Source organism: Serratia sp. Je.1.23.a (genome assembly GCF_051129805.1).
GTDB lineage: Bacteria > Pseudomonadota > Gammaproteobacteria > Enterobacterales > Enterobacteriaceae > Serratia > Serratia liquefaciens.
Genome location: NZ_JBCPSR010000013.1, coordinates 1 through 44,747 on the forward strand (window position 1 = coordinate 1; position 44,747 = coordinate 44,747).

Here is a 44,747-nt window from a genome sequence, read left to right on the forward strand (position 1 = left end):
CGTTCGCCAGCGTTTAAATGGAGAGCCGGATGCGCTGAAAGGTGCACGTCCGGTTCGGGGAGGAGAGGCAGGGAAATAGTCCGACTACGCCCTGCCTCTTACTCTACTCCGCACCTGGCAGGGCTGGCTGTATCTTGCCGTGGTTGTTGATCTGTTCTCACGCAAAATTATCGGCTGGTCAATGCAATCCCGGATGACAAAGGACATTGTCCTGAACGCATTTCTGATGGCTGTATGGCGGCGTAATCCCCAAAAACAGGTGCTGGTTCACTCGGATCAGGGCAGTCAGTACACAAGCCATGAGTGGCAGTCGTTCCTGAAATCACACGGCCTGGAGGGCAGTATGAGCCGTCGCGGTAACTGCCACGATAATGCGGTTGCAGAAAGCTTTTTCCAGTTGCTGAAACGTGAACGGATAAAGAAAAAGATCTACGGAACGCGGGAAGATGCCCGCAGCGATATTTTTGATTACATCGAAATGTTTTATAACAGTAAGCGTCGGCATAGTTCTAGCGATCAGATGTCACCGGCAGAATATGAAAACCAGTATTATCAACGGCTCGGAAGTGTCTAGATTATTCGTGGCGATTCAGAGCCATTTGATACCGGGACTTTATAAATGGTATTACCGAACCTGCTTTTCTGTTTTTTCAAAACGGGACCTATTTCCAGAGAGAAGAACGCATAATCATCATTCCCTAACCCATTAACATCTTGAAAAGCGGAATTCGACTCATTGAAAGTGATTTTTTATCTTGCAGCACTTTCCTCGAATAAATATTTACATCTCCATTTTTACTCTCGACATTTGTATTTGTGGCGTGTGAAAAATAAAAATTCTGCTTGATGAATTTTGCAATGAAATAAATTTCTTGCTTATTAAATTCAATGCCGCGTAAGGAATCCTGATTTTTTAATACTTGCTTATTAATATCTCGCTCCGAACCAAAAGCATTCGGAAAATTAAATAACAGATTTGATGTGAAATAGCCCCCTGTCAATCCAGGCATGGATGCCGCATCAGATAAAAAACCATCTCTCAACAATGAGCCTTTACCTTGCATCCTTAGAAAACTGTTATCAGCCCGTTTACTCCTACTTATTTCCAGCCAGCGTCTGGTTATACTTTCGAGAAAGCATTCGTCGTTATGTTTCCATATGTTGATAGGTGTAGATATCTCGTTTTTCCTGAACTGTTCAATACTCCCATCAACCACCTGCTCTGAAGTCGTCGCTGACAATCCAATATTATTTTCTATAAAATCATTAGTGTTAACTTCGTTTTCAGTTTTTGGCAAAGATTGTCCTGAATAAGAATTTTTTTCATAGTGTTTATGGCAGATTTGTATTTCACTTGGAACATAATACCCCCTATCAAAAAAACGCGGCAATGTATATAATTGGTTAAATTCGATGTATAATGCTCATTTTTAGGTCATGACGCAGACTTAGTGGTAATAATTAATCGTCAGATGCCACCCGATTATCTTATCGTGCATTTCTTCTGACTTTGAGAAGCAGATAGTCCCTCGGGCTAGCCGTTTAAGGTAGGCACGTAGTGAGTCAGGGAACGGTTTACGTGTGCGGGTCTGGCGAAGTGACCTCGCTCCAAACGTTTTGTCAGCAGGCACAAACCATCAGCGGTGGACCAGAGAAATTTGAGGTAGCAGCCGCTACATCCTCAGAAGATAAAGATGCGGCCAGACATCGGATCATCTTTCAACGCGGTTTTTACTTTGGTCGCCAGGCCATTAAAGCAGCTTCTCATGTCGGTGATGCCCGCCACCACCCCAATTTTGTGCCAGTCAGATCATCGTTTGATCTCCTGTATCCGTGATTACGTGATTACGTGATTACGCTGTAATAATTTTACCGTGACACAGAATTTTGAACGCTCTCGTTTGAATTTCTTGCGGCATGTCACCTGTTGTCGCTAATGAAACACAACCGACACTGGTCATATTTTATTATTAACCTTTGCCGCTGTAATTCTATTAATAGCGTACCCTTTTCGTTGCGCGTGCCGCAACTCCGAAGATGTGATCGGGAAATAGTGCTGCCCAAAATTTTTTCTAAGCCAGCCAGTTGCATCGTTCATTACCACCAGCGCACCCGGCCGCCCTCTCACTGCACCAATCTCCTGTGCATTTTCTCTATTCAGATAGACAAGAAAATCAACCCCTGCAATATATTGGCGTTTTGAGAACGCCCAATCCAGACTAAGCTTGCTAAGACGTCGAAAGAAAGCGGTGGTTAGTGTGTTTTTGATCTCTTCAAGGGCATTTCCCATATATTCATCGTCAACGTCATTCAAATGCCCATCGTCGTTGTCGTATTCTTCTTCCAATTGTGACAACGCCTCAAACCCTTGACCGCTATGAATTCCCTCCAAAATGGGCGAGAACACCTTGAGCGTCATCGGTGCTAGAACCATCCCGCTAAAAATCCCCTTGCACTTCGACTCACGATTATCATCTCTAAATGCGCTATTTTTTAGAAGAAAATCGACGTCACTGAGATTCCGCCCGAAGATCTCCAAATAAGAACGATGATCACTCATGTACGCAGACCAGCTCTCAAGCAAGCCCCGAATGCTTTCTTCAGAAAGACTGCCACAGATCATCGCCTGAAATTTTTCAACCATTTTTTGGTCCACAGCAATTCCAGCAATCACCTTTCCCAACTCACGTTTCGGCGAATACTTGAATTTCTCATATGTTAGCCCGAGTACTGCATTTATCGAATCGATCCGTACTGGCCGACGATCCCATTCAATGCCATTAAGGTAGGCATATCGCTCATCCTCCACTCCGTAAAGCAATGTGGCTCGGTCGTCAAACTCACTATCTTCGCCCTCCGAATCCGATGCTCTATATCTAGCCTTGCTTCTAGCATTGCAGAGGGATACTTTCTCGTGTTGTTTGTACATGCGCCCCTCCATGTGACTGATGAAGTGTAGTGAATCGGGCTTTACGGATGGCGATCTCCTCAGGGGACATAATCAGTATGTCGGAAGATCTCTAAAAGTGAATGGTTCGTTTTGCCGGGATACTTACAACGGCATCGAGTTAATTCACATGATACGTAAAGATCAGCTTCAACATTCTGCTGGTAACGGATTGTCACCAGCGGAACAATTTTATCTGTTGACGGCCTATAAAAACGGCGGCGCAACTTTTGCCGACTTGTCTACACTAATGCGACAGAGCCCGACAAAGCTCCTTATTCAGGTTGTAAGTTGGATTCCATAACATGAAGCTGTCTGAACCTTAGCAGAACGGCCACATATATTTCAGTTGGAATTATAATCCCATTTTCTGCCAATATGGACATAACATCTTCAAGGTTTTCTTGGGTAAATGAATGCTTTTTCAACCAGTTAAAAATCCTATCCCAGCCTTTCAAGCGTTCATCATTGCTAAGTTCCTGTAAACTTCCCAAATCGGAAATATTAGAAAGAACTTGATTGCTAAGAGCATCCAAGGGGCGGTCGACAGGCGCTAAAAATTTAAAATGCCCACCATTATTTATTCCCAAGTTTGATTTTAATTTTGAGGCATAGTTGTCAGCACCGGGTTTTATACCGTCGATTCTTTTTTTGGATTTTGATTTCGTTCCTTCCACACTAAAACTCACGCCATTTATTTTCATTGCTTTTTCGCAATCGATACAAATTAGTCGATCGGGATTAATAAATCTCATCGGTGGTTCGTAGATCATCAATCTTTCCTCTGCATGATATCCTGAGTCTCTTTCGTCAGGCTGGCCAATTTTCATTTTTACTCTATAACGCTTTGCCCATGCTTGTTGTTTTAGCGAAAGATGCTTTGTGCTGGAAGCGAGGTATAATTTTCCATTATAACTCAACCCTATAGCTGTTGTTTGTTTTCCTCTTGTTATATCCGGGAGCTCTTTTGCTGCATCTTTAGCCATCTTTTCTAACACATCAAGCACTACTATAATTAACTTATGAATAGCCGGATTGATACCCCCCCCCTGAGTACCAGCCACTTTATTAAAATTACTTTCATTTATATCTAGAGAGGGAATGTTTTCCTGCGTATAAGTAACTCCAGACAACTCTTGATTAACCTTACTTTCACTTATAGTGTGAAGAGAGGTGGATGATTTTGGTGTTTTCATTTTCGTAGGTTCAGACAAAGCATGATCAAGGTCTCTAGTTACCTCAGTTTGAAGAGGTTTGTACTTGGATTTGTGAGCATAACTCTGTTTGAGCCATCTATAAATAGACACTATGGGAACACCAGCAACACGACTTACGTCACTGACTGACCATCCCTCACTGACTGCAAGACGAATAACCCCTTGTTTTTCATCTGCTGAATAAACTCTTTTACTTACATTTTTTTCTCCCTCTGGCCAATTGTATTTCTCTTTAAGCTCCTCTAAAGTATAATTATTAACAATATTATCTTCCCACTCAATATTAACGTCTTTTTCCTCATCACAAAAATCAGTTACATTACACAGCGGTGGATATATGTTTTTATTTTTCTTATACTCATCTTTATACTCACTCCAGTCACAAATGCTGCCTGCAGTAATTCCGACTATTTCTTTTACATCTTTAAGCTTCATTCCACTTGAAATTAACCTAATAATAATCCGCCTTTCGATGCGTGATATATTCCTCCTGTTGCTTTTTATGTCACCAATCGGCCATTTAAATAACCCCTTAATCTCATTGAGATTTAAATACTCCACATCACTTTCATTAACTGGAGTTGGTTTCTTTAAACCAAATCGATAAGGCGCCTCTTGATAGAGTCTATTTATGTGCCATCTTAAAATACTACCGCTTGAAATGTGTACGATATTTACAATTTCTTTCATGGTCATTCCGCGAACCCTCAGGCTTATAATAGCCTGTTGCTCTCTCAAAGAGGCGGCTCTTCGTTTTTGTTCTAGGTTATAATGTGACCAGTTAAATTCACTATCAAGCTGAGCAAGTGTTTTTTTATTAAATTCCAACACCACATTGATATATCGCACCATATTATCTGTATCTGTATCTGTATCTGTATCTGTATCTGTATCTGTATCGTGATTACCATGCTCATTTTCATATTTACGCATAAACCTTGATGGGTTAGTAGATATTTCACTTTTTAATTCTTTGTACTCATCCCAACAAACGATGCTGTTATTACTCAATCCAGTTATCAAACGAATTTCACCATATTTTTTTCCACTTGCCAACAAGTAAAGAGTGGCGAGTCTGTCTTTAGCACTTGTTGTTCTTAGAGTTCCATTTTGTATGACCCTTGCTCTGTGTTTGAATCTTTTTTTTATTTTATTTATCACATCTCTGCTTGTTTGTGATTCACTTGAACTTTCCCCCACTCCTCCGAGAAAATTTCTTTCAGAAGATAAATGTGCCTGACTGGTTGATGGGACACTCAAAAAAACATCGTTACGACTGCGCTGATATTCTTGCGCATTAAGTATCAATTCACCATGATCGTCGTCCATATCTAACTGGCGTTCAAGTTTACGGCGTTTTGATGCGGAGTGTTCATAATATTTCGGCATAATACAATCCTTTATAAATGGAAGTTTTTGGCCATTACTTTAGGTGGCATCCATTAATAGTATATGTCCGATTAACCTGAAGATGCAGGTTTCAGCACCTGAAAATTGTCGTTAATCCGGCGGGCTCTGTCGCATTAGTGTAGACAAGTCGGCAAAAGTTGCGCCGCCGTTTTTTTTAGGCCGTCAACAGATAAAATTGTTCCGCTGGTGACAATCCGTTACCAGCAGAATGTTGAAGCTGACCTTTACGTATCATGTGAATTAACTCGATGACAATCGACGATAAAAAGCGCCCAGCGCGGTATCACTCCGGCCAATTGTTGTGGCTGCCAGTCTTAGTGCAGCAGCAATTCGACTGGATGAACGCCGCGTTTTCGAGAACAGTACTTTTCCACCGGAGATCTTATTCCCCGGGAACAAACACAGCCACGAGGTAAAATGGCTCGCATCCGGCCAGCGATTCATGTCAGTACCACATTCGGCAACGAATTTTAGTGCCAGATAAGGTCCAAACCCATAGACTGGCCCCATGAATCTCCAGACAGTTGGTATCACTTAAGTTAGTGATAGTCTTAATACTAGTTTTTAGACTAGTCGTTGGAGTCCGGATGATTGATGTTTTAGGTCCAGAGAAGCGCAGACGGCGAAGTGTTCAGGAAAAAATCGCCATTGTTCAGCAGAGTTTTGAGCCCGGAATGACCGTGTCGCTGGTCGCCCGTCAGCATGGCGTCGCTGCCAGTCAGCTGTTCCTGTGGCGTAAGCAATATCAGGAAGGCAGCCTCACCGACGTTGCCGCGGGTGAACAAGTTGTACCCGCATCGGAGCTGGCCTCTGCGATGAAGCAAATTAAAGAGCTGCAGCGCCTGTTGGGAAAGAAAACTATGGAAAACGAGCTGCTGAAAGAAGCCGTTGAATATGGCCGACAAAAAAGTGGATAGCGCACGTGCCCTTGTTGCCGGAGGATGGCGAATAAGCCTCGTCAGTCGTTGCCTCCGGGTCTCACGTGCGCAACTGCATGCCAAGGCCTGTCGGTCGAAGAACTGGCAGGATCGCCGACGCAAGCGCAAGCCTGATGATACAGAAGCACTGGCCCGTATCCATACTGTTATCGGCGATCTGCCCACCTATGGTTATCGTCGGGTATGGGCACTGCTACGCAGACAATCAGAAACTGACGAGATGGCGGTGATCAATGCCAAACGTGTATACCCAGAACGCACTGCTGCTTGAGCGTAAACCTGCAATACAGCCCTCGAAACGGGCACATACAGGGAAAGTGGCCGTTGGAAAAAGTAACCAGCGGTGGTGCTCTGACGGCTTCGAGTTCAGCTGTGATAATGGCGAAAAACTGCGGGTCACGTTCGCACTGGACTGCTGCGATCGTGAAGCACTGCACTGGGCGGCCAGTAATGGTGGATATGACAGCGAAACCGTACAGGACGTGATGCTGGGTGCGGTGGAGCGTCGCTTCGGTAACAGCCTGCCGGCATCCCCCGTTGAGTGGCTGACAGACAACGGTTCAGCCTACCGTTCTCATCAGACACGTCAGTTCGCCAGAATGGTAGGACTGGAGGCTAAATATACGGCGGTACGTAGCCCGGAAAGCAACGGGATGGCGGAGAGCTTCGTGAAAACGATGAAACGCGATTACATCAGCATCATGACGAAGCCCGACGGGTTAACAGCGGTAAAGAACCTTGTGGAGGCCTTCGAACATTACAACGAATGGCATCCGCATAGTGCACTGGGATATCGTTCGCCACGGGAATATCTGTGGCGACGAACCAGTCATGGGTTAAGTGATAAAAAGTGTATGGAAATATAGGGGCCAATCCACCTCCGCAAGGGGACGGATTGTCCCCGGCAGACCAATTTTATCTGTTGGCCACCTAAAAAATCGGCAGTGACATTTTTGCTAAGCCGTGGCTGTTAATGCGACAGAACCGCCCTCTTACTACCCTTCCTTTTTCTCATAATATATAAATAACGGATTGCAATTAACTCCATTAACTTGATTTCCAGCTTCAAATGCCATCTTCTCAGTAATCACCGTTAAAGAGTCTTTCATAAAATCTAACACTGCCTTTCTATTTTTAGGTGTATCTAATATGCCACAGTGCCCCCTACTCATAAATTTCCAAGAAAGTGCGTCCAGCACAATAAAATCTTTTTTAGCTCCGTAGGATAATGAACCCAGTCTTGCTTTAAAATATGTCGGTATGAGTGTTTTATCAGTGCTCCCTTCAGCAACAGGTAATGTCATACATGTACTTTCTGACATTTTACCCTTTTTGTAAACATACGTGCAATTACTGAGAGTGTTGTCTGCTAAAGCTGTCTTACTAACAGCCATAAAAAAAATGGCTGTTAGTAAAAAATAATTAATTTTCATATTATATATCCTCATTGATAAACTATATTAGTAATACTTCAAATAGGCGAATTCAACTCTGAAGTGCAGAGCTAAGTCGCCATTCTTAGCTCTGAAAATACAACTTAAGATTGCCTAAAGCAGAGGTACTTACGTGGTCTTCTATTTCGCGGCAACCTAAAAAACAAGCAGTGCAATGTATACTGCTCTGCTTTCATTGATGCAACATAACCGATTTTAAACTTTTGCTTCGATATGGGATCCGACACTTAAAAGACTGTAGCGTTAAGAGGAATTATTGTCAAATGTGATTCAAGTATCGGTTGTGTTGCATTAAGCGGGGTGTTGGTGCACTTAAAATTTGACTCACAGTAGCTGTCGCTAATACTTTTTACTCCATAGAGTGATTTTTTGAAGATAAAGGGGCTGCAGTATGGCTGATACAAAGAAAACGATTAACATCGCTACATTGAGAAGTGCCTTTAAAGAAGGTGCCATCCCCAATGAACAGGATTATGGCAATTGAAACGCACCGCTGAAGCGAACGGTGCTGAGCGAGCGCTGCTGGCAGGAACCGCTGGTGTTGCATGCGGATAACGGCGCCCCCATGAAGTCACAGGTGCTGCAGGTGACTGGACGAGTTGAAGATCACTGTGTCGCACAGCCGTCCGCGGGTGAGCAATGACAACACGCACGTGGAGTCACTGTTCAGGACGCTGAAATACGTGCCTGCGTGGCCTGAAAAAAGTTTTTCAACGCTGGAAGAAGTGCGACTGGGTGGAAAGCTTCGGGAGCTGGTACAACGAAGAACACTGCCACAGAGGCGAAGATCGGACACTACTGGCTCAACGTAAATCAGTGTATGAGGCAGCAAAAGAGTTGAATCCGCATCGCTGGTCAGGAGCAACAAGAAGCTGGAGCTGGCAGGACGAAGTCTGGCTGAATCCAGAGCGGGAAAAGCTGGCTGCACAAATTAACTGAGGCGACAACTACCTTGACACGCACCGGCGCCATCCATACCCCAACGCCTCTTGCCGGACTCTACCCGATTTTAGCAACAGTGCCCCGGAAATATATCGATGCCCTCTTATTCCGATAAAAATAAAAGAAAACAAAGCAAAACCTCCGATGTCGAGGCCGATGAGCAGATTAACGTGGAGGATTCCGATACTGCATATGCGGATGATGATTTCCAGCTGGCTGGCGGTGAGGCAGCAGTATCCGGTGAAGAAGGTATTTATCATGACCTTTTTCGTGCGTATCAGTCACAGTTGCCAATGCTAAAAGAGTTCCGGAAGCTGAAAGGGCATAACATACAGGAGTTACTGGTAGATATGGATGCTCTGGATTCCCTCCAGAATATGCTTACCACTATCCCTGGGAATGCTGAGGTCTCTGTCACCGGGACTGCCGATACACTGCGGAAGGTGATTGACGCGCTGAAAAGCATGGAGGTGCACTCCGGTAAACAGAAATTGCTGGTGCGTAAAGCCATCACTTTGACGCAGTTAGGGACGGACGCCATGATGCTGGCTGCTGTTTACCTGCTTCTGGCCCGTGGCGCGCTGAAGTCCGACGGGGAAAATACCCCACCGGAGGGGGAGATAATTGAACTGGTGGCGAATCTCAAAGCCACAGGCAACGCTATCACCACAGCCCGGGATGAGACGAGGCAGTGCGAACAACAGCTGCCGGATGTCACCGAGACCAGCGCTCTCAAGGCCGCTGTCAGCGACCTGGACTACCAGCTTTTCCGGGTGGAAACGCTAGTGAAATCTCTGAAGGAACAGATACGGCCCGCGCCGGGTTTCATTAACAAGATGGGAAAGAAGCTGACGAATTTGAAACAAAAACTTCCCACTACCGAGAAACAGAGGAAAGAGGCCTGGGGAGGAATTAAACAGACGCCAGTCTCGTCCTTAAAAAAAATACGTTATCAGATGTGGCCAGCGGTCGCCATTCTGCCGGGGCGAGTGGGGGGGGGAGTGAAAAGGACGACACAAACCGGTATTTATGGCCTGGCGAAGGGAATTTCATCCCTCTCAGATGGTGATATTAAGCTCAATGAACAGATGAGAATAGCGGCCGGTTTTTTACTGCCGGCCATCTCAGACTATCTGACTAAATGCGGTGCCGTGATGATAACGTCCCCGGAAGACGCAGAGGCTAGGCAGGCACGATTCAATGACTGGCGTCAGGCCAGCCAATGGCTGGATAAGCGAGAGGAGGCATTTGAGTGGGAGATAAAAAGATTAACGCTTGTTTATGAGGGGCTCGAGAAGGAAACGAAATCGATACAATCTTTTGAGCAGAAGATAAAGACGGCGCTGAAGACGTTTCAGACAGCGGCGGAAAAACTGGACGAGGTGGTGGAAAATATGCCCCTGTCCGGTGGTATCTCAGAAAAAAGACAGGGATATATGGCCCGGGCATTGGAAGAGGCCAGGAACGCTCGCAAAGAGTTGGGGCAGGTCATCGTGCTGGAGACCGGGAAATCCCTGAATTTATTCTCTACCGACTGGCGTATTGCCCGCTATATAGGGGATTTTTTTAATGAAAAACGGGTTCAGTTTATTCAGCAATACCCTGAAATATCCCTGAAAACGTTTGACCAGACCGTCGAGGCGCTAATTCGTCAGGAAGTGGCGCAGCACTTTACCAAGGCACGTTCCCTGGACGGTGAACAGATGGTTATCCGAGCCAATGCGGCTTACCGGGAAGCACGAGAGGGGACGATGTTACGGGGGGAATCGACCGCTGATATTTTGCAAGATGTTCCCGGCATGGCTGAATATCTGGCAAAAAGTGGGCAAAAATCCTTGCCTGGGAGACTGATTTTCTCTGGCGTGAGTGGGAACTGGGGACGGTTAGCCACTACCGATTTTCGCAAGATGGGGATACCCAATTTAAGTATTCTGAAAGTGCTAGCGAGTCCGGTGACGTACTGGAAGGATTACCGGCGTGTGGCTGAATCTGTTGATCCGGGCAACCCTTTCCCATGGGAGGTTTACCGGACGCTTACGCTGCGGCGTACCCTGACTCAGGGACTACGTATCCTCAAGTTTGCGCTGCCGCAGGCAGGTAAAACAGGACTTGCGGTCGGATTAAGTGTCTGGGGGCTGTATAAGAAGGGGCTGGGCGACACGCTTAAAAAAGCAGGTGAAGAGGCGTTGCTCGGTACGCCGATTACGGGGGGGCATGTGGGCGTCAATCAACTTGTGAGGAATACCGCTGGGCAGATTACCACTCCCACATTGGAAGAGGTAATAACGCAAAGCGACGAGATGCTCCCCGCCCCGGTTGATGGGGATGGTAATGTTGCTGCCACCAATGAGGGGGCCGCGGGGCGGAGGGAGGAAGAAATAATGGTTCGAGCGAGCACCACCCCGGGCGAGGCGGCGGATACCGACAAGAACAATGAAGAGACCGCTGCTTCTCAGCGGAGTAAGCGTAACCGAAGAGCAGCGGAATTTGATGAACATCTTGACAGGGAATTTTTTGGGGATAGTCTCCAGTCTCAGAATTTTAGCCCATGGCGGGAAAGCCCTGGTCAGAGCCAGGTGTTAAATCAGTGTGTTAATGATGATGGTAGACTATGGGTGAATGCCCCAAAGTTGCGTTCGGCGCTGAAGTTTGGCCCCAAATTCAGTTTTATTAACAAAACGGTAAAAATTACTGTCACTGACAATAGTGGTGATAAACGTGAATATTACTTCACGTCGGACAAAGAAAGTCCGTACAGTGCCATAAAAGACATATGCGAGAAAATCAACAACGCCATTCCGGTTGTTCGGGTGGGGCAAGAGAATAATGATGAAATCACTCCCATTGCTTCGGAATATCTTAATGAGTTCTGGACAAGTAAATGCCAAGGAATAAGCGTAAGCTGTGAAATAGAAGATAGCGAGTGGTTTAGTTCTCCAGAGCCGAGTCAGGCGTTAACGTTTGAAAGTAACGATTTCAGCTTCATGAATAAAACAGTGACAATCACCGTTACTGGGAGCGATAACAAACAACGCGAATATTCTTTTTCATCGAAAAAGCAAAGCCCATTCGATGCCATAGAGGATATATGTGATCAAATCAATGAGAACATTCCGGATGTTATGGCTGGGAAAAGGAATGTGGGCGACATTAAGCCCCTTGATTCTAAATATAAGAATAGACTCTGGGTGAGAGCAGGCAGCCAATTAAAAGTAACCTATAAAATCACCAGCACCCGTGACCCAATCATCCTATCTCGTTATGATATATCAGATGAAGGGAGTTATGATGATCGGTACAAAAAACTTTGCGATGATGCAAAAAAACTCACCTATCTAAATGCCATCAATTACACGCTGGAAAAAATAATGCAGGATAACTCTTTGTCTCAGCAAACTCGTCACAATGCTCATTTGGCGAGGATAAGAAGAGATGTGCTTATCTCCGTTGATATTGATGGTTTGAAATTAGCCAACATTTTTTTTATTCCTGATACGCCCGGCGCCAAAAAAGGTATTCTTGTTAATCTAAATGACGATAAAAATCTTTACACCTACATTGCCAGCTCAAGCGACATCCCGGTTGAATTATCCGCCAGCTCAATTTCTGAAAATAAATTCAATAACAATAATAAACCAATGGATGTTTTCAGTCTTTCCGAGCATCTTTACGAAGTCTCCAAAGAAAAATATAAGAACGAACCGCATGCAAACCATAATAGGCATGTGCTTAAAAAAGCAATTCGTGGTTCTAAATTATCGAATAAGAGTGTTCCTGTACCCAAAGCTAAATATAGACTTCGTTTCACATGGGCAGGAAAATCGCTATCAGAATATTTGAGAGTTATTGCAAGTCCGTTTGCAACATTGGCAGGACAAGGGCAGCTAGTAGCGAGCGCTATAAATAATGATTCCATACGAGATACAAATGAAAAAGTCGAGAAGGCAGAATACATTGGGTCATGGGTTGACGCCACCGCGGGAGTGGTCGTTAGCTTCACCCCAGCCGGTGCTGTCCTCAATGGACTACAATCCGCAGCTACGATCGCAGCCGATTTGGCAGAAGGTAAAACTCCAGACCCGCTAGATACGGCAGGTCTGCTAATGAGTTGCTTTCCCGGTGGTAAAGTTGCAGCTCGTGTCGGAAAATTTAGCAAGACTGGAGAGAAATCGGTGAAATACCTCATGCTAATAGGAGAAAAAACAATTGATTTAGCTGACTTGGGCAGAAGCATTAAGACAGCCATAGACACGGGTGACCCACTTGCCATTTATCAGGCATTGTTGGCCAGTGGTATGAGCGTTAAGAATGCATATCATACGGCAAAGAACATGTCATCCGAGTTAAAGCTCGGGAAAACGATGGAAGAAAGTGCCTCACTGGAGCAGCTTGAAACCATCCACAATAGTCCCCCAGAGCCTTCTTTTAGTTCGACAATGCAAGCACGGACATTCAAAGTAGGTAAGACAGAAATGCTCGGTAGAGTAAATAATGGAAAAATTGAAATATCAAGAAACAACGGAGCCACCTGGGAGCAAGGTAGCAAAGTTCATTTGTTAGCATATAGGCTACAAAATGCCGGTGGTGTGTTGTCACTTAGTAATAAAATCGTCATTGGGGTACATGAGTTTAAAGCTCTCACTTATAGTAAGGAGAAGCTCGATAAAATGAAGAAAACCGCTGCGCCGTATAAACTACCATCAAACGGCGTAGAGAGAATTGAAAAATCCCAACAAGATTACAAAACAGGAAAGGAAATGAGTAATGCTCCTCAGTATGATGATTACAATAGCTTATCTCTTGATCAGAAACTTGACTTGTTTAATAGTCAGGATACCGATGCGATAACAAGAGGTGTTTTAGCTGGAAAGATAAATGAATCCATTAAGAATATTAATTTATATGACGCAGCCAAGTCGGCTGTTTCTTGGAAGAAGTCGGCGAATAAAGCAACGAAAGTTGTCCTTGCGCCGCAAAATATTTACTTAAAAGGACGAAAGGGTGAGTGCCTGCCTGAGTCCGTATTAATGGGGTGGGCTTTACAGAATGGAAAAGGTGAAAAGTTAGCGAAGAAACTGATGGATATTTATTCATCACCCGATATTGCTGACAATCCTTTATATAAGACACTTGTCGAGTTACATGCTGATGGTAATGCATCTAAATTTAACGCAGCCGCAATCTCTGATGTTAAAGTGAGCGAGCTAGGTGATGCGGAATCAAGATTGTTCCCAACAGAAAATGCTTCGGTTAGGGTTGATAATCCCCAACATACTATGTTGCTATCGAAAGTGAATCAGGAAGGTAAGTTAAAGTATGTATTCTATGATCCTAACTATGGTTTAGCTTATTTTGATAACTATAAGGACATGAGTGCTTTTTTTAATAAGAAACTCAAGGAATATAAAATTCCAGAGGCTTCTACCAAGCTCTATCAGTTAGATTACTCCGTTCTTCCGGACGTTAAAATAAAAGGAAGAGGCTTTAATGAAATTATAAATGATGTGGTCGAATAATCGGGTTCTGTCGCGTTAACGGCGGTAAGCCAGCAAAAGGGTTGTGTTGCATTAAGCGGGCCCTCAGGTAATATCTCATTTATTTGCCGGAGTCTCTGCTCATGTCGCTGATAGGCGTTGGTGCACGGATAGGGTCAGGTTGCAGCTTCCCCTTACCCACTGTAATTCAGGCGGTATTCACCTGTTTACGGACAGAATGAGGCCGTGCCACTGACAGCAGGCGATTCAGTACCGCCACCCCGATGGCCACCTCCGTCTTCTGGGACGCAAAATTCCGGGCGCGCAAGCGGATACCGATGAGCACTTTCCAGCAGACCATCATGGTTTCCACTAACGCCCGCTTGCCATATCCCACGGCCTTCTGCCATGCCAACCGCCCCTTTTCCTGTATCATGACCAGGTGCCGGTCCCGCTGACTCGGTGGTCCCGTGGTTTCTTCCGGTACCGCCGTCACACGGGGAGGAATGGCGACAATAATGCCCTCAGCCTGTCCGGCGATAGTGTTGTACGTGGGGTGACCATCATAAGCCCCGTCAGCCGTGACCTGCATGATAGCGCCATCAGTCTGACTGAGTAACGGCCCCACCTGCGACGGGTCATCAGTCTGTGAGTCGGTCAGGGTAGGTGCCACGATGCTGAAATTGTCTGCATCGACGGCCAAATGGAGTTTGCGCCAGTCACGGCGGGCTCGGGTACCGTGCTTTTCTTCCAGCCACTGGCCGGCCCCGTAAACCTTAAGTCCGGTGCTGTCGATAAGGACATGGACCTCACCCTCAGCAGGAATGCGGGGCACTGGCGGCAATACCGCAGCGCGTCGGCTGACGGTGGAGTGGTCAGGCACGGCAAGGGATAAATGCATCATGCTGAAGACCGACGCCATCAGGCCTTTAGCCTGGCGCAGGGGTATCCGGAAGGCGGTACGCAGCATCAGGCAGGTCTGGATGGCGAGGTCAGAGTAGCGAGCCTGGCCCCCGGGCGTGGTGCGGGCGGCGGCCTTCCATTGTGCAATGGCTTCGGGTGTTATCCAAAGAGTCAGGCTGCCGCGTTGCTTCAGGCCGGCTTCGTATTGTGGCCAGTTAGTGAGGGTGTATTTTGCTTTGGGAATGTGGTGACGTTTTTTGGCGTTGTGTTTATGCGGCATCGTTAACACATGTCAGAATGGGCAGGCATTGATGATACCCGTTTAGCCATCCGTGCACCAATGCCGTTCAGGTCTGAAACTGGCCCGGAGAAGGCCAAATGAATGCAGCTTCTGCAGCCACTGTGCGTCATTGACATCAGTCTTGCGACCGGGAACATTTTTTGCGTCTCTGGCATTAACAAGGATCACATTGAAACCCGCAGCTTCAAGGATCTCAAAAGCAGGCAACCAGTAAACGCCTGTGGACTCCATGGCGTTGGTCGTAATGTGACAGGTTTTGAGCCAATCGGACATCCGATGAAGGTCGCCTGTGAAACGTTGAAAAGTTTTGACCGGCTCGGCGTCAGCATCAGGCGGTACGGCGACAACGTGGAATTCAGCGCCAATATCAACGCCAGCAGCATGAGGATGGACAATAGACATTCGGGAGGATTTTTTCATGGAAATCTCCTTGCTCATTTTCGATGAACGAAGGAGGGGACGACGGAGAAATCACCTTCCTGAACGGGATCAAAGTCACCACTGTCGGATCCGCCACAGTCCCTGAACCATGTTTTTACGGGGTCATACCACCAAAAGGCCGACGGCTGCTTCCTTCGCTAAATTAGCCTGCCAACTTTTCCGAGGAGTTTCTGAGACTCAGGACGGAGTTTCACCCATGGACAGTTTTTTAATATCGTATTCTGTTCCTCCAGGCGGCGAACCTGCTTTTCCAGATCGCGAATACGTTGCTGCTCTGCAGTAATGGGTGTTGCAGAGGGCGTAATACCCTGACACTCCCGCCTGAGCTGGCGCACCCAGCTCTCAAGCGTGGTAGAACCGACATTCATCGCTTCACTGGCTTGTCGATATGAGTAGCCCTTATCAAAAATCAGCTGTGCACATTCCAGCCTAAACTCTGGGGTGAATGTACGTTTGGTTTTCTTGTTCATTAAGTCACCTGTTGTGTGTTGAGGTGAGGATATCATCTTTAATCAGGTGGCCAAATTTACTGTGCCACTACACTTGACTCAGAATTCGACAATAAAACTGAGGTTATCCTGATAGTTACCCACCGGAACTTCGCTCTGCGCCGCATTGACTGCCGCTTTATACGGAATGCTTTGTGCCAGTCCTGTGCCAGCACCGCTCTTTTTATTGGTACTGTCCCAAACGGTCGTCGTATTAGGCAGGTAAATCTGATACTGCATGAAATTGCTGGCGCCGCTTTTCATGCGGCGCCAACCGGTGATGGGGTTATTGCCATTGGTGAAATAGGTGTTATATCCCTCGGTTTTGGTGCAGGTCAGGGTGATGCTCTGATTGATAGGATTGAACTGCCCGACCAGCGCCATACTGCCAAAATTGACGTTAGGCGCAGTACCTATCAGGCAGTCTTTGGTGATGGTGACGCTGACGCTGACCGTGCTGGGTTTATTGACGCCATCCCACCAGATGCATGCGCCTAAGACACCGAGACCACAGATATGGTAATTCCAGATCAGGTTGATGCTGTCGGTATAGGTTCCCGAGCGCACATTGGCACCTACGGTGGTTTTGATATACAGCGGAAAATTGACGTTGGCGGAAATCAGGATCAGTGACAGCAGGTTTAGCGAACTGTAATCGATGGTTTGGCCAGTGCTGTAAGGGTATTGGTAGTTGGCGTCGGGATAAATCAGGTACGCGATTTTATCGCCTGAACCGTCGGTATTGGTTAACGCCATGCCGTTGGTGGTCGACGCAACCTTTACCGTGACGGTGTTCTGCGACAGCAGCGATAGTCCAAGACCGGTGCAGTATAGACCGGCAGTGCCCTGAGCATTGAGCTGCCCATTGTACACGACAAGGGAGCTACTTCCTGGCAAGGTGACACTGCCATTGGTGGTATCGCAGTCGGCTAATGTATGCTGACAAAACAGCAGTAAGGAGCCCAACAGTAGCATCTTTAATCCCCGAAACATAGTGACTCTCCGTCGTTGAATTAGCGGCAGACAACCGGGCCGACGCGCTGAATGCCCTGGTTTTTCTCTAAGCTGAATTCCGCCTGACACGGCGGGCCGCCGTCGGCCGGGATCACGCTCAGGCGATTGTGTTGTTGCACCGGGTCGATATAGGCCATGCCATCCCAACCGACATAGCTCTGCTGATGGCCGCCAACCACCGCCACCTGGCTGCCGTTGGCCAACGGTTTGCCTTGCTCGTCAACCAGTTCGACGTCGGCGGCGGAGATGGGTTGGATGGGAAACTCAACCAGAAAACCGCTGTGATCGCGAATGGCGACGGTTTTCTCCACCGTCGGCAGCGCGACGTCGGCGGGCAGGCTGAGCGGATCAATCTGGAATTTCGCATGATAGTAAGAGGTGACAGTCGGCACCAGTAAATAGCCCTGGGCATCGGTCTTGCCGATAAGCTGGTTCTCATAGCTCACCGGAATGTCGGCGTATCCTTGCGTGGACACCAACGCAAAGGCATCGTTGATGGTATTGGTGGCATACACGCCGCCGTTCATCGCCACGAGCGAACCGCTGATTTCTCCCCAGTGGTTGATATCATCACGGGTGCCGTATACGCCCGCTCGGGCTTCGAGCCTGCGGGCTCGCCAGGTCAGATCCGCCTGGCGATAATCGCCGCCGCTCGGGTTATTGGCGTAGGCCAGATCCCAGCCTAAACCGCCATCAGTCGGCGCGGCACGGCTGTAGCTGACGCGCTCGCTCCAGCGGTTGTTGTTGTCGCGCGCGGCGCTGACGCTGGTTGTGCCCCAGCGGTCAAACGGAATGGAGAGCTGCAGTTGGGCACTGTAACCGCTGCTGCCGATTTCCCGATTCAGTGAGGCGTACAGGCTGCTGTTGCCCCAAAGCGACATACTGTAGGAAAGGTTCACCAGGCGGGTACGCTGAGCGATGGCATCGCGTACGTCAAAATAGCCAACGCCGAGGCTACCGAGCCGGCCCAGGCCGACGCTACCGGTCAACTGATCGGTGCGGCGGCTCAGACGGTAGTCGCTTTTATACACGGATATGTCGCCAAAATCGGCGCTGCGCAGGATACGCTGTGCGTTGAGGCTGAAACGTTGGGTGCTGTAGGTATAGCCAAAGCTCCTCTGATCGCCGTGGTTACCGGTGTAGCGATAGACGGGCTGAGGGTCCGGCTGTTGCAACGGCCTGCCGGTCAGCGGATCGTAATAAGTGGGGAATTGTATCGGCCGGCCGCCGTTAAACGCTTCGTCGCCGGCCTGGCTGACGCTGTAGGATCCATTGATAACCCCCCATTGCCCAATGCGAATGTCAGCACCCATGCCACCAACCGCCAACTCGGCTGCACCTTCGGCCCGACCTTCCAGGGTGAACCAATCATTGACGCCGTAACGTAAACTGGCACTGCCTACCCATTGACCGTAATCGACAGAATTTACCCCGTAGTTGCGCCGCAGCCAGCCGGTGGAAATGCTGAAATCGCTCATACCGGTCTGCAGCAGGTTGCTGGCCACGTAGAACGGTACTGTAGTGCTGACCTGACGGCCGAGGGCGTCGGTGGTGACGACGGTGGCCTGACCCGCACCGTTAATGTAGGGCACGCTGTTGAGGGTGAACGGCCCAGGATTGATGTTGGTGGTGCTGTTTTTATAGCTGTTGATGTATAAATCAACACTGCTGGGCAGTGCCGCCTGGCCGGAAAACTGCGGCAGCGGATAGGTGATAAGATCCGGGCGTACCGCGAAATTGCGCGCCAATTGCAAGCCGCCGATGCGCACGGCGCTGCTCCAGGGGAGCGAGCCGGTGGTAAGGTCACCGGCGGTCAGACTCAGCATCCGCTGGTCATCGTTGAAACGCCAGTAGCTGTCGTACCGAATATAGCGGCCGCCATCGTCGTTTGGCCCGCTGTTAAACCCGCTGCGGTAGATGCCGGTGTTGGCGATGACGCCGAAACCGTCGAACAGCCTCTGTTCGCTCCACGCCGACAGGTAACCCGGCCGGCCATTGCCGTTGCTTTGACTGGCATAGATACCGTAGTTAAACAGCAAACCCAGGCTGCTTTGCGCCGGCAAGCGCTGTAATGATGAACGGGCGCCAATGGTTTGCTGCGGCAACCAGTCGTTGGGCACGTTAATCAGCAACTGCTGGCTCTCGCCGCTGTAGCTGACATCCACCTTCTCCAGCCGATCGACGGCGATTTCTTTCGCCTGTTTATCCGCTACCGGCAGCCCGGCGTCGAGCAGTTGTTGGGCCGTCATGTAGTAATGGCCACCACGGTAGTTGACGGGTACGACGTTGCCGGTTTGCCGCCCGTTGACGACCGGCTCCAGATACAGCGTGGTGTCCGGCATGCTGATAGCAGCAGGTGACGGCAGATCGTCGCCGAGCGCAAACGGCAGCCAACCGCCAGCAGCCACACCCAGCATGGAAAACGCCAGTGCCTTACCGCTGAAACACCGCGGCAGTAACCTCCTTGTCGACTGCATCTGGACCTCAGTACAACGGAATAACGACAGGTTGTTTGTTGTCATTGACCGTAGCCATCAGCTTGCCGCTGCTGAAACCGCCGGCGGGCGGCAAGGCGAAGCGCATCTGCGAACCGGACAGCACGTATCCCATCAGGCCGGGATTCAGGCTGCGGCCTTGCAGCGTCACTTTCGAAATACGGGCATGCACTGCGCCTTGATTTCGCACCTCCAGCCCGCGTTCGCTGCTTTGCGGCTGTAGACGATAGCTGAGCTGGGGTTGGCTGGCGGTCGCGTAATCGCGCGGTTTTTCGCTGTCCTGTTTGGTCCACACACCCTTGCCGCTGACGAACAGTGGCACCGAGTAGCGCATCTGGAATTTCAGCCCCATCTCCGCACCGGAGAGGGAAGCATCCGACGATTTTTCTTGCACCGGCACTTCATCAACTAAAACACGGTAGGCGCGCTCCTGTCCCGCCGCCGGGGCCGACTGTTTGATAAGACGTATTAACTGGCGTTTACCCGGTGCGATCGACGCCACCGGCGGGCTGGCAATGACGTCACTTTGGTTGCTGTAATCGTCTTTGCCCGCGGTTTGTTGCCAACCCAACACGCGTATTTGCATATAGACCGGTTTGCTGTCGCGATTTTCCAGCCACAGCGCGGTGGCCTGCTGTTGATCTTCAATCACCGGATCGATAGGCCAAATGAGAATGGAAGCCGCGGCCAGAGCGTGCTGCTGGCTTGCAAGGAGCACGGCTGCTGTTAACGGCAGGTGGAAAGGTATACGCATAACTCAATCCTTATTGCAAAAAAACTTAATAGGTCACCGTCAATAAGACGCTATCGCTGTAAACGCCTCTGGTGGGCAGGGTACTGCTTGAGAACAGACGGGCGTAAACCTTGATTTCTTGCGTGCTGCCGGTGGCGGCGACGGTCTGCGTCGCGCCGCCGTTGGCGCCATCGCCCCAAAGGGTGGCGTAGTTGCTGTCTTGATAAAGTTGATACAGCAGCGTTTCCGACGTGGCGGAGTTTTGTAATTTTCTGCCGCCGGCGATAGAGCCTGTCACATGATTGCCTACGCCGAGGGCCAGTGTGACATTCAGTCCCGGGTTACAGCGAAACAGCACCGAACCGGCGCCACTGCCGGAGACGATGCTGACTGGGTGGCCAAGCGAGGACAATGTGCCGAAGTTCAGGGTGCCAAAGGTGGCCACGTCACTGACGCCGTTGCCCAATACACAACCTTTTACTACCGTTGCATTGACGGTGAACGGTTGGCTTTTGGACATGTCGTTGACCCCGGTATCGCTTTGGGCCGGGGAAAGCGGCAGGCAAAGCAGCAAACTACAGAGTAAAACGCGCATCGTCATTACCAATAAACCGTGACCTGTACCGTATCGGTATAACTGCCTTTAGAGGGAGTGGACTGCGCCGGGATCATGCCATAGACCGGCAGCCAGTTGTCCGAACCGTTGGCGGTTTGTGTCACGCCCGTCAGATTATCCCAAATGGTGCTGTGGGCGGCGTTGGTGTACAGGTTGTAATTCACCCGTTGCCCGGCCGCACTTTGCAGGTAGCGGGCAGAAGTATCATCGCTTTGCCCGCCGTCAAGCAGAACGCTGTAGCTGGTGCCGTTGGTGCATTTCACCCGAACGGCACCGGCGTTTTGCTGCCCGGCGACGCTGGTTGCGGTGCTGAGAAAATACAGCGTTCCGAAATTCAGCGTGCCGAAGCTGACGTTGCCGCCTGAACTGCTGCCGGCCTCACAGGTGCTGACCAAGATTACGCTGACACCGATAGTCGCCGTTTTACTGTCGGCCTGCACCAATAGGCTACAGGCCCACAATCCGCAACAACAAAGCGCGCACCGCACCGTTACCAAGTGACCGTCATCGTGACGGTGTCATTATAAGTGTCCGCTGCCGGTGTCGAACCAGCTGCCGGCACGCGGCCATAGACAGTCAAAGGAACGGCAGTGCCGGTGCCGGTGGCGGTCAGTGCGTTGGCACCGCTGCCCCAGGCGGTGGTACGTGCGGTATCCTGGTAAAGGTTATAATTGATAAATGCGCCCGCCGTGCTGGCCATACGGCGTTGGGTGCCTGAAGTGACGTTAAGCCCGTTGTCCAGCGCCACCGTGTAGTCTGTGCCGGTGGTGCAGGTCAATGACAGCGTACCGGCCCCCCCTGCGCCGGTGGCGCTGGCGTCGATAATGTTGTTCAGTGAAGAGTAAGTGCCGAAACTGATGGCACCAAAGTCGTTGACGGAACCACTGCTGTCACCTCCGCCAACAATGCAACCTGCGCCGATGGTCAATGTCACACCCAATGAACCTTGAATGGCGCCGGCGTTAACCGCACCGTTGGCACACAGCATGACGACCGCAACGAGCGCGATAAATATCTTTTCCATAAGAAATCCTATTTAAATAGTGGGAAAATCCCTAATTAATCCGACACACAGGGAGGCCCCACGGTGCCATATATCAAAAACAGTGTTTCAACCAGTAATGAACTGGCGCTGATAAGCGTAGTCAATTCGATTTCGGTCACGCATAGAATAAAAAGAAAAATCCTATTTTCTCTCAAGTCGGTGCTCTATCCACCGCCGTTACAATAAACAGGGAGCATCGCGACATCATAAAACTCACCGCCGCAAAAAATTCGTATGGCGGCGACGACACCAGCCTCAGGGCCTGTATTCCATCATGCCTGCAGTATGTATTTTGTCGCTTACGCCCTGTGCGATGGCTGGCTATTCGTGAACTGTACGCCCGCGAATACCTTAAGGGTGATGACGGGAAATATTTCGTTCAACAGACGTCATTGAAATACTGTCCCCATTGCGCTCAGCGCCCCTCTTCCTCCGTTGTTAAAAAGGGACAACGACTCTGAATTTACGGGGAAGATGCCGGATAAATCGAGAAAATGTGGGGCGAAAAATTGAAGGTGAGTGCATATGCCATCATCAGGATAGTCCCCATTGTGCGCTGGGCTGGATGACTATATTTGACGTCACCGGAAAATCTCGCACTTGCCAGAATATGCAGCTACCAGATGCGGGTTATATCTGATGATGACGGGTGCAATATGTGGAACTGGGGCACTGCAATAAACGCGATACAACCATAAAAAAGCCCCTCTGGGTAGGGGCAAAAGACTAACAAACGCCAACAATGGCGAACCCTCTAGCAATGAACACTATGGCGAGCTCATCGCTGTAGGAAAACTTTAAGTTATCTTAACTGAACAAAACCTCAATGAGGGTACGAAAAAGTCTGATAGATTATATCTGACGCATGAGGGGGATAATGCTCCTCAATGTCAGGGAGGTTGGTCTGTCATCATGCAGTACAATAATACCGCACCAAAAAACATATTATCGATGCCGCTGACATCCAAGAAAAATAACGCCTATCTATAGGATCCATTCTAAACACCCAATCAATTGAACATAATTTTGCAAGAAGATATTTTTTTAGGCGCATTAACCAGTTGTATAACCCAGCAGTCCGGTTCTTTTTTTATTGAAAAAATCTCGAAGTAATTACCGGGTGCAATCACAGTTTCATGTTCATTGGCGGAGGATATCTTAATCGCACTAACCTGTGATCGAGGAGACAACTCGTAAAGAACAGGTACCCCGCTGTGACCAGAATACTTACCAAAAAAATCTCTTGCTGTTTTCTTTCCCTTATGATGATATTTCCCATCAGTAATGTCAGGAGAGAATGACAAAAAGGCGACATTTTTAAGAACATCACCTGCTTTATAATTCTTTAACGTCACTTCTGATAAGCGAGTCCCTCGATACTGATACTCAGAATAGATATTCGTTCCACCGGCTAAAGAGGCTCGCATGACAGCCAAAGGATCTCCTTTACCAAAAGCACTTTTAAGTTTTTCTCTCATATACTGAGGAAGAAGAGAAGCGCCATCCGTACCTTTTTCTCCGGCTCCAGCTGCTATGGCTTTATCAACCGTTTCGTATACAACTGGCAGTGGTTTTACAAGATATAGGTTACGAGCACGCGTATTGATAAATAAAGCCCCTGCATTTGTTGAATAAAATCGCTGAACATATTTCCGCTCATCGTCCGTGAGTTTGAATGTGGGGTCGCTCATTAATTTGTCTTGAGCAGATTTCTTTTCTATTACTTTCATTATCGCTGATGCCGAGTGCTGAACATAACTCTCATATTCTTGCTCCGGATACGATAAATGTAAAAATTTTTCCACGTACAAACGTATACTGGCATGACGACTTTCACAATAGTCTTTAATTACCTTATCGGCATATTTATGATTGAGGAAGTTATCAACATCTATTTTAACAGACTCATCAAGCGATGGTTGATTGGTGCTCGATACGTTTTTGACGGATTGTGTTGAACTATCAACACTCGATTGTTGTCCCCCTTGAGAGATACTCCCCCCCGAAACAGAAACTCGCGCCAATGCATTGGCGACAGCATCAACATCATCAGCAGGCTTTGCTTTATTTTTTTTCGAATACTCTTGTTCCATAACCCCTACCTCTTTTGCTTTAATAAATCATAATAAGTAAACCTCTCCTTGCTGTGTGATCGTTATAATCCAAACAAGCAATGAAATATCCCGTCCCCAGTCAGAGCCTCTGACTAGGCAGCCGCACTGAGTTTTTTCAAACAAATCATCAACTCCTGGAGTTCCCGGGGTAGGTGGAACAATGTTGATAAATCGAGCATAAATACCGCAGCACTAGTGCACATCAATAACCGGTTATTTCTCTATGGAGACTGGCCGTTGTTGATTGGAGCAAGGCAGATAAAATACCACAAATCAGGTAAAGCCAGACCATCACAGTATTAAACACCTGGCATTGCCTATGCACTGACATACATCATTTCGCTCCAGTAAAGCGATAACCTTATGATTTAAACTGCACAAACACTTAAAAACAACAGATAAAAAAGAATGAGATACCCCTGCCTTAAAAAACTTCATTCGTTGATAACCTAATGTTATCAAAGCAAGGCACACGCCAATAAATTTATTATATCCACAGACTGAATGTCACTCATCTTAAACAGTTAAGTGACCGCAGTCCTCGCGGTTCGACTCTGACATTCAATGCCTATCCCGTGTCAGGCATCAATTTTGGCTGGTATGAAGGACTGGATGTCACAGAGGACAGCTGACGTCACCTTCAGGGCAGTTCAGTAAGCTCAGTAGCTCTTGAGTTCGCTGTTTTGTCTTGTCCTGAAGACATATAGCTGTGTTCATCGGATTGACCGTGCCATCACTGGATTTATACGTTTGGAATTTACAGTCGGCATCGCGATAACTGATCCATTTATTTTGAGCAGACTTCAGCAGATTTTTTTGATCGCCAGAAGTCAGTTTCAAAATTTTCTGGTAGGTAGTGTTCAACTCTTTATCTGCTTTTTTGTAGTCTGCATAGGCGCATTCATTCATGTCCAACTGAGTTTGAACATTGTCGCAATCAGCCGCGGTAGTTTGAAACAATGGAAACAGGAATAACAATGCAGCAATCATTTTTTTCATACTTCCGTCCTGTACACGTAATAAAGCGAGAATGAGTCATCATAAGTAGTGCCCAACGGGTTTATCCCAATTGGCACTTTAAAATGAAGCTACTGCCCAAGCAATTGATAGAAGGTTGGATTATCTACACATTGTCCACCACCGCATTCGAGCACGGTTGAGACCAGGTTGGCGGCAATCACCAGGGCAAACAGCAGCATGGCAAGCTTCCCCCACAACGAAACGGTGAATGTTTCTTCTGCTACCTGCCGATCTTTGCCCAGCATCATCATCACGGCAATCGCCACTACGGCGATAATGGATGACAGCAGAGCCCAGGTATAGAAATGCAGCCCCAGGAAGGTTGAACCGTAACCGGCATCACCTGGCAGGATATGCAAAAACATCTGACGCGCTGCGATCGAACCGGTCACCACACAGCCAAACAACGCCATACCGTAATGTGCCCCCTTAATGCCGAAGCGCACATTGAATAAGAAACCGCAGCCAATCAATATCAGACCGACGCGCTGTAACAAACACAGTGGGCAGGGTAAATCAAACAGCGCCAGTTGATAATAGAAAGCCACCGAGAGCGCGGCGCTAATGCCAAACAGGCTGAGTGTATTCATCCCTATGGGCAGGCCATTATCTTTAGGAAAATTTATTGAAATTGCCATGATTAAATTCCGTTCAGAAGGAAAGAGGTAGCGGATCGGTGGCGTGGTGTTTGAACCAGAATAAAGTGATAATCAACAGGATAAACCACAGGATATACGTTAATTTCTTTTTGCCAGCAATCGTACTGAGCACCGCGCCCAAAGCGATAAGAAAGGGCAGGAACATATACATGAAAAATCTCCGTGATTGCAGAATGACAAAATAGTGTAGGGATATTGTAGTTGATTTATTGGGCTTTATGTCATAATAACCGTATCTTTACTTTTCCAATGAGAGAATATTCTTAAACTCCCGAGGCATCGCTTAAATGGAGAACCCCTCCTTTTATTGTTAGATTCATGGCGTCGCATCCAGGTATTTCCTTCAAACAATTGCCACTCACGGCCTCCCCCCCTCCAGCACATGGCCGCCAGCCAGCCCTGATTTTTCTTGACGGGGAGCCCGAGCCGGTTGTCGGTAAAAGCTCTTGAGTCCCCATTTGTCAGGATGAATAAAATAGCGTTTTCTGGCATGCAAATAAGAATTAGGCCTCTCCTCAGTTGAGTTCAAAATTGAAATCAGGGTTAATCTAACGGTTCAACGAACATATCCATCGCAAACCCCTTATATTGAAGGTGCCTAGTTTATTTACTCTTTTCCTTTAGCCCCGTGGGTAATGCATCACTGAACTTTCTGAACCGGGCCTCTTTGGCTACCTGATACCCGTCAATCTCATTGTTGGCGATCTCTTGATTTATCAGCGCAGCCGGAAATCCTTTTTGGCGCATCTCTTGTTTTATCCGTGTGGGGCCGTACGGTCACCTTGTGAGCGTACCTTGTGAGCGTACCTTCCGCGCTTCCGGTGGTGGCCTAGGCTGCCCGCCGATGAACTTCAGTCAGCTGCCGTGGTTTCCCTGGCGCACTGAGAGCACACCGCTTACACGGGTTCCAGTACGATGGTATGACCGGTCGCCGACTTACCGAGCAGTCGGGTGCCCAGACCGAACTCTGCCATGACGTACATAAACCGCTCAACGTCACCGATGACACAAAAGGGTATCGGGTGCAGATGGCGTCCGTCCTGGGCAAAGGCGGCGTTCAACGCCGCTTTTTCGACGTAGAACCCATTGTGCTGTGACGGCACCGGCATTACGCAGGACTTCCACTCTTTCGCGTCCAGCACATAATTGTCCCAGCCCTGATCTTTCAGGGTTTCGGACGCATAGGTGAGCCGGAACAGGTCGGATTGTGCGGCCAGATTGCCACTGCAGGAGCGCCAGAGGTACTCAAGATGCTGGCGCAGTTTGCTGGCCGGTCCGTGTTTGCGGCCGCGCTCAAGTAACCACTGAATGTCAATAGCCACGCTTTTGGGGAAGCGCTTTTGCTTTTGGGCAGTGGACAGCCAACGGGTCAGGAACAGGTTTTCGGCATACGGCGTGCTGCCCGCGCCATCCTGACGGGCCAGCCCCAGCGCCACCAGAGCGCAGAACGCCAGATGGCTGAGCGCTGAGGTGGTGCTCTCTGTGAAAATAGATTCAGTCTTGTTTAGCAATGGCTGCCCTGCCCGTCGAAACGAAGAATTAGTGGCGGATCTACGCCAGGTCGTCAGCGGTTAGACCGGTAATCTGCATCACCGTCTCGCAATCGAGGGCGCTGGTGAGTATTGTGCAGGCAACTTCGCGTTTGCCTTCATGGCGCCCTTTATCAGTCCCGCGTTGTTCACTTAATTGGATACCCTTCTGTACCCGCTGTTGTGCAATAGTCATCCGTTCATCATATTACGAGACAATTGGGTTCTGTCGCATCTCCGCCCAGCAATATTTTTATATGTAGACGCTACATTCTAACCATGAACTTCAGGTAAAGCAGGTGCCAGTGGCCGCTATTATGGGGTGGCGCCTTTCAACCCACTTTCAGCGCTAACGCCCGTTAGCTGGTTAAGCTGAAGGACACCATTATGCTTCTGTCGCATTAATGACAGAGTGTCGGCAGAAGTTGCACTTCCTGCTTTTTAGGCAGCCAACAGATAAAATTTTTCCGCTGGTGACAATCCATTACGTTGCGGATGTTAATATTATCCCTTGCGTATCATGAGAGTCAACTTAATGTAGCCAAGAGCATTTGTGCCCACTAAAATACGACATTCCCTGGCATCAATCTATTCGACGCTTTATATTAATGGGCTTTTTCTCCACAAGATTATTCACCATTAGTTAAAAAATTGAGTCAACGGTTCCCTGTAACACGCGCTTCTTCATCCGGGCCGTGCTAATAAGCATATCAGTGTAGTGAACCGGTCAACCACAACCTTTAGGTGGTGTATTCTCAGTCCATGCAGCAATGGCTAACTCATCAAGCCAGACCCTCTGCGAACCGCGCCGCCTGAGCACCTTATTGTAGACTAACCAATTGTTGATTTTAAACTTTTGCTTCATCATAGGACCTGACGCGGAAAAAACGGTAGCGTTCAGAACCGCCAATCTCCCGAAAGTGCGATTTATTCAACAAAGCCTACCTAGTGTTTGACTCACATCACTGGAACTGCAGTAGTTAAACAGAGTTTCTGACCTTTGAGTTTATCATTATAATAAAGCAATAATTACAGCTAGCGATTGCGCTCACGCAACAATTTCTTAAATACGTGAGCGCAACATTATCCATACTGAAAATCAAATTACCGCCTTAATTACTCATTTTTTATTTCTCTCCACAGCATCCCAACATGAGGTGCACTATCTCTATCTTTAACACGACCTCGTTCATTGGTCCTCATATAGTACTTGCCGTCATGTTCCACTTGAGCACCGCACTGATACTCACCGCTCCCACTCCAAGATGCGACACCCGACTTATTCTTCACATCCTCAGAAACACTCGAATTATTCTTCACACTCTCAGAAATATTTGTCGTTTGAGCAGGTACTGGGCTACTACAACTATATTTATCTCCCGTTAGTCCCATTTTATTACAAACCGTTGTTAACACATCATGTGGCGTTGCCCAATCACTGTGCCAATTCCCTTTATCATAGCGGACGTCTTTAAACAAATCCCACATGATAATACCATCTTTATGTTGTTCAATAACTTTATCAACAGTAGCGGTAAGCTCTTGTTTCCCTAACGGCAGGCCACCTGTTGCAGGCGCACCGACTTCAAAGCCCACCAAGATAGGTGGCGCGATATTTAAACGTTGGGGATGCATTTCCACTGCCGGCCAAGGCTTACCCGTTGCTGTGATCGCAGCCCCTGCCGTGGCATCCTGACCCGCCTTGAGCCAGTTGATATATTGGTTATAATAAAAATTCACTTGACCAGGAAGGTCACAAGGAATGTTGCCCCTCTCCGGACCACAATCCTTCTTATCCAAATCATATGACATAATACCAATATAACTTAGACGATTAATCGTATCTGGATAGAGCAGAGCCGTATTATAAATTAAACCATAAAGATTCCCCCCCCACCATGCACCACCCAGTGTACTTACCTTATCAAAAACAGTGCCATAGTTATCTGACATATTTGGTATCCCGCCAACGGCTGGACCCGCAGTGCTCACTTTCAGCTTGTCAGTACCAGAAGACTGCTTATCAATGGCGCGATAGATAGCTTGTAGTATGGCATTGTACTTTTGGATAGTGAATGGCATCGCCATCGAGTATTTATCCTTACCATTGTCAGCCTTAGTCGTCATCTTCTCCATTCGGTCATCATAAATATTATGCCCCTCCTTCCCCGTCGGATCGACATTACCTAAACGCATTAAATCGACAGATGACATATTTTTTTTAGCAGTTACATTTTTACTGTCTGGTATAAGTTGCCACTCTTTCGCATTAATATCCGCATGCCAGAACTCTTCGTAATCAACATCAATCCCCGTCGCACCCAAATCATAAGCAAGTTGGACTATATTGCCGTATGCTTTTTTGGCGTCATCACCAACAATCGCACTTTCAAATTCTGGCCGTGGAATTCCCCCCTTAGACATAGGATTAGGGAATGTATCGTAAACCGCACCTTTCTCATTACCGCAGGCATTTGCTTTGCCTGCAGTTTTATCATAAATTTCCGGATTACAACTAAAGTTCCACCCACCCACTGCGATATACGTTGAAACACCCTGTGCTTTTAAGTCAGCAATGATACTTTTTAGCTGTTTGAAATCAGAAATAGCTTTGTCTTTGCTTACCTTTTCATTACCTACCTGTCTCCCATCCTTAACCTCACACATATAAGCAAACAACCCAGTACACGCCAGTGAACCTGATGTGTAATTTGTGAGGCTGGGATGTACAAAGGAAATCACTATCGTGTTAAACGATGCCTTGTTTGAGGCAATGTTATCACTGAGTTTTTTCAAGTTATCGAGACCGGAGTATTCATCTTGCCCAGACAGGTAATACGCAGATATAGTGGGTTGTGCCGCCAGTACAGAAAATGGCATGCCAGCGAAAAGTGAAGCGCCCAAGGACAGGGTCGCTAACGCTTTTGATTTAAAACCTATTTTGGAACCGTTATGTTCTATCATAGCCTTCCTCATATCGTCATAAACTTTCATCATAAGCATCACAGCATTAGCATGACTCATCATATTAGCTGATTACATACCCCCTCCTTTACACAGACTTAGCCACTTGATTGATATTAATTTGGCCAAAAGCACCCCAAGCTAAAAAATCCCCATGAAATAATGGATTGTGGCCATAGACTCCGGGGAAGGAATTACCCGTAAGTGAGCGTTTAATTCCCCCCCCCCCAACATATTAAAACCTATCCCTACCAACAAACCATATCGCACCGACATAAAAAAGAGGATTACTCTTACTGCAATACTGCGAGATTTTATAATCCTCATTCAGTCACCAAGCACAAAGTCAGAAGAAATGATTTAACTAGAATTCTCAGCCACTATTGCGGCTGAGAATTACATAACAACTTTAAATTTTTAAACAAATTTATCCACAACGGAAAGATTTCACTTTATTACTTCATACACGAGAACATCAGCAACATTCAAAAAACTCTTCTTTGTATCGTCAGGATTTGCCATGGGAGCCCCATGAATTTGAAGTTCAAGACCACGCTTCACTTCACTAGGACTGTTAAACGTGCATTTAACCTCGATCCACTCATTTTTTTTCTTTTCATCAGGAAGTGCTTGATCCCATAGAGGCTGATGGGCATCGTGGTAATTCAAGGAAATCTTCCCTCCAAGTTCGCCGCATACATTCAATGAAATTTCGTATATCTTACCGCTTTTAATGTTAATAGGCTGCCTAATGGTCTCTGTACTACCCACTTTGCAATATGGCTTTATTGTCTTCACTTCCATCTCGCCAATAACTTCGCTCAAGCCGCCAAAAGTACGTGAAAAAGCCCAGCCAGAGACTTTGTTATCTTTGGTTTTAGTGAAATCGCCATTCTTAATCAAATTTTCACTCATTATATAACCTCACGTGTGTTTTTAACATTATATACCTACCAGACACCTGGCATTATTGAGTGTAGTTGGGCAACTATCTTTAGCAAGTTTTTCAATGTAAAATCACTATACTCAGAGCATGATTAACAGCTGCGCAAACTTGTTAAAGTCAATACACAGCAGACACCTTACTGTCAGTAAATTACGTATTAAGCATATACTGTCAGAGCGGGCGTTTATTTATTGCATCCAGTGCAGAAGAGGGCCTATTTTTTACTGTACACATGACTTATAACGCCGATGTACAGTCACAACAATAATGCTAGCCACAAAAACCCATAATCATTTAAATCCAGCAAGCGTTCGCTTTGCTCTCGCCTCACGACACTGTCGACTGATACACTGTGAAAGTTACCGACTTATCTTATATGTGAGCCGGTGGTCGGTTTAGGCTGGAATACGTAATGTCCTCATACACATCATTGTTCCTTCCTATATTTTGAACATAACCGCCCTGAACACCCTCATTTTTATCATGATGTTTATCGGTTCGTTTTACTTCGCGTTTATACATACCGACCTCCATTCTCGCACGCTATAACACCGCGACACATGAGTGATAAATAAAAGTGGCAACATTGGCTTTGCAAAAATAACCCTTCACAGCCCCCACACGCTTACACTTCCATATTTACGGGAATAATATGAGGCAAGGTGTCAATAAACATCAATGTGAATACAGGCCACCGACAATGCTTAGGTCATGACCCGCTTTTGACATAAGGATGCTCGGGCCTCGCACCAGTGTCGCTCACTCCATTTCTCCGCTAACGCCAAACTCGCCAACCAATAATACGCCGCATCCTCAAAGCAGGCGTCTCGCTCCAGCAATGCCGCTTGCTCCATCAGGGCGAACAAACGCTTTCGGGGGGTATTAACACACATTGCGTTCTTGCTCATTGTGCTCTTTCTCATTCGTCTCTCCTGACAATGCACACCCTTCAACCACCTCAACCTTGTTCACAGACAACGATGACACCGTGATACCAGCGCCATCATCTCTTCCCTTTCCCTTCCCCCACCTCACTGAGCCAGCCGCACTGACTCGTCGACACAAAATGCTGCATCAAGCCTTGCAAACCCGACGCATTCAGTTTTTTTAGGGCTTTTTGTTGCAAAGTATACAACGTCTTGCTGCTACAACCCCGCCGCTGAGATTGCAGATAAATGGGGATTTCCTTCAAGGAGTTCGACAACACTTCACGCTCGGCCGAGGAGAGTCTCAACGCCGGCATGTACGGTAACACCTCATCGTCACCTTCCTGCGACAATGTCCCCTGCGATAGCACCACTCGGCGTAGCCACGTAACGGGACTCTGTGCACACACAATACGAACAGGATTGCGCATCCCACAACAAACCAGCACGCGTCTGATCATAACATTGGCCTCAAAAGGGGAGAGCACGATCAGACGCAGGAATCCCGCTGCGGCCATCCTTTTCCCCTCCAAATACAACAGCTGCTGTAATGCCAGAGCTGGCTTGGGCGGCAAACGTAAAATCAGGCACCGCTCTACAGGGACCCCATCTGAAAACGCATCCTCCACCCGGACATGGTCTCTAATACCCACATCATAAGAGGCGCCAAGCATCAGCATCTGCCGCAGCCCCTGTCGTCCATATTGGCAAGAATCAACCACAGTGATCCCCGAAGCCCGGTTGACATGACGGTAAGACAGGGTGGCTTTTGTTCCCACAAAGTGCTCACTGTGATACATATCGTTTGTCACGGCACGGCCTCCCATCCCTGTCCCTAACCACCTTTGTATTCCTCATGAATACCTCTCCGCCCGTCATGACAGTGCACACATTTTCCATCATCGATGCCTCCGGATTGTCCTTACTCAAGCCCTTGTCACTCATATCGCATTCACTCATCTAACATCACGCGGTTAGGACGCTGCAAAAACCAGCGGCGTAACCGTTGCTGTTCCTGTTCGCGGACTTTGCGCGCAGCAAGTTCAGCAACCCCCTCCTCAGCACAACGTCTCCTGCGAGAACTTCGCCTATCAACAATGTCCATCGGCGGCAAAGCCAAGATGCGCACGGCACCTCGCCGTGGTCGCAAAAATGAGATCTGCGTTTCAAAACGAGAAAAGTAACGCAACACTGCCCGCGCACGGCTCGTCTCAACCCTGAATGCCTGGTGCACGGCTTTCGCCGTCAGATCGTTCCCCGTACACCACCCCCAGTGCGCCGCCATCAGATACAACGGCAATGAGGGCAAATGTGACAGGCACTCCGGCCTATAAAATGTCTCTCGCTCACGCTGACACGCGTTCTTATCAATGACAGTCCCATCCTTTTTTTGTTGGCCTACCATTTACCCTCCTCACTGACACTCTTGTATTAAAGACCCAAGACATGAGATGCATTGCCACCGAACCTAATAGGCATAACCCAACAACGGGATAACAAAAACTCGCCCACATAACGGCATCTCGATGCGGATAGGAAAATAAAAACGTTAATTAAATAAATTTTAAATAGATTCAAATGACTTTAAAGAGCCACAAATGACATTTTGAATAAAACAATAAACAGAAGGATAGCACCCACGGAAATAATGAAGCACGTTTGATTCATATATCACCCGAGATAAAAAATAACTAACAGCATCAACAAAATTCCCTGTATAACTTCACCACACATCAATGAAGCTATAACACAGATATACGTCATGATGTCATCAGTAACGTTATAATAGATTTGACAGAGTGAATGAAGAGGACGTTTCAACACACTGTGTTTTTGCACAATACGCAATAAAGATATCACTGACGGACAATAGTATTATGCCTGTATCATCTTATTATTGGCCATCTTCGCCGTGACCGCATACACCGCAGACTGCACGCTCGTCTCCCCCACCACCAACGTCGCCTTCAGTCCAGCACCCGCCTGACCCGCGACATAGCGCGCGACGTAGGTCCCATCGCGGTTGTCCGTCCAGGTCACCTCCTGTGACTTGGCGTGTGGCACGCTCACCCTCAGTACCGATGCCAGGCCAGTCTCCGCGTTGCCCTGCGCATTTTTCACCGTCACCGTTACCACCATTTCACCACCGGCAACATAGCTAGCCTGGCCCAATGCAATGCTCGAAAGCGCCGTCTTGATATCGATAACCCTTGCATCAAAGGTTTCAATCGGCACGGGCTTCTCTCCATCGTTCAACAAGAATGGCACGGTGACGGAATATAACAGTGATAATCGAGGGCGGTGTCCCAAGGCTTGCCAAAACGTTCCTAAACTGGTCAAGTTTTCCTGCGGGGGGATCACTCGAGCATAGGCTCCCTCAATCCCTTCCAAGACACGATGGTTCAACAAGGCCTGCAGCGTCTTGGTGATGGTCTGTATCGCCTGGTTATCGGGGGCACTATCCGGGCCTTTACTGTCTTTTCCCGGTGATTGAGTTTCCCAATACGTAATCAGGTAGTTACAATTTAAATTAACCCAGCTCGCATGTGAGGCGTCTGGTACCGTTCTCAAAGAAGGGTACCGACTTTGTCGCAATTCCAAATCTTCATGTACATCATACAAAAATACACTTACCGTTGGTGCCGGCTGCACACTGTTCATTTCTGGCAGGTCAAACCGAATATCAATAGCATTGTTAAAATACTTCTCCAACACCGTTTTTAGCGCGGTATTTACTTTCACAATAGTATCTTCAGACATTGTCACCTCACGCATAATAAAAACATTCAGAGCGGTAAGCGCCCCAGTTTGGCAAGCTCTCGATTGATCGCCTGCTCAATATGATACAACTGTATGGCTTCAGCGCCGGCATCAACGGCCAACACCGTAGCCAACAACGCCACATTACGGATATTGGCGCCCGTCAGTTCACTCCTGGCCGCCAGAGAGGCGATGTCGACCTCCTCAGCAACGCTCAGTGTCGATGGCCATATTGACCGCCACATCTCTTCCCTCAAGGCGAGGTCCGGATACGTAAAGCGCGTAATGAAGGTAAATCGTCGATTAAACGCACTGTCGAGATGACTGCGGTTATTGGTGGCCAGAATAACTAAACCGGGATAGGTTTCCAGCCGTTGAAGCAAATAGGACACCTCAATATTGGCATGCCGGTCACGCGCATCTTTGGTCTCACTTCGCTTGCCAAACAAGGCATCGGCTTCGTCAAAAAATAATACGCCACTGTCAGCCTGAGCCAGGTCGAAAATCCGCGACAGGTTTTTCTCGGTTTCCCCAATGAATTTATCCACCACATTGGGCAAGTCCACCTTAATCAAATCGACCCCCAGATGTTGGGCGATGACTTCAGCCGCCAGGGTCTTCCCCGTGCCGGATTCGCCATAGAACAACACGCTGACACCGGTTTCAGCCCCGGCCTTACGCTGAAAATGCGCATTGATAATGGTCTCCTTCAACCGAATGGTCGACAGGATTTCCCCAAGCTGCCCTTTCAACTCCGCAGACACCACTAAATCCTCAAAGGTGCGACGAGGCGTGATGCGCTGTGCCAACTTACCGAAGTTCATCCGCGAGCGATAAGATAATGCCGAGTGCAAATTCGCCATGACAAGTTCGGGCGACTCTTTTATCGCACGATAATAATCCGCCTCGCTGAGCAACCGCGAGGCATCCGCGGGACAAAAATGATAACGCTGGGCGAGCGTCCGTACCGCTTGCTCTTCTTCATCGTCGAAAAGGGCCGGCCACGCGGCTTGTAACCCCTTCACTTTCTCCTCCAGAGACGGGGATGGCATAACTAAATAGACGTAGGGCAACGCTCTGAACCCAGGTACTTCAGCAGGGGTTTCCGGCAAAATAAAAAGCGGCAAACAAACCTGCGGCAACAATTTCTCCAAGGTTCGGATAACGCTGCTCTTGCCTGTCTCGGGCTCACTGAAACTCCCCAAAATCAACACGGCATTATCCAATAGGGTGTCACGCACAATGTCCGTGGTTATCTGCTTTTGTTTTTCAACAGACAACTCATGCATATCGCTGACATCAAAGCACGATACCGTACGCGCTTCTGCAGCCAATATGTTGGCCAGAGCGTGCTCCCGGCCATCTCGCTGATTGCCTTCAATCACAACGACCGGCGCAGGGATCTCGAGAAAAGCGGGGGCTGCGCGGGACAACGCCGACGCCAGTTCTGGGGGACTCCAGGCCACATTGTCGCGCTCTACCCGACGATAGAATGCGTAGCGTTGACTGGACAGCGTTCCATTGCCACAAAAAAACTGCCAGACCGACTCATGGACGACATAAGACTGCGCCATCGCACTGCCTTTTCCAGCTTGAGTTTCAGATAACAGAGCGAACTGAAACAACGGGGATGCCGGATGCAAGGCGGCCTGCAGCAGGCGATACTTTATTTGCGAGCCGGAAAATAATCGGACCAAGACGGCCCGACTGACCCCGTCTTGAAACCCACCATAAGGCAGTTGACTGTAGTCATCACTCAAACGCGGCAACAAGGCCGCCAACAGCACCCCCTGTTCAAACGGGGTCAGGTCAAAAGCCGACGAGAGAAACTGCAAGCGGTGACTCAATTCCTCATCCTGGTCAGGCAGATAAATCCCAATGTCCTCTACATCAAAATAAGGCGGATGCGGATCGCTCAAGTAACCGTCGATATGTTCAACAGGCACAAAGAGAGGCTGCATCGGCTCGGGCGGCTCACCGACACGTAGCAAATAATCCCGCTGAAAAAGCAAGGCAATGCGCCCAATATGATAACTGAAGCCCTCATGTTCGTGGATGCCGCGCTCCGCAGAAAACGGCAAGGAGTCAAATGCGAATGTCATGGGGATATCCTAGATGGTGTATGAGTCCCCCACCTTAAACCTGCAAGGGAGCCGTATAAGGGAAATGATTATTTTAGATGTGGCCGTCCATGCGGTCACCCTGGTGATATCTGAGACGAAGTATCATTTCGCCCTGAGATATTTAACTCAGACAGAGACACAGAGAGAATAATTCATGTACATGCTGGCGACACAATGAAAAAAACCGCCAATCATTTATTAATCCACCTTCATTAACATCCAGAAAATCAAGGGTATCGTTACAATAATGATAATAAAAATCGCAATTGAGATAATGATTTCATAAATCACGTTTAGCTCCCCAATGCCTTGATGCAGACCTGCGCTGAATAAAAAGATCTGTAGCGAATAATAACGCCGTCGAGAATGCACTGCGGATAGTCAGCATGGACCGTAGAATCGTCCTATTCTTCGGTTCTGCACGCAGTGATAAAGCGAACTACTGTTGTATGAACTGGCCGGTTGCCAGCACGGTACTACACAGACATCCAGTTGTTATCGGAGACAAAACCGGCCTCCTTCTGCGCCACTACAAAGAACACTATCCGGGCAACAGAGCCACAAATTCCGCAGGTAAACAGCGGTTCTCCTGTCAGAGACCATAGCAGTACATCTTTGCCTATGCAGGTTGCGGCTACATGTCTGAAAGACATCCCCACGAGGTTACTGTTCGATAAATAAAAATGACAGAATACTGCGCTTTGATTACGCTGACAGTTATGAAACAACAAAATGCTTCCTCATTAAACAACGCACAAATTTGCTAGTCCTGCGGCCTCGTCAGCGCACTGAAAAATCCGTGGCCTGTTTCACACCTGCTCACATCGAGAATGCGTATCAGTGGCTGACTCGTCAGCGCAGTCATTATCCCGATAACGCCGACATATGGGACCTACGCTTTCGCTGGCCGCAGGCGCAAGAGCGCATCCTCAGCGCCGTTAATACCCGGACATATGTCCTGTCTCCGTTACAGATTGTGAAAAAGGCTTCAGGTGAGTCCGTAGCTCTCTGGTCTTCATCCGATGCCTTGGTCCTGAAGATGCTCACCGAGATGCTGGAAACGCAGTTGCCGGTGCATCCGCTCTGTGAGCACGTCCGAGGCCACGGCGGCGGGCGGCAGAGCGCCATTCGCGTCGACCGGCACCTCCGTGCGCGTCGAACGCCTTTTGTGTTTCGCACAGATATCAAAGGCTATTACGCCAACATTGACAAAACCCGGCTGTACGACCAACTCTGCCGACACGTCAGTCACCCAGTACTGCTTAACCTCCTCTGGCAGTTCCTAAACTACAGCGTGGAGCAGGGTGGGAACTTCCACACCCCGCGCAGAGGGATCAGCCGGGGTGCTGCCCTGAGTCCGCTACTGGCCGCCTTTCACCTGTATGAGACAGACCTCCACTTTGAAAAACATCAACCGCGTGTCCGCTACGCTCGCTACATGGACGATTTCCTTATCCTGGCACCGACTCGCTGGCTGTTGCGGTGGGCAGTGCGTGACCTGAAACGGCTGATGGCGGAATACGGCTTCACCCTTCATCCGGACAAAACGCAGTTGGGTTACACCGCCCAAGGATTTGATTGGATGGGATTATGGTTTAAGACAGGCGGGATGCGGACCATCGCACCCCGCGCCGTGAGTAAGCACCGCCAGCAGTGCCGCCGGCTTTATGAGCAAATCCGGAACCTGAGTCCGCACGATCAGGCAGCTCGGATGGCGCAGTACCGCAGACGGTGGGTCCGGGCTCTGGTACCGCCCGGACCGAGTTTTGCCGTTGGTCGGTTTATTTTGCCCATGCCACCCAGAATGACGGCTGTTAGCCTTTTGTGTGGCACGTCCTGGGCGCATGCTAACCATATGCGTCCCGCGGTTATTCGGCAGTTCCTCCGTGTAGTCAAGTGCTAGAACTAACTCGGGGAATCGCCTGGGTCTACGGCGGCTATAAATCCTTAACTATGGCTACAAAATGTCGCCCGTAAAACGAGAACCGGCTGTGTTCGGAATTCTCGTCTATCGCGTTAATGCCAAAACTTTCGCGAGGTACTAACAACCTATGCCGACCGCCGGGCACCGTCGCTAACCAATATCCGGCCCCGTCGCTGCTCATCAGCGGTCCCTTGTCCGATATTAACTGCCATCCGCCGTCGTATTTGCTTAGATTTCCCCACTCGTTTACTAGTGTCTTTACAATGCGCACACCGTGGGCTGCTAAAAAATCGGAAATGCCTGGCATCCGACCGTGGCCGGACGCCAGTGCCTCAGCTTCCGCATATGTCATAATCGTGTTCTCCTCGTTAGTGAACCATTTCTTCAGTTTGAATTTATACTCGATATAGCTACTGCCCCCTTCTTTTCGCTTCCCGGTAATTGTCACTTCGTTACCGTCGCCCTGACCTGTGAAGGTGACTACACCATCCGTTACCTTCACCCAGGCGGCTGAAGACTCCCAATTATAATCGCTGGCTTTACCATCATTGAGCACCAGGGTAAATTGCGCCCCTCTGAAACCCGTGGTCGGGAAACCCGCGTCATGTGCAAACGTATAACCATTAACACTAACCTCCTTCGGAAAGACGAAGATACTGATTTCCGGACCATCAACTGGAACACCAGGCAACTTAGGGGGCGCGGCACCTATCGGCGTGATTGTCAGTCGAACCTGGTACCCCGCATAGTCCACGCCCGGTACCCAATCCAGCACCTTCGCATCAGTAGATTGTGGTGCCTTCCAGTCACCGGAAGTCCCATATCTGTACTTCCATTGGTAAGTGGATACATCAGCACCCGTACCGTTGGCGACAAAGGCATAACTCACCCCCAGGGATTTGCCAGCCTCAACCGTCGTCGAAGTGGCTTTCACATCCTTAACTTCAGCTGCGGCGAAGATATAATACTTGGCTGACTCCTTCTTATTCTCATCAGCCCATCCGGGTAATTGCAGGCTTGCCTTATTTTCATCGCTGTGAACACCTGCCTTATAGACACCAGAGTAATGCCCTGGCTCCGACTCACTCCAGGTGCCTTCTTCACTATTAGGCACTTTAACACTGGTTGACATTATTTCTTTCAGACCTGTTACTGACTTATCATCTTTATCCTTGAGGACAACGTTAACGGTCATATCCGCACCGGCACGATAAGCATTCTGATCCAGGGTAAACGTCGATTTATCACTTACCGCAGGAGTAGCCACACTAAGCGACAACTCAACCATCACAGGGAACGGCCCTTTTTTATCGTGCGAAGTGCCTAACCCAAGAATGTGGATATCGCCACCCGCTTTCTGTGTAAGATGTAACACCCCATCGAGAGTAAACGCCTTAACGATGCTATCCCAAAGTGTTTTGTCATCACTTCCTTTTATGAACGCATAAAATGTCTCCCCCTCAGGAATTCCTTTCGGTTTTTTTTTCAATTCCTCTTGCAGCTTTTCTTTCAGGTTGATTTTTTCAGCCAGCTGCGGCAACACACTGATAGCAGGGAGCGTTCTTATCTTTCCATTGCTCCGCTGTTTATAGGCATTAACCAGTGCTTGTGAAATCTGCGCTTCCACCTCGCCATCCGCTTTATAATCATCTTTAGCGCCACTGTCGGTTCCTCTGACGGCTCTCTCTAACGCCGTCAGGGATACTTCTTTAAGGGTCTCTTTGATTTTTGTGACACCCTCAGCTGTAATCGCCAAACCTTTGTCGGTCGATGTGATGTAGTTGTTTTTTTCTTCCGTATTGACGTTAACTTTCAGGGCACCTTTCTCATCAAAGGCCAGGCCTGAGGTTTGAGACAAGTTTACCGCCAGCTTATTCCCCTCCACCGTCAATCCTGACTTTGGACCGAGTGCCACGGTCACACCACCCTTATCCGCTTTTATCCCCGCACCTGCCTTAATATGCAGCCCGTTATCGTCAACGGCCAGCCCACTGTCTTGATGCAGCCTCAGCGCCACGCCCTTCTCTGTCGCCGCCAGCGCATTGCCATCCACCTTGACCGAGACACCTTCTTTATTGACCAAGACACCACCGGCAGGAGTAGGAAGGATAGCGAGTTTGCCATCGACATACTTCAAGCCATCCCCTAAGTGCAGGGCAGTCGCATCCTCTTCAGTTGCTCCCAGAACCCTCCCCCCAACAGCAGCTAAGTCAATGAGGTTTCCATAATCTTGCTCATTGGGAATGGCGCCTTCTTTAAAGGCATTTTTCAGTTCTGTGATATTTATCTTTTTATTGTTTCTTTCAGTATCAGCCATGAGCTCGCCTCTTATTTCGAATTTTTGGTTATGTTTGCCTAATACATCACTTATCGGAACCGCCGGACTATCGTCCAGAAATCATTTTCGGCAAACAGACAGAGATAACACGTTTAGAGTGAATAACATCAAGCGGGACGCGGCATCGCAATGATTACTTTCTTCACTTGCTCTTTGTCACGTTTATTTTCGGATTAATTACTTTCACGACAGTGACATCACTGCGATTAATCATATCAGCAAAAAAACAATCTATTTACCCATGCAGCCTTATACCGGACACACTCAAAACACCATTACATGCAGCAGGAAATTAAAAACAATAAACACATTTAACAAAAAAATCATATCGAGTAATGCGGATGCTTAGTAGCTTCCATCCATAAACACCCGCTTACTCAATCGACATCCACGTACAAATTTTAATCAGACAAATAAAACCACCAAATCGCAAAGATCGGCAAATACATCATAAAACAGCTCACCCCTTAATATCGCAGGAGGTAGCACCACTATATAAGTAGTGTCTTTTCTCACTCTCATTCCCAAAGCGGTCCCTAAAATATAAAGACACAGAGCCAGTATCACCCCCAATTACACTATTAAGACCCCCGTTTTTAGCGTTACCCATGTCACTCCTCTCCATGTATATAGAAACCCCATTCTTAGGGAGTTTTTCGGTGCGCCACTTCGCTTCCAACCGCGTTTGGCGAGAAGGCGGCCACATGCTAACCTTATAAAAGCACGCTATCCATGTAATATCTGGCTTGGAAAGGGTGTAGACCTCCACCTCATTACTGTGAACGATATCACCAGATGCAGCAGAATTAGCCCCCCCCTTGGGAGTGACACTCAAGCGAACCGAATACCCTGCATAGCTGGCGTCTGGCGTCCACTCCTTCTTTTTGGCCGCAGGAGTATTCGGCACCTTCCAGCGCCCTCCCTCCAAGTACTCCCACTGGTAAGTGGATACATCACTTCCAGCACCATTCGGATTATAGTTATAACCCGTCACATCAATCGGCTTATCGGCCAGCGATATGCTGGGCAGATTCACAGTGACTATCGGCAGGCTTAATTTATAGATATCTACCGGATTACTGCAGGCTTTTTCACCGGTCAATCCAGAAGCATGAGCGCTATCTCCTCGCGGTGTGGCGCACAGCCGAACCTGATACCCTGCATAACTGGCATCAGGTGTCCATTTCCTCTGCTTAGCCGCCTGAGCATCCGGCACATGCCAGCGCCCCCCCTCCAAGTACTCCCACTGGTAAGTGGATGCGTCATTCCCAGAGCCATTCGAAATAAACCTGTACGTTACATCAAGTTCTTTGTCGACCGGGGACGAAGCTGGAGCGCTCAAACCCGTAATTTTCGGAGCACTATAGATGTACACCACCCCAGAATGGACGTCATTGCCAGTAATCAGAGGATATCTCTTCCCTCTCGGTGTGATCCTAAGGAGAACAGAGTACCCCACATAGCCACTATCCGGCGTCCACCTCTTTTCCTTGGCCTTTGGATCATTCGGTACCTTCCATTCATCATTCTCCCAGTACTCCCATTGATAAATGGAGCCATCGTCACCAGTACCATTCGAAACAAAGGTGTAGCTCACATCAAGAGCCTTGCCAGCTAGGGACGAATCGGGGAGACGTGTTACATCCCGCACCTCTGGGGTACCAGCAATCGTGATCAGGTCAGACCCAGCAACACAAACCTCACTCCCCTTGATGCTTTGCTCCTTACCCTTAGGGGTAACACAGGCGCGAACAACATCTCCTGCGTCATCACTTCCCGGGGTATAGACATTCCCATCGAACTTGCTGTTACTAGTAAATAGCTTCCACTCGCCATTGCTGTTCCGCCACTGCCACTTGACCGTTGAGTCATCAGCGCCCGTACCGTTCGCCACAAAACCGTACTCGGCCTGCAATTTCTGACCAACCTGACCACTTCCCTTGATGGTGACCTTATTATCCTTCACTGCCGGAGCCGCGAAGATACTGATTTCCGGGCCATCAGCTGGAACACCAGGCAGCTCAGGGTGCAACGCACCTTTCGGCGTTATCGTCAGTCGAACCTGGTACCCCGCATAGGTCGCATCAGGCTTCCAATCCTGCTTCTTCGCATCTGCAGATTGTGGCGTCGTCCAGTCACCGGAAGTCCCTTGTCTGTACTTCCACTGGTAAGTGGATGCATCAGTGCCCGTGCCGTTGGTGACAAAGGCATAACTCACCCCCAGGGATTTGCCGGCCTCAACCGTCGTCGAAGTGGCTTTCACGTCCTTCACTGCCGGAGCCGCGAAGATACTGTAGACCGCCGGACTGGCCGTGGCGCCAGTGAGCGTCAGCGTCGCCTGCAGGCCCGTGCCCGCCTGGTCTGCCGTGTAGGTCGCCGTGTAGTTGCCGGCCTGCTCGCGCCACTCACCTTTCAGTGTCGCATGCTGCACCGCCACCGCGTCCATCAGGCTTGACGCCTGACCGCCGACCGCGTTGCCCTGTGCATCCTTCAACGTCACCGTCACCTGGATGTCACTGCCCGACACGTAGCTGTCTTTGTCGACCGCCAACGTCGCCGCACTCACCGCGCCCGCCGTGATGGCATAGACCGCCGGACTGGCCGTGGCGCCACTGAGCGTCAGCGTCGCCTGCAGGCCCGTGCCCGCCTGGTCTGCCGTGTAGGTCGCCGTGTAGTTGCCGGCCTGCTCGCGCCACTCACCTTTCAGTGTCGCATGCTGCACCGCCACCGCGTCCGTCAGGCTTGACGCCTGACCGCCGACCGCGTTGCCCTGTGCATCCTTCAACGTCACCGTCACCTGGATGTCACTGCCCGACACGTAGCTGTCTTTGTCGACCGCCAACGTCGCCGCACTCACCGCGCCCGCCGTGATGGCATAGACCGCCGGACTGGCCGTGGCGCCACTGAGCGTCAGCGTCGCCTGCAGGCCCGTGCCCGCCTGGTCTGCCGTGTAGGTCGCCGTGTAGTTGCCGGCCTGCTCGCGCCACTCACCTTTCAGTGTCGCATGCTGCACCGCCACCGCGTCC

General features: G+C 48.7%; 31 protein-coding genes and 10 pseudogenes. 6 read left to right on the plus strand and 35 right to left on the minus strand.

The genetic code is table 11. The features are described 5' to 3' along the window. Positions 1-97 precede the first annotated feature (97 nt). A pseudogene (locus AAZT04_RS25280) lies at positions 98-574 on the plus strand (IS3 family transposase); the annotation flags it as partial. A gap of 124 nt (positions 575-698) precedes the next feature. Here AAZT04_RS25280 and AAZT04_RS25285 read toward each other — a convergent pair. From AAZT04_RS25285 to AAZT04_RS25300, 4 genes and pseudogenes are all read right to left on the minus strand, one after another. Further along, entirely contained in the window at positions 699-1,298 is a 600-nt protein-coding gene (locus AAZT04_RS25285; RefSeq protein WP_129984079.1) for a hypothetical protein, read from the minus strand. A gap of 150 nt (positions 1,299-1,448) precedes the next feature. Then, positions 1,449-1,562, minus strand: a pseudogene (locus AAZT04_RS25290) (IS1 family transposase); the annotation flags it as partial. A gap of 23 nt (positions 1,563-1,585) precedes the next feature. After that, positions 1,586-1,795 (minus strand): annotated as a pseudogene (tnpB, locus tag AAZT04_RS25295) (IS66 family insertion sequence element accessory protein TnpB); the annotation flags it as partial. A 162-nt stretch (positions 1,796-1,957) separates the two neighbouring features. Beyond that, positions 1,958-2,929 carry a hypothetical protein gene (locus tag AAZT04_RS25300; RefSeq protein ID WP_129984078.1) on the minus strand — a complete coding sequence of 324 codons (972 nt, stop codon included), beginning with the start codon at positions 2,927-2,929 and terminating at the stop codon, positions 1,958-1,960. 130 nt (positions 2,930-3,059) lie between these two features. On the opposite strand from AAZT04_RS25300, the pseudogene AAZT04_RS25305 reads away from it, so the two are divergent. Further along, positions 3,060-3,155: pseudogene (locus AAZT04_RS25305) on the plus strand (IS6 family transposase); the annotation flags it as partial. A gap of 67 nt (positions 3,156-3,222) precedes the next feature. Here the strand turns inward: AAZT04_RS25305 and AAZT04_RS25310 are convergent. The 3 genes and pseudogenes from AAZT04_RS25310 to AAZT04_RS25320 all read right to left on the minus strand — a co-directional run bounded on the left by AAZT04_RS25310 (position 3,223) and on the right by AAZT04_RS25320 (position 6,084). Continuing rightward, positions 3,223-5,553, minus strand: a complete 2,331-nt coding sequence (locus AAZT04_RS25310) for a transposase (protein WP_434682243.1) — start codon at positions 5,551-5,553, stop codon at positions 3,223-3,225. Positions 5,554-5,728: 175 nt separating this feature from the next. Further along, positions 5,729-5,824: pseudogene (locus tag AAZT04_RS25315) on the minus strand (IS6 family transposase); the annotation flags it as partial. Continuing rightward, complete coding sequence (locus tag AAZT04_RS25320) at positions 5,815-6,084, minus strand: transposase (protein ID WP_277985876.1); 270 nt, start codon at positions 6,082-6,084, stop codon at positions 5,815-5,817. The pseudogene AAZT04_RS25315 and the gene AAZT04_RS25320, both read right to left, overlap by 10 nt. 77 nt (positions 6,085-6,161) lie before the next feature. On the opposite strand from AAZT04_RS25320, the pseudogene AAZT04_RS25325 reads away from it, so the two are divergent. Continuing rightward, positions 6,162-7,378, plus strand: a pseudogene (locus AAZT04_RS25325) (IS3 family transposase). A gap of 129 nt (positions 7,379-7,507) precedes the next feature. Here the strand turns inward: AAZT04_RS25325 and AAZT04_RS25330 are convergent. Continuing rightward, positions 7,508-7,945, minus strand: a complete 438-nt coding sequence (locus AAZT04_RS25330; protein ID WP_129984076.1) for a hypothetical protein — start codon at positions 7,943-7,945, stop codon at positions 7,508-7,510. Between the two features lie 526 nt (positions 7,946-8,471). Between AAZT04_RS25330 and AAZT04_RS25335 the strand changes: the two genes are divergently transcribed. Both AAZT04_RS25335 and AAZT04_RS25340 read left to right on the plus strand, forming a co-directional pair. Continuing rightward, entirely contained in the window at positions 8,472-8,609 is a 138-nt protein-coding gene (locus AAZT04_RS25335) for a hypothetical protein (RefSeq protein WP_434682246.1), read from the plus strand. A gap of 394 nt (positions 8,610-9,003) precedes the next feature. Continuing rightward, entirely contained in the window at positions 9,004-14,424 is a 5,421-nt protein-coding gene (locus AAZT04_RS25340; protein WP_434682248.1) for a hypothetical protein, read from the plus strand. A 166-nt stretch (positions 14,425-14,590) separates the two neighbouring features. Here AAZT04_RS25340 and AAZT04_RS25345 read toward each other — a convergent pair whose 3' ends face one another. The 25 genes and pseudogenes from AAZT04_RS25345 to AAZT04_RS25465 all read right to left on the minus strand — a co-directional run bounded on the left by AAZT04_RS25345 (position 14,591) and on the right by AAZT04_RS25465 (position 37,438). Beyond that, positions 14,591-15,565, minus strand: a complete 975-nt coding sequence (locus tag AAZT04_RS25345) for an IS5 family transposase (RefSeq protein ID WP_129984073.1) — start codon at positions 15,563-15,565, stop codon at positions 14,591-14,593. Positions 15,566-15,607: 42 nt separating this feature from the next. Beyond that, positions 15,608-16,006 (minus strand): IS110 family transposase, encoded by a 399-nt coding sequence (locus tag AAZT04_RS25350; RefSeq protein ID WP_425314000.1) that lies wholly within the window; start codon positions 16,004-16,006, stop codon positions 15,608-15,610. Positions 16,007-16,233: 227 nt separating this feature from the next. Further along, a pseudogene (locus AAZT04_RS25355) lies at positions 16,234-16,533 on the minus strand (transposase); the annotation flags it as partial. A 42-nt stretch (positions 16,534-16,575) separates the two neighbouring features. Continuing rightward, positions 16,576-17,508: a Csu type fimbrial protein gene (locus tag AAZT04_RS25360; RefSeq protein WP_434682250.1), complete on the minus strand. Its 933-nt coding sequence runs from the start codon at positions 17,506-17,508 to the stop codon at positions 16,576-16,578. Positions 17,509-17,528: 20 nt separating this feature from the next. Further along, positions 17,529-19,946: a fimbria/pilus outer membrane usher protein gene (locus tag AAZT04_RS25365; RefSeq protein ID WP_434682284.1), complete on the minus strand. Its 2,418-nt coding sequence runs from the start codon at positions 19,944-19,946 to the stop codon at positions 17,529-17,531. A gap of 67 nt (positions 19,947-20,013) precedes the next feature. Then, complete coding sequence (locus AAZT04_RS25370) at positions 20,014-20,778, minus strand: fimbrial biogenesis chaperone (protein WP_434682252.1); 765 nt, start codon at positions 20,776-20,778, stop codon at positions 20,014-20,016. A 25-nt stretch (positions 20,779-20,803) separates the two neighbouring features. Continuing rightward, on the minus strand, positions 20,804-21,352 hold the full coding sequence (locus tag AAZT04_RS25375; protein WP_434682287.1) for a Csu type fimbrial protein: 549 nt from the start codon (positions 21,350-21,352) through the stop codon (positions 20,804-20,806). 5 nt (positions 21,353-21,357) lie between these two features. Next, entirely contained in the window at positions 21,358-21,813 is a 456-nt protein-coding gene (locus AAZT04_RS25380) for a Csu type fimbrial protein (RefSeq protein ID WP_242498895.1), read from the minus strand. Positions 21,814-21,863: 50 nt separating this feature from the next. Further along, the gene (locus AAZT04_RS25385; RefSeq protein WP_129984068.1) at positions 21,864-22,397 is read right to left on the minus strand and encodes a Csu type fimbrial protein; all 534 of its coding nucleotides are present in this window, start codon (positions 22,395-22,397) and stop codon (positions 21,864-21,866) included. Positions 22,398-23,428: 1,031 nt separating this feature from the next. Then, complete coding sequence (locus AAZT04_RS25390; protein WP_434682255.1) at positions 23,429-24,511, minus strand: hypothetical protein; 1,083 nt, start codon at positions 24,509-24,511, stop codon at positions 23,429-23,431. A gap of 636 nt (positions 24,512-25,147) precedes the next feature. Then, a complete protein-coding gene (locus tag AAZT04_RS25395; protein ID WP_434682257.1) occupies positions 25,148-25,531 on the minus strand; it encodes a lysozyme inhibitor LprI family protein in 384 nt (127 codons plus the stop codon). 89 nt (positions 25,532-25,620) lie between these two features. After that, a complete protein-coding gene (locus AAZT04_RS25400) occupies positions 25,621-26,190 on the minus strand; it encodes a disulfide bond formation protein B (protein WP_129984066.1) in 570 nt (189 codons plus the stop codon). Positions 26,191-26,203: 13 nt separating this feature from the next. Then, positions 26,204-26,362, minus strand: coding sequence for a DUF5993 family protein (locus AAZT04_RS25405; RefSeq protein WP_165367054.1), 159 nt, complete (start codon positions 26,360-26,362; stop codon positions 26,204-26,206). Between the two features lie 452 nt (positions 26,363-26,814). Continuing rightward, positions 26,815-26,958: a hypothetical protein gene (locus tag AAZT04_RS25410; protein ID WP_129984065.1), complete on the minus strand. Its 144-nt coding sequence runs from the start codon at positions 26,956-26,958 to the stop codon at positions 26,815-26,817. A gap of 149 nt (positions 26,959-27,107) precedes the next feature. Next, positions 27,108-27,722 carry a DUF2913 family protein gene (locus tag AAZT04_RS25415; RefSeq protein ID WP_129984064.1) on the minus strand — a complete coding sequence of 205 codons (615 nt, stop codon included), beginning with the start codon at positions 27,720-27,722 and terminating at the stop codon, positions 27,108-27,110. Between the two features lie 40 nt (positions 27,723-27,762). Beyond that, a complete protein-coding gene (locus AAZT04_RS25420) occupies positions 27,763-27,936 on the minus strand; it encodes a hypothetical protein (RefSeq protein WP_434682261.1) in 174 nt (57 codons plus the stop codon). 302 nt (positions 27,937-28,238) lie between these two features. Beyond that, positions 28,239-28,377: pseudogene (locus AAZT04_RS25425) on the minus strand (IS6 family transposase); the annotation flags it as partial. A 9-nt stretch (positions 28,378-28,386) separates the two neighbouring features. Beyond that, positions 28,387-28,608 (minus strand): annotated as a pseudogene (locus tag AAZT04_RS25430) (transposase); the annotation flags it as partial. A gap of 248 nt (positions 28,609-28,856) precedes the next feature. Beyond that, positions 28,857-30,704, minus strand: a complete 1,848-nt coding sequence (locus AAZT04_RS25435; protein ID WP_434682263.1) for a toxin — start codon at positions 30,702-30,704, stop codon at positions 28,857-28,859. Positions 30,705-31,151: 447 nt separating this feature from the next. Then, complete coding sequence (locus AAZT04_RS25440; protein WP_434682266.1) at positions 31,152-31,619, minus strand: hypothetical protein; 468 nt, start codon at positions 31,617-31,619, stop codon at positions 31,152-31,154. 735 nt (positions 31,620-32,354) lie between these two features. Beyond that, positions 32,355-32,573: an ANR family transcriptional regulator gene (locus AAZT04_RS25445; protein WP_129984061.1), complete on the minus strand. Its 219-nt coding sequence runs from the start codon at positions 32,571-32,573 to the stop codon at positions 32,355-32,357. Positions 32,574-32,653: 80 nt separating this feature from the next. Next, the gene (locus tag AAZT04_RS25450) at positions 32,654-33,388 is read right to left on the minus strand and encodes a helix-turn-helix transcriptional regulator (RefSeq protein WP_434682270.1); all 735 of its coding nucleotides are present in this window, start codon (positions 33,386-33,388) and stop codon (positions 32,654-32,656) included. A gap of 140 nt (positions 33,389-33,528) precedes the next feature. After that, positions 33,529-33,981 (minus strand): hypothetical protein, encoded by a 453-nt coding sequence (locus AAZT04_RS25455; RefSeq protein ID WP_129984059.1) that lies wholly within the window; start codon positions 33,979-33,981, stop codon positions 33,529-33,531. Positions 33,982-34,451: 470 nt separating this feature from the next. Further along, entirely contained in the window at positions 34,452-35,336 is an 885-nt protein-coding gene (locus AAZT04_RS25460) for a Pvc16 family protein (RefSeq protein ID WP_434682273.1), read from the minus strand. Between the two features lie 26 nt (positions 35,337-35,362). Continuing rightward, the gene (locus AAZT04_RS25465) at positions 35,363-37,438 is read right to left on the minus strand and encodes an ATP-binding protein (protein WP_434682276.1); all 2,076 of its coding nucleotides are present in this window, start codon (positions 37,436-37,438) and stop codon (positions 35,363-35,365) included. Positions 37,439-38,258: 820 nt separating this feature from the next. Here AAZT04_RS25465 and AAZT04_RS25470 point away from each other — a divergent pair. Next, positions 38,259-39,362, plus strand: a complete 1,104-nt coding sequence (locus AAZT04_RS25470; protein ID WP_434682279.1) for a reverse transcriptase domain-containing protein — start codon at positions 38,259-38,261, stop codon at positions 39,360-39,362. A gap of 34 nt (positions 39,363-39,396) precedes the next feature. On the opposite strand, the gene AAZT04_RS25475 is transcribed toward AAZT04_RS25470, so the two are convergent. Then, positions 39,397-41,700: a hypothetical protein gene (locus AAZT04_RS25475; protein ID WP_434682281.1), complete on the minus strand. Its 2,304-nt coding sequence runs from the start codon at positions 41,698-41,700 to the stop codon at positions 39,397-39,399. A 481-nt stretch (positions 41,701-42,181) separates the two neighbouring features. Continuing rightward, a pseudogene (locus tag AAZT04_RS25480) lies at positions 42,182-44,747 on the minus strand (hypothetical protein); the annotation flags it as partial.

Excerpts from the sequence above, each read along its gene's own strand:
- AAZT04_RS25300 (WP_129984078.1), bottom strand. The coding sequence starts at position 2,929 with ATGTACAAACAACACGAGAAAGTATCCCTCTGCAATGCTAGAAGCAAG.
- AAZT04_RS25310 (WP_434682243.1), bottom strand. The coding sequence starts at position 5,553 with ATGCCGAAATATTATGAACACTCCGCATCAAAACGCCGTAAACTTGAA.
- AAZT04_RS25320 (WP_277985876.1), bottom strand. The coding sequence starts at position 6,084 with ATGGGGCCAGTCTATGGGTTTGGACCTTATCTGGCACTAAAATTCGTT.
- AAZT04_RS25330 (WP_129984076.1), bottom strand. The coding sequence starts at position 7,945 with ATGAAAATTAATTATTTTTTACTAACAGCCATTTTTTTTATGGCTGTT.
- AAZT04_RS25340 (WP_434682248.1), top strand. The coding sequence starts at position 9,004 with ATGCCCTCTTATTCCGATAAAAATAAAAGAAAACAAAGCAAAACCTCC.
- AAZT04_RS25345 (WP_129984073.1), bottom strand. The coding sequence starts at position 15,565 with ATGCCGCATAAACACAACGCCAAAAAACGTCACCACATTCCCAAAGCA.
- AAZT04_RS25350 (WP_425314000.1), bottom strand. The coding sequence starts at position 16,006 with ATGAAAAAATCCTCCCGAATGTCTATTGTCCATCCTCATGCTGCTGGC.
- AAZT04_RS25360 (WP_434682250.1), bottom strand. The coding sequence starts at position 17,508 with ATGTTTCGGGGATTAAAGATGCTACTGTTGGGCTCCTTACTGCTGTTT.
- AAZT04_RS25365 (WP_434682284.1), bottom strand. The coding sequence starts at position 19,946 with ATGCTGGGTGTGGCTGCTGGCGGTTGGCTGCCGTTTGCGCTCGGCGAC.
- AAZT04_RS25370 (WP_434682252.1), bottom strand. The coding sequence starts at position 20,778 with ATGCGTATACCTTTCCACCTGCCGTTAACAGCAGCCGTGCTCCTTGCA.
- AAZT04_RS25375 (WP_434682287.1), bottom strand. The coding sequence starts at position 21,352 with ATGCGCGTTTTACTCTGTAGTTTGCTGCTTTGCCTGCCGCTTTCCCCG.
- AAZT04_RS25385 (WP_129984068.1), bottom strand. The coding sequence starts at position 22,397 with ATGGAAAAGATATTTATCGCGCTCGTTGCGGTCGTCATGCTGTGTGCC.
- AAZT04_RS25390 (WP_434682255.1), bottom strand. The coding sequence starts at position 24,511 with ATGGAACAAGAGTATTCGAAAAAAAATAAAGCAAAGCCTGCTGATGAT.
- AAZT04_RS25395 (WP_434682257.1), bottom strand. The coding sequence starts at position 25,531 with ATGAAAAAAATGATTGCTGCATTGTTATTCCTGTTTCCATTGTTTCAA.
- AAZT04_RS25400 (WP_129984066.1), bottom strand. The coding sequence starts at position 26,190 with ATGGCAATTTCAATAAATTTTCCTAAAGATAATGGCCTGCCCATAGGG.
- AAZT04_RS25405 (WP_165367054.1), bottom strand. The coding sequence starts at position 26,362 with ATGTATATGTTCCTGCCCTTTCTTATCGCTTTGGGCGCGGTGCTCAGT.
- AAZT04_RS25410 (WP_129984065.1), bottom strand. The coding sequence starts at position 26,958 with ATGCGCCAAAAAGGATTTCCGGCTGCGCTGATAAATCAAGAGATCGCC.
- AAZT04_RS25420 (WP_434682261.1), bottom strand. The coding sequence starts at position 27,936 with ATGACTATTGCACAACAGCGGGTACAGAAGGGTATCCAATTAAGTGAA.
- AAZT04_RS25435 (WP_434682263.1), bottom strand. The coding sequence starts at position 30,704 with ATGATAGAACATAACGGTTCCAAAATAGGTTTTAAATCAAAAGCGTTA.
- AAZT04_RS25440 (WP_434682266.1), bottom strand. The coding sequence starts at position 31,619 with ATGAGTGAAAATTTGATTAAGAATGGCGATTTCACTAAAACCAAAGAT.
- AAZT04_RS25445 (WP_129984061.1), bottom strand. The coding sequence starts at position 32,573 with ATGAGAAAGAGCACAATGAGCAAGAACGCAATGTGTGTTAATACCCCC.
- AAZT04_RS25455 (WP_129984059.1), bottom strand. The coding sequence starts at position 33,981 with ATGGTAGGCCAACAAAAAAAGGATGGGACTGTCATTGATAAGAACGCG.
- AAZT04_RS25460 (WP_434682273.1), bottom strand. The coding sequence starts at position 35,336 with ATGTCTGAAGATACTATTGTGAAAGTAAATACCGCGCTAAAAACGGTG.
- AAZT04_RS25465 (WP_434682276.1), bottom strand. The coding sequence starts at position 37,438 with ATGACATTCGCATTTGACTCCTTGCCGTTTTCTGCGGAGCGCGGCATC.
- AAZT04_RS25475 (WP_434682281.1), bottom strand. The coding sequence starts at position 41,700 with ATGGCTGATACTGAAAGAAACAATAAAAAGATAAATATCACAGAACTG.